The sequence below is a fragment of the Mesorhizobium sp. B2-6-4 genome, assembly GCF_006441495.1.
In the GTDB taxonomy this organism is placed as follows: Bacteria; Pseudomonadota; Alphaproteobacteria; order Rhizobiales; family Rhizobiaceae; genus Mesorhizobium.
This window is the reverse complement of the sequence record NZ_VFUE01000001.1, coordinates 455,860-512,408: the sequence shown is the minus strand read 5'-3', so window position 1 is coordinate 512,408 and position 56,549 is coordinate 455,860. Positions and strand designations below refer to the sequence as shown.

The window sequence follows — 56,549 nt, the reverse complement described above, 5'->3', positions numbered from 1 at the left end:
GCTGGATGCCGAGGCCGGCAAGCGTGCGGTTGGCCCTGGCGGCCTCCTCCGACACGACATTATGCTCGCGCAATTGCAGCACCTGGTCCTTGGTCAGCAGCGGGTTGGGCAAGAGGCCCAGGATCGACGCCTGCAGGTTCGCCACCCACCACGGCACCGGAACCAGTAGGCGCTTGCGCTCGATCACCGCGAGCATTTCCTGCATGCTTTCCTTGAAAGTAAGCACCTGCGGGCCGCCAAGCTCGTAGATCTGACCGCCCTTGACCTTGCCATCGACCGAGCGCGCCACCGCTTCGGCGACGTCGCCGACATAGACCAGCTGGAACTTGGTGTGGCCGCCGCCGATCAGCGGCAGTGCCGGCGAATAACGCGCCATGTTGGCGAAGCGGTTGAAGAAACTATCTTCCGGTCCGAAATTGATCGACGGCCGCAGGATCACGGCGTCCTTGATCGTCTCCAGAACGGCCTTTTCACCAAGCGCCTTGGTGCGTGCATAGTTGGATGCGGCTTCCAGGTCGGCGCCCAGGGCCGAAATATGGGTCAGGCCGGCGCCCGCTGCGCGTGCCGCTTCGGCCACGGCGCGAGCGCCGAATTCGTGCACGGCCGTGAATTTCTGCCGCCCGCTCTCATGCAGCACGGCAACCAGGTTGACGACATGATCGGCGCCCTGCACGGCGCGATCGACCGACCAGCGCACGCGCACATTGGCCTGCACGGGCTGGATCTGGCCGACATTGCCGAGCGGCTGCAAATGGCCGGCGAGATCGGGCCGGCGGCAGGCGACCCTGATGCGATAGCCGCGCTTGGCCAAGGCCCGCACCACGTGGCGGCCGACAAAGCCCGACCCGCCGAAAATGACGACGAGCTTGGGGGTCTGCAGGATTTCGGTCATGGCTGGCTCCGGCGCTCGAAAGCTTGGCTGAAGCCGTTTCATAATCCGTTTCGCGTCAAACGCAAAGGGTGACGCGTCGTCGCTGTGAAGCGGCTTTCCCAGGAAAAACAGCTTGGGAATTGCATCAGGACAAATGCGCTTCAGAACGCCTTGCCTGACGCAGAAAACCCCGCCGAGGCGGGGTTTTCCGGATGACATCCATGCGAAGCCAGGGGCCGACGGAGCGGCCTGACCTGAGACGGTATCAGGAGGGCGTGAAGCAAGTACGCCCACCCCAGCCCTGGACATCCGACATGGTGCCACCGACCTTCTTGCAGGCCGCGATGAAATCGGTGCTGCAACTGGCGAATTTCGCGTGACCGTTCTTGCAATAGTGGTCCTCGGTAGCGCCGCCGCCCGGCGCGGCAATGACGCCTGGACTGGACGGCTTGACCGGCGCGGCCTTCAGGTTGGCCGCCTGGGTCGCGCCCATGAACGAGCCGAGGAGAAGGACTGCGGTCAGAATGGTTGTCTTGGTGCTGGTCATGGTGGTATCCTTTCATTGAGGTTGGGCTTTCCGGGACGCGAAGGGCATGCCTTGGCGTGGAGCAGGTTTCGATGTGACTTGCTGTTCCCCCGGTCTGAATCGGGCAAGCTCATCCTGCCCTGGACAGGCATTGGTCGCCCCGACGCTCGAAAAGGTTCAGACCGCGCGCGAAAAAAACACGCATGGCCATGCCGCGGGCAGGCGCCGGCAGCTGATGAGCTGAAAAGAAGAATTTATTTCAGGCCGAATAGCGCTCGGCGAATTCGGAAATGCGCTGCACCACGGCCTTGGAGACCTTGATGCCCCGTGCCGCGGCCTTCTCCGCCGCCTCGGCCCGGGAGCGGCCCGGTATGTGCACGCCGTAGCGCCGGCGCAGCCGGTCGAGCTGATCCTTCATCCGCTGCTCGAAATCCGGATCGAGCAGCTTGGGCTCGACGGCCAGCACGAACAGGCCGGTGCCGGGATTGTCCGGGCCGCCGGTGAACCAGGGCGCATCGAGCGACCAGTTTGCCCCCGACAGACCCGCCGCCAGCACCTCGACCATCAGCGCGATGTTGGCGCCGCGCTGGCCACCGAAGGCGAGCATGGCCCCCTTCATGGCTGCGGCCGGATCTGTAGTGGGATTGCCGCTGGCATCGAGCGCCCAGCCTTCGGGGATCTTCTTGCCGTCCTCGGCCGCCTTGCGGATATTGACGAAGGCGGTGGCGCTCGACGACTGGTCGATGACCAGCGGCGGACCGTCGGCGGCGGGTGCGGCGAAGGACATCGGGTTGGTGCAATAGACCGGCTTGACCGAGCCCGAACCGGCAAGCACGGCGGGACCGTTGGTGGCGGCGAAGGAGACTAGCCCCTGCGCTGCCAGCCTTCCGGTAAAGTAGCCGAGGGCGCCGCATGTATAGGCATTCTTCTGCGAAAAGATGGCGACGCCGAACAGTCTTGCCGCCTTGGCGAGCTCGTCGAGCGTGCGGTCGAAGCCGGTATGCGCCAGCCCGCCTTGCGCATCGGAAAGATAGACTGCTAGCGCCGGCCGGGTGATCACCGGCTCGGCATTGCCGTCGATGCGGCCGGCCTCCAGCGCTTCGAGATAGTCGATGAAATGCGACAGCCCGACGGTCGAGAGTCCTTCCGCCTCGGCCGATATGATCGAGGCGGTGAGCGATTGCGCCGCTTCCTCGTTGGCGCCCGCACCCAGCGCCGCCATGCGGCACAGCCCGGTTGCCTGTTCGAGACTGAGTTGCATGGCGACTGCCTTTAGTGAGTGGTGAGTAGTGAGTAGTCAGCAATGGGTGGTGGCGACTAGCCACTTCCTACTCACTAACCCCTACTCACTAGGTCCCTAGCCGATCTTGTTCGGAATCCGCGCCTCGATCCTGCCGAAGGCGAAGACCAGAATGCCGGTGATCGCCATATAGATCAAGGCAAGCAGCAGCAAGGGCTCATAGGTGAGGTAAGTGTCCTGTCTGACCTTCGACGAAACGGCGAAGATGTCGATGACGCTGATGGTAGCCACCAGCGGCGTCGATTTCAACTGCAGCACGGTTTCCCCCGTCAGCGTCGGCAGCGCCCGGTAGAAGGCCTGCGGCAGCCAGATACGCCGGAAGATCTTCCAGCGGCTCATGCCGAACGCACGTGCGGCTTCGAGCTGCCCCTTCGGCACGCCGGCAAAGGCGCCGCGCATCACTTCGCCTTCGTAACCCGCGAAGGAGAGCGTCAGCGCCAGGACGGCGTAAGGCCATGCCTGCCTGAGATAGGGCCACATCCAGGATTCGCGGATCCACGGATATTGCGGAAACAACGAACCCAGCCCGTAGTAGAGCAGCCACAGCTGTAACAGCAGCGGCGTTCCCCTGATGACGGTGCAGAAGACCTTCGCCGGCGCCGCGAACCAGATCGGGCCGCCAGCCTGTGCCAATCCGACCGGCACGGCGATCAGGAAGCCCAACAGACAGGTGACGGCCAGGATCCACAGCGCGCGCCAGATGCCGAGCAGGGCCAGGCCGTAATATTGCGGCAGCCAGTCCCAGCGCATGAAGAACGCAGCGGACAGCACCAGCCCCAGCGCAATCAGGATCAGCACGATACGATGCGGCTGCAGCCAGAGCGAGGCGCGGGCCGCGCTGTTGATGATGGCCGCTTCGCTCGCCATCAGCGCGCCTCCTTGATCGACGGCATGCCGCGCCGCGCCCATTTCTCGACGCGACCAAGGACGAGGTTCGAAAACAGCGTCACGGCCAGATAGAGCATGCCGGCCGCGAGATAGAATATCAGGTAGGCCTTGGTGACGCCCGCCGCCTGCCGCGTCGCCAACGTCAGTTCGAAGAAACCGACCACGGCCAGCAGCGCCGTATCCTTGGTGGCGATCAGCCAGAGATTGGCGAGACCCGGAATGGAGAAGGGCAGCATTGCCGGCAACGTGATGCGCCGCAAGAGAAGGCCGGGAGACATGCCGTAAGCGCGGGCGGCTTCGATCTGGCCTTGCGGGACGGCAAGGATGGCGCCGCGTATGACCTCGGTCGAGTAGGCGCCCTGGACGAAACCGAGCACCGCGATGCCGGCCACCAGCCCGCTGATGTCGACGCGCTGATAGCCCATGGCGGTCAGCATCTGGTTTATCAGGTCGGTACCGGCGTAGTAGAGGAGCAGGATCAGCACCAGTTCCGGTACCGCGCGCACGATGGTCGTGTAGACCGCCAGCAGGTCGCGCACCACGGGGCCGCCATAAAGCTTGCCATAGGCACCGCCGGTTCCGATCAACAGTCCGACGATCGTGGCGCCGACGGCGATCTCAAGCGAATGCAGCAGCCCAAGCATGAGCGTCCCGCCCCAGCCGACGGGCGCGGGCGACAGGAGTTCGATGATGCCGGCCGCAGAGGCCGGAAGAAATGAATCGATCAGCTTCGCCCCCGGATTGCTGGCTCAATCCGCCGGCGCAAGCCGCCGGCGGCAAGGGTGCGTGGGAAAGGTCGGGTTGGAGGACTTGGCGTCAGTGCCTTGTCTTCCAGCCCATGCGATGGTCGTCAGTCCGACTGCGTGGCACCAACGCGTCAGTCCGGCTGCATGGCATCGCCACGTCAGTTCGACTGCGCGCCGCTGCCACCATATATGTCGAAATCGAAGTATTTCTTCGAGATCTCGTCATACTTGCCATTGGCGCGGATCGCCTTGATGCCGGCGTTGATCTTTTCCTTCAGCTCGGTGTCTTCCTTGCGCACGCCGGCGCCAACGCCCGGTCCGAGCACTTCGTCGTCCGGAGCCACCATGCCCTTCAGGTCGCAGCAGGCTTTGCCCTGGTCGGTCTTGAGGAACTCGCCAAGCGCGATGGAATCGGCCTGGACCGCATCGAGGCGCCCGGCGGCAAGGTCGTTGTTGGCCTCGTCCTGCGTCTGGTACTCCTTGATCTCGGATGCCGTGGCGCCGAAATGCTTCTTGGCGTAGACGGCATGCACGGTCGATACCTGGACGCCCAGGATCTTGCCCTTGAGATCGTCCGGCGCGGAGCCGAATTTCTGGTCCTTCGGTCCGATGATCGCCGTCGGCGTGTTGTAGTACTTATCCGAGAAGTCGATCGTCTTCTTGCGTTCGTCGGTGATCGACATCGAAGAGACGATAAGGTCGATCTTCTTGGTGGTCAGCGCCGGGATGATGCCGTCCCAGGCGACGGGCGTGATGACGCAGTCGAGCTTCTCCTCGGCGCAGACGGCGTCGATGAACTCGATCTCCCAGCCGACCCATTTGCCCGAAGCATCCGGCGAGGTGAACGGCGGATACGGCTCGGCGGCGATGCCGATCTTGACCGGATCGGCCTTGGCCACGCCGATGGCGGCGACGCCGAGCAGCAGCGCTGCGGCGAACGTCTTCAGAACAGTCTTCATTTTACGACTCCCAGTTTGTTGTTGGTTCCCGGTTTTCTTCCGCCCTCGGTTTGCTAGCCGATGTTGCGAATGAATTGCTTGAGCCTTTCGGATCTGGGCGCGCCGAAGATCTGTTCCGGCGGGCCTTCCTCCTCGACCAGTCCATTGTAGAGATAGACGACATGCGTCGCGACCTCGCGCGCGAACTTCATCTCGTGGGTGACCAGCACCATGGTGCGGCCTTCGCGCGCCAGGTCGCCGATCACTCTCAGCACCTCGCCGACCAGTTCGGGGTCGAGCGCCGACGTCGGTTCGTCGAACAGCATGACGCGCGGATTGATTGCCAATGCGCGAGCGATCGCGGCGCGCTGCTGCTGGCCGCCCGACAGGTAGGCCGGATAGACATCCCGCTTTTCGGCGAGGCCGACGCGGACGAGAAGCTTTTCGGCCTGGGCGATCGCCGCGTCGCGCTTGACGCCCAGCACATGCACGGGAACCTCGATGACGTTCTCGATCAGCGTCATGTGGCTCCACAGATTGAAGTTCTGGAACACCATGCCGAGCTTGGAACGGATGCGTTCGATCTGCTTGCGGTCGGCCGGCACGGTATGGCCGTGGCTGTCGGCCTTCAGCTTGATCTCCTCGCCATTCACGCGAATGATGCCGCTGGTCGGATTCTCCAGGCAGTTGATGCAGCGCAACAGCGTCGATTTGCCTGAGCCCGAACCGCCGATGATGGCGATGACCTCGCCGTCGCGCGCCGACAGCGAGACGCCCTTCAGCACGTGCAGCTCACCGAATTTCTTGTGCAGGTTCTCGACGTGGATGGCTTCGGCGGCGCCATTTTGCGCCTCACCGGATGGGGCTGCGGCAACTCCCGCCGTGCTCAACGGGTGACCTCCGTGTAGTCGATGGCAGCTCGTCGAACGTCTACCCGGCTAATCAACATACGCTGTACTGCCCCGCTCCAGACTTCAGCATGGACCCAACAGCGCGAGCCCGTCAATCCCGCTCATTACGGCACTTGCGGCCTTGTTGTGCAAGTGTATAAATAGCCTTTCATGAAATTTTCTCGATTTTTTTCAGCTAAAAAGGGCACCGATGAGCGCTTTCGGATCACAGTCCATGGCGGCGACGCTGCGGCGCGTGCTGATGCGGTCGGCGGCCAACGCCATGCGCGACGCCGACAGATCTGCCTGGCACTATGGCCCGGGGTTCAATCCGGCGAAAGCTGCCTCGCAGCACGCGGCCCTTGCTGAGTTGGTAGCGGCTTCCGGCGCTGAAATCGAATGGATCGAAGACAAGGCCGACGGACTTTCGGATTCGGTGTTCACGCACGACCCATCGCTGATGACCGGTCGCGGCGCGCTGATCCTGTCCATGGGTAAGCCACTACGCGCCAGGGAGCCCTCGCTGCATGAGGAAACCTACACAAGGCTGGGCATTCCGATCCTCGGCCGCGTCGAGGCTCCTGGTCAGGTCGAAGGCGGTGATTGTGTCTGGGTGGACGCCCGCACGCTGGCGATCGGGCGCGGTGTCCGCTCCAACCAGGAAGGCATCCAGCAGGTTTCCAACCTGCTGACGCCGCTGGGCGTTTCCGTCTACGGCTTTGATCTGCCGCTGTGGCAGGGCGAAGAGGCGTGCCTGCACCTGATGTCGGTGATCAGCCCGTTGGCCGACGACCTCGCGCTGGTTTATTCGCCGCTTTTGCCGGCCCCGTTCTATCAAATGCTGAAGGCACGCGGCATCCGGCTGGTCGAAGGCGATGCCGAGGAGTTCGCTGCTTCCAACGGCCTCAGCCTTAACGTACTGCCGACTAGCCCGCTCAACGTCATTGCCGTCGCAGGCTTTCCCAAGACCAAGGCCGCGATGGAGGCCGCGGGCTGCATGGTTGAAGTCTTCGAGGCGGATGCGCTCTGCATCGCCTGCGAAGGTGGGCCGACATGCCTGACGCGGCCGATCCTGCGCCAATGAATGCGCCATCCCGCCGCAAGTTTCGTCGCGAGGGCGAGGAGCGGCGGCGGCAGGATCTGATCGAGGCGACTCTGGACAGCGTGGCCGAACATGGGCTGCAGGGCGCCACCTTGCGCACCATCGCATTGCGTGCCGGCGTCACCGCGGGGCTGATCCGGCACTATTTCCCCGGCAAGGAAGAACTGCTGCAGGAGGCCTATACGGCACTGGTCGGCCGCATGACCGAGCAGGCGAAAGCAGCATTGGTCATGGAAGATGCCTCGCCGCGGCAACGCCTTGCGGCTTTCGTCACCGCCAACCTCAACGCGCCGATCATCGACGCGCGGGTTTTTTCGCTCTGGGCAACCTTCATCGGCCGCGCCGGTGCGGATCCGACCCTGGCCCGTGCCCACCGCGAAGGCTATCTCGGCTTTCGCAACGAGGTGGAGGCGGTTGTGGCCGAAGTGCTCGCCGCCGAACAGTGCAAGCCGGACGCAAGCCAGTTGCGCCACCATGCCATCGCGATCAACGCGATCATCGACGGACTCTGGATCGAAGGCTGCCTGGCCGGCGAGATGTTCTCGCCCGGCGAATTGGCGGCGATTGGGATCAAGGCTGTCGAAGCCGAGCTCGGCCTCGAGCCGGAAAGGGGAGAACACTAATGACCACCATTGGCGAAGCGTTGATTTCACTGCTCGAGGCGCATGGCGTCGACACCGTGTTCGGTATTCCCGGCGTCCACACGGTCGAGCTTTATCGCGGGTTGGCGCGTTCGAGGATCCGCCATGTCACGCCGCGCCACGAGCAGGGCGCGGGCTTCATGGCCGACGGCTATGCGCGCGCCGGCGGCCGGCCGGGCGTCGCCTTCGTCATCACCGGCCCGGGGCTGACCAACACCATCACCGCCATGGCACAGGCGCGCGCCGATTCGGTGCCGATGCTGGTAATCTCGGGCGTCAACGCCACGCCGACGCTTGGCAAGGGCCTGGGCTTCCTGCACGAGCTGCCGGACCAGCGCGGCATGATGGAAAAGGTGGCGCTGTTTTCGCAACGTATCACCGAGGCCGGCGAACTGCCCGGCGCGCTCGCCCGTGCCTTCGCGCTGTTTTCCTCGTCGCGGCCGGGCCCGGTGCATATCGAGATTCCGACCGACGTCATGGTCAAGCCTGCCGATGGGATCGCGGCGGTGCTGAGCAATGCCGCGCCACCGGCTGCCGGGGCGACGGCCATCGCCGCGGCGGCCAGCCTTTGTGCGGCGGCTCGGCTCCCGCTCATCCTGGCCGGCGGCGGCGCCAAGCGCGCCGAGGATGCGCTGCGGCGCCTGGCCGAAAGGCTGGGCGCGCCGGTCGTCGAGACGACCAATGCGCGCGGCCTGCTCCACCGCCATCCGCTCTGCGTACCGGCCAGTCCCAGCCTGAAAGCCGTCCGCGCGCTGATGGACGAGGCCGATCTGGTCATTGCCGCCGGCACCGAGTTCGGCCCGACCGATTATGACGGCTATGGCGATGGCGGATTTGTCCTGCCGGCCAATCTGATCCGCATCGACATCGGCGCCGATCAGCTGGCGCGCCGTCCGGCGACGGTGGCCATCCATGCCGACTGCGCCGAGGCGATCGAAGCCTTGCTTGCCGCGCTCGGCTCGGTCGACGCGGGCAGGCAGGACGGGAAGAACCGCGCCGCGGCGGCGCGAAAGGCGGCTCGCGCCGAACTGACTCCCGTCCATGCGGCGCAGGTCCATGCGGTGGAAGCCATCCGCGACGCCCTGCCGGGCGCGATCATCGTCGGCGACTCCACCCAGCCCGTCTACGCCGCCAACCTCTATTACGATCACGACCGGCCGGGCGGCTGGTTCAACGCCGCCACCGGCTTCGGCGCGCTGGGCTACGGCCCGCCGGCGGCGGTGGGCGCGGCGCTCGCCATGCCAGACGCGCCGATCGTCTGCCTCACCGGCGACGGTGGCTTCCAGTTCACCTTACCCGAGCTTGGCGCGGCGCTTGATGCCGCGGCACCCGTTATCTTCGTCGTCTGGAATAACAGGGGCTATCGCGAGATCGAGACTTCGATGCTCGACGTCGGCGTGGAACCCGTCGGCGTGTCCCCGGCACCGCCGGATTTCTGCAAACTGGCCGAGGCCTATGGCATCGGCGCCGAACGGATCGCCGATACCGGCGCCTTACCACTCGCGCTGAAGCGCGCCCGGGCAACGGGGTTGCCGCGCGTCATCGAAATCACGGTCGAGTGAAGCTTCACGCCGGCGTCGATTTTCCTACTTGCATCGTGGTCATTCGCCGGCTTGGCTTTTGCGCGGCAACAATCGCCGCTGCCCGACACATGCAAAGACGCGACGGCTGCCATGTCGAGATATCAATTGAGTGATCGCACGAAAGGCGCGACGCTTCGCGTCGGCGCGGCGAAACAAGCGACATAATCAAAAAAAGACAGGAGCGGTCCAGGATGACGGAAACACTTCAGGGCAGGCACATCGTTGTGACCGGTGGGACCGGTGCGCTCGGCGGCGCGGTCGTCGGCAAGCTGCTGGGCGAGGGCGCGGTCTGCCATGTGCCGAACGCCCATGCCGCGGCACCTTCGCATTTCCCTTTCACCACCGACGAGAACGTCAGGCTGGCACACAATGTCGACCTGTCGGACTCCGCCAAGGTCGAAGCCTTCTATGCCCAGGTTCCCGCCCTGTGGGGATCGATCCATCTGGCCGGCGGCTTTGCCAAGGCGCCTGTGGAGAAGATCGAATCCGCCTCCTTTGCCGAGATGATGGATACCAATGCCCGCACCGCGTTCCTGTGCAGCCGTGCGGCGGTGCGCTCGATGCTGGCGGCGGGCACCGCCGGCCGCGTCGTCAATGTCACGGCACGCGCCGGGCTCGATCCGCGCCGCGGCTCGGGCATGGTCGCCTATGCCGCCTCCAAAGCAGCGGTCGCGGCGATGACGGTGGCGATGGCGGAAGAGCTGAAGCACCAGGGCATCCTGGTCAATGCGGTGGCCCCCTCGACGCTCGACACGCCGGCCAACCGTGCCGACATGCCGGATGCCGATTTCAGCAAATGGGTCAGCCTTGAAGCGGCGGCCGAGGCCATCGCCTACCTTGCCTCGCCCGCCAACCAGGCGATGAGCGGCACGCTGGTGCCGCTCTACGGTCGCGCGTAACGCGCATAGTTGACTTCGACGATCCTCGGGCTGCGTCCGAGTTTCCGACAAAGAAAAACCCCGCCGGATCGCTCCGGCGGGGTTTTGTTTCGGGCCTGTGCGAAAGGGCGATTAGCTGCCCTGCTTCTTCAGCGCGGCGCCCAGGATGTCGCCCAGCGAGGCGCCGGAGTCGGTCGAGCCGTACTGGGCGACCGCTTCCTTCTCCTCGGCGATTTCCAGCGCCTTGATCGAGACCTGCAGCTTGCGGGTCTTCTTGTCGAAGGCGATGACGCGGGCGTCGACCTTCTGGCCGACGGTGAAGCGCTCGGGGCGCTGCTCGTCGCGGTCACGGGAAAGGTCGGAGCGCTTGATGAAGGTCTCGATGCCGCTTTCCACCAGCCGCACTTCCAGACCGCCATCCTTGACGCCGATGACCTCACAGGTGACGACGGCGTTCTTGCGCAGCTCGCCTGAAGTCGCCGCTTCGCCAACCGTGTCGCGGGCCAGCTGCTTGATGCCGAGCGAGATGCGCTCCTTCTCGATGTCGACGTCGAGCACCTGCGCCTTGACCATGTCGCCGCGATTGTACTCCTCGATCACCTGCTCGCCCGGACGGGTCCAGTCGAGGTCGGAAAGGTGCACCATGCCGTCCACGTCGCCTTCCAGGCCGATGAACAGGCCGAACTCGGTCTTGTTCTTGACCTCGCCCTCGACCTGGCTGCCGACCGGATGGCTGCGAGCGAAAGCCTCCCACGGGTTCTCCAGCGTCTGCTTGAGACCGAGCGAGATGCGGCGCTTGGCCGGATCGACTTCGAGCACCACGACATCGACTTCCTGCGTCGTCGACAGGATCTTGCCGGGATGCACGTTCTTCTTGGTCCACGACATTTCCGAAACGTGGATGAGGCCTTCGATGCCCGGCTCCAGCTCGACGAACGCGCCGTAGTCGGTGATGTTGGTGACGGTGCCCTTGATCTTCTTGCCGATCGGGAACTTGGTGCCGATCTCCGACCAAGGATCGCTCTCGAGCTGCTTCATGCCGAGCGAGATACGGTGCGTTTCCTGGTTGATGCGGATGATCTGCACCTTGACCGTCTGGCCGATGTTGAGGATCTCGGTCGGATGGTTGACGCGGCGCCATGCCATGTCGGTGACATGCAGCAGGCCGTCGATGCCGCCGAGGTCGACGAACGCACCGTAGTCGGTGATGTTCTTGACCACGCCTTCGACAACCTGTCCCTCTTCGAGGTTCTGCACGATTTCCGAACGCTGTTCGGCGCGGCTCTCCTCGAGCACGGTGCGGCGCGACACCACGATATTGCCGCGGCGGCGATCCATCTTGAGGATCTCGAAAGGCTGCGGGTTGTGCATCAGCGGCGAGACGTCGCGGATCGGGCGGATGTCGACCTGGCTGCGCGGCAGGAACGCCACGGCGCCGTCGAGGTCGACGGTGAAGCCGCCCTTGACCTGGTTGAAGATGACGCCTTCGACGCGCTCACCCTTGGTGAACTTCTCTTCGAGACGCACCCAGCTCTCTTCGCGGCGAGCCTTCTCGCGCGACAGCATGGCTTCGCCAAGCGCGTTCTCGATGCGCTCGACATAGACTTCGACCGTGTCGCCGACCTTGAGGGTGGATTCCTTGCCCTTGGCGCCGAATTCCTTCAGCGGCACGCGGCCTTCGACCTTGAGGCCGACGTCGATGATGGCCATGTCCTTTTCGATCGCGGTGATCGTGCCCCGGACAACCTGGCCCTCGCCGGAATGGCCGGCGGTGAATGATTCTTCGAGCATGCTCGCGAAATCATCGCGAGAGGGATTTGCTACAGACATTGTTTCTCCTGGAATGCCCCGCATCTTTTTAGCGGAGCGTGCGCCGTGGGTTAGCGTTGCGTTGGCCTGCCGGCGTTCCGGGCAAAGAGCCCTTGGCCGCTTAAGGCGGCAAGTCCGGCGCATGAAGAATGCTGGCAGGCTGGTTCGTGCCCGATATGGGTATTTCCTTCGCCTCCAGCAACGGAAGCACAAGGGAAACCCGGATCAGGCCTTGTTTCCCTTGGACAGCACGTCGTCGATGACAGTTCTGGCCGCGAGAAACGCGGCTTCTATAGCCATTTCGCTGGTATCAAGCAAGTGCGCGTCGGGGGCAGGCTTCAAGGGCGAGTCGGCGCGGCCCATGTCACGCTCGTCGCGGCGCCGGATATCGGCGAGGATTTCGGTGAAATCAGCCGTGCCGCCGATGCTCTCGATCTCCGCCAGCCGGCGCCTTGCCCGCACCTCGGCGCTCGCGGTCACATAGAGTTTGATGTCGGCATCGGGGCACACCACGGTGCCGATGTCGCGACCGTCGAGCACGGCACCCGGAGGGGATTTGGCAAACTCGCGCTGTTTCTCCACCAGGATGCGCCGCACGGTCGGAAACACCGCGACCTTCGAAGCCGCTTCGCCAACCGCATGCGCCGACAAGACGGCCCGGTCGAGCTTCGCCAGGTCGACTTGGCGCGCGGCCGTCTCTGCCGCCGAGACATTGTCGAGCGGCAAGCCAAGCCGCAGCAAGGCATGGGCGACGGCACGGTAGGTGAGGCCGGTGTCGAGCAGGTTCAGTCGGTAGTGATCGGCCAGACGCCGGGCGAGGGTGCCCTTGCCGGCTCCGGCCGGACCGTCGATGGCGATGGTGAAGACGTGTGTCATTGGCAGGCCAGCATACCTGAAACCGAACAGCGTAGCGGTCCGGAGAGAGCTTGCGATCCGTCGCGCCCCCCTCTGTCCTGCCGGACATCTCCCCCACAAGGGGGGAGATTGGCAGTTCCGACGCCTCGCTCACTTCTGCAACGCGGGCGATTTGCGAAGGCCGCTGTGACGGCTGATCTCCCCCCTCGTGGGGGAGATGTCCGGCAGGACAGAGGGGGGCGCTGTCCTGCCGGCATTTCAGTTTGGCCCCAACCCATCAACTCTCACCCGATCTCCGCCCCAAGCCCCGTCATCAGGCTCATGAACTCCGGGAAACTTGTCGCGATCATGTTGGCGTCGTCGATGGTCACCGGCTTCTCGGTCGCCAGCCCCATCACCAGGAAGCTCATGGCGATGCGGTGGTCGAGATGCGTCTGCACGGTCGTGTCCGGGCCACTGGGATGGCCGCCGAGCCCCTTGCCGCCGGGCTTTCCGCGCACCGCGAGCGATGCCTCACCCTCTGTGCAGTCGACGCCGTTGAGCTTCAGTCCATTGGCGACCGCCGACAGCCGGTCGGATTCCTTTACCCTGAGTTCCTCCAGCCCCTGCATCAGCGTCTCGCCCTCGGCGAAGCTGGCGGCAACGGCCAGCACCGGATATTCGTCGATCATCGACGGCGCCCGCTCGGCCGGCACGGTGACCCCCTTCAGCTCGGAATAACGCACGCGCAGGTCCGCGACATCCTCACCGCCGGCATTGCGCGGGTTCAAGATCTCGATCTGGCCGCCCATCTCCTGCAAAGTCAAAAGCAGCCCGGTGCGGGTCGGGTTCATCAGCACGTTTTCGATCACGATGTCGGAACCCGGCACGATCAGCGCGGCCACCAGCGGGAAGCCGGCCGAGGATGGGTCGCCCGGCACGGCGATCGTCTGGCCGGTGAGCTTGCCCTGGCCCTCGATGAAGATATGGCGCACGCCGCGCTCGTCGGTCTCGACCGACAAATTGGCGCCAAAGCCTTTCAGCATCTTTTCGGTGTGGTCGCGCGTCATGACAGGCTCGATGACGGTGGTGATGCCCGGCGTGTTGAGGCCGGCGAGAAGCACCGCCGATTTCACCTGCGCGGAGGCCATCGGCACGCGATAGGTGATCGGGGCGGCATGCTTTGGTCCATGCAGCGTGATCGGCATGCGGTCGCCGGGCGTTGCCTTCAGCACCTGCACGCCCATCTGGCGCAGCGGCTCCAGCACGCGGCCCATCGGCCGGCCTGACAAGGAAGCATCGCCGATGAAGGTCGTTTCCATGTCATATGTGCCGACCAGCCCCATGGTCAGCCGCGAGCCGGTACCGGCGTTGCCGAAGTCGAGCGGCCCTTCCGGCTGCAGCAGCGCGCCGTTGCCGGTGCCGCGGATCACCCATTCGTCGCCGCGCTTCTCGATATGTGCGCCCATCGCCTTCATGGCGGCGCCGGTGCGCATCACGTCCTCGCCTTCGAGCAGGCCGGTGATGCGGGTCTCGCCGGAGGCGAGCCCGCCGAACATGAAGGAGCGGTGCGAGATCGACTTGTCGCCCGGCACGCGCGCCGTACCGGAAAGCGCTTGACATTTGCGGGCGGTGGCCGGCTTGGAAGCGGCGGCGTGAGACATGGAATTTCCCTGGACGGAATGCCGGCGGGCCGGCGCTTTTCATTTGTTGCGGCGGTCTCGTATCACGGTGGGCCGAAATGGTCATCCCCCATGGTCGTCACTTGATGCTAGGCCTTTCAACGCATGGTTTTGTGACGCCGGCTTTTGGCTTTGACAGCGCTGCAAACAGTGGTTAAGGGGACCACTCTTTTATCGACGAGGCTTGCCGTGGCAAAAACCGAACTTGGCACAAAGCGTATCGACCCTGAAACGGGTCGAAAATTCTACGACCTGAACAAGGACCCGATCGTCTCGCCCTATACCGGCAAGACCTATCCGCGTTCCTATTTCGAGGAAGGCAAGATCGCCGCCCTCGAGGAGGAAGAGGAAGTGGCCGAGAAGGAAGTGGACGCCGAGGACGAGGAGGGCGTTGAAGTCGTCTCGCTCGAAGAGGCTGACGAAGACGTCAAGGGCGACGATCTGCCCGATCTCGGCGACGACGAGGATGATGTCGACCTGGGCGACGACGAGGACGATACGTTCCTCGCCGACGAAGAGGAAGAGGACGACGATGTCGCCGACATGATCGGCGTCGGCGACGACGACGACGAGGTCTGACAAGGCCGGGAACGCAAGCGTTTGCCGGCTTTCGCAGCTTGTGAAGAAAAAGCCGCTGATGAAGGCTTGATATTGACGAAGGGCGGGGTTAGAAGCCGCCTGCACTAACGGCGCGGTCTCCAACCCGCGCCGGATCTCTTCGCCGGAAACGGCGCCGGTTGACTGCCGGAAGTGGGGCCATAGCTCAGTTGGGAGAGCGCTTGAATGGCATTCAAGAGGTCGTCGGTTCGATTCCGATTGGCTCCACCAAACAGTCACTTTTCCAAATTTCGGGGTTGTAGAAACCGGATTCAGCTTCGGAATTGTTGGACATCGCTGCCCGCCGCAGCCTGAAGCGCGCCGGTCAGGCGGTCGACGCGGCGGTTTCGTTCTGGCCGCCCGCTCCACTGATGCTGGGCTGCCTGCCGATTTCGCTGCCGTCGGGCGCGCCGGTGCTTACGCAATATGCGGCCATTGACTAAAACGGTTCCTGTTTGATTCGCTTTGAACGGGACCGTCATGAGCAAAGCCCTCACGTCCTTCGCCCTGGTCGCGGTGCTGACAGCGCTGCTCATGGCCTTGAACCTGGTGGTGGCCAGGCACGGCTACCCCTACGGTGCGATCGGCGTCAGGCGCCTCGACGGCATTGCCGATGCCGGGATGTTCATACCACTCGCCGCCGTCTATTTCTTCAGCGCGCTGCTGATGATGATCCTGCCGATCAGAGCCGCCAGCATCGTGCTCACCCATGCAGCCGATGCCATCTTCTGGACCGTGATCGTGCTCCTTGCCTCCATCGTAGGCTGTCTCGTCGCCAGATGGGCATTCGGCCAGCGCGACGCCCTATGGGCGCTGCTGAACTGGCGGTTCCTGTTTGCGGCGGCTATCGTCGGTTGCCACTTCGTCATGAACGAGCTTCGCCGCAACGTGCTCTTGCGCAGTCTGTTTTTCGTTGTCTTCGCGGCGGCCACGCTGGCCTGCCTGTTCTGGTCGTTCACGCTCTGAGAGCCGTTTCGATCCACGTCCAGAGATAGGATGCCAGGCCGCGATCGATATGGATGCGCAGTCTGTCCCGGTGGCGGTAGACGATGGCGCTGACGCCGGCGAAGGAAAGTGCGGCACTGGCGCTTTCCTTGTTTGGGTCAAGCGTTGATCCGCGCGCGATGAAAGCGTCGATCGCCGAGCCTTTGACCTCGAACACATGAAGTCCAGCGCTGATCGCCGTCACCGCGAAACCTTCCGCGTGCCAACCCGCGGCGATGGCGAGCGGTGTGCTCGACACGACGAGCAGGCGGTCGCGCGCCAGACGCGCCGCATAGCGCTCACCTTGCGCGCTGCCAAAGGCGCCCACGCCGTTGCCATCCATGCCGGATATCCGCGCCCAGGCGTCGAGATCGCCGCTGACCAGCAATTGGTGAAGGCCCGGGATCGTGCGCGCCTCGAGACCCGGTGCACCGATGGTTGCCGACTGCCAGTCCGGCGCTACCGGCCATTTTTGGGCGAGATCACGCATTGAGCCGGTCTCCTGCCGGGTCGAAGGCGCAAGGAGCGGCGATCGTCGCCGTCATCGCCTTGCCGAGATGTTGGATTTCGATCGTTTCGCCGTGGCGGGCCGCACCGCGCTCGATCAGGCCGAGCGCAACCGGCCGGCCAAGCGTAGGGCTCCGGTAGCTCGATGTGACAAAGCCCTGGCTGCGCAGCTTGCCGCCGCTACGCTTGATGCCATGCGCGCCAGTTGGCAGCGGCGCTTCGCCGGACGGGACCGCCAGCCCGACCAGCTGCATGCGGTCGCCGCGCGAAGCCTCTTCGGTGAACAGCGAGCGGCGGCCGACGAATCCGGTCTGGCGCTTTGCCCGCGGGCCCTCGACGCCGAGGTCGTGCGGCAGCGTGGTGCCGTCGGTGTCCTTGCCGATCACGATGAAGCCTTTCTCGGCGCGCAGGATCATCAGCGCCTCGAGGCCGATGACAACCGCATCGAACGCTTGCCCGGCGTCGCGCAGGCGCGCCCACAAAGGCTCGGCGCGATCGGCCCGGATGGAGATCTCGTAGCTTCTGTCGCCGGTGAAGCTGACGCGGGTGATGCGCACCTCGTCGCCGTCATAGCTGCCCTGGCCGACCGCCATGTGCGGCAGCTCGCCATCCTCGAGCGAAAGGCCGAGATCAACCGTCTCGAGCAGTTTCCGGGCGTTCGGTCCCGAAACGGTCAGGGTCGCCATTTCCGCGGTGGCGTTGTGGATGTAGACCGCGCCGCGCCCGAACCGGTCCTGGCGCCACTCCTCCAGCCGCGCATGCACGGCGGCCACGTGCGAGGACGAGCACGACACGACGAAGCGATGCTCGTCTAGCCGCACCAGCACGCCGTCATCGAAGACCACGCCATTCTCGGACAACATGAAGCCGTAGCGGCAGCGGCCCGGCTTCAGCGTCGACATCGTGTTGTAATAGACGAAATCGATGAACGCGGCCGCCTTGGGTCCGATCACCTCGATCTTGCCCAGCGTCGAGCCATCGAACAATGCGACGGACTGGCGGGCGCGGCGCGCCTCGTCCTGGATCGAGCGATCCGTATCGCCGCCGCCGCCGTAGTGGGCCGGGCGCAGCCAGCCGCCATACTCCTGGAACACGGCGCCGCTGGCACGATGCACGCTCTCCAGCGGCAGCCGCCGCACCGGCGCCATCAGTTCGCCGCCGCGCGCGCCGGCGAAGCTCGCCAGCGGAACCGGCGTGAACGGCGGACGATAGGTCGTGGTGCCGACTTCCGGCACCGTGCGGCCGGTGATCCCGGCCATCAGCGCCAGGCCCGGCAGGTTGGAGGTCTTGCCCTGGTCGGTCGCCATGCCGAGCGTCGTGTAGCGCTTCAGATGTTCGACCGAGACGAAATTTTCGCGCGCCGCCAGCTCTATGTCCTTCACCGTCACGTCGTTCTGGTAATCGATCCAGATGCGTCCCTTCGAACCCGGCGTTGGCCATGCCGCTACTATCCCGCTGGTCGCCTCCGTTCCGCTGCTGCGCGACACTGCTGCCTTCGTCGGGCCGAGCGACGCGACGGCTTTCTGCGAACCGGCGAATACCTCCGACAACGAAACCGCGCCGGCGGCAGCTCCGGCCACCGCTATGGCCTCGACCGGGTCGCCCGGCAGGAAGGCCGCGCGCGCCTCGCTCCAGGCGAGCTTGCCCTTGGCCTGGCCGAAGAGATGGATGGTCGGTGTCCAGCCGCCCGACACCAGCACGCAATCGGCATCGAGCTTGGTGCCGTCGTCCAGCATCACACCCTCGACGCGCAGCTTGCCGGCCGCGGCGGTGAGCGCGCGGCCCTTGAGCATCCGCACCTTGGCGGGCGCGGCGGGCATACCGTCGCGCCTGATGTCGACAAGCGTGACGTCGGCGCCGGCCTCGGCGGCCGCCTCCGCCACTTCATAGGCGCTGTCATTGTTTGCGGCGACGATGATATGGCGGCCGGCCAGCACCGCATGGCGCCTGAGATAGCTGAGCGCCGCGTCCGCCGAGAGAATGCCCGGCAGGTCATTGTTGGCGAATGGCAGGGGCCGCTCGATGGCGCCCGTCGCCAGCACGATCCGGCGCGGCCTGACCCGCCACAGCGTGTCCGGCCGGCCGTCGAAATGACGCTGGTTAAGCCCGACCAGATTATGGTCGTAGATACCGAATGCGGTGGTCGAAGGCAGGACCAGGTGACCGCCGGCGCAAAGCCCCGCAACCGTCTCCTCGACCCACACGGCCGCCGGCTTGCCGTCGACCTCGCCGGCGCGGTGCCCGAGCGACCCGCCGGGCTTTTGCTGGTCGTCGACCAGCATGACGGAGCGGCCCGCGCCGGCCGCCAGCCTTGCCGCTGCCAGCCCGGCCGGTCCGGCGCCGATCACCAGCACGTCGCAATGGTGGTTGATCTGGTCGGCCGGGCCGGGCGACGTCCAGTCCTTGTCGACCTGACCCAGTCCCGCCATGGCGCGAATGCGCGGCTCGAACCTGTGCCAGTCCGGCCACATGAAGGTCTTGTAGTAGAAGGCGGCCGGAATGAAGCGGGAAAAGCGGTCGAGGAAGGCGTTGCGGTCGGCCAGCGCATTGGGTGTCGCGTTGACGCTTTTGGCGACCAGCCCGTCGCGCGCCGGCTCGGTCGTCGCACGTGTGTTCGGCGTCGTCTGCGGGCCGCTGATATCCACCAGCGCGTTCGGCTCTTCGACGCCCGCGCCCCAGATGCCGCGCGGCCGGTGGTATTTGAAGCTGCGGCCGACGACCGCGACATCGGCGGCCAGCAGCGCGGAGGCGATGGTGTCGCCGGCGAATCCCTGCACGGTGGCGCCGTCGAAGCTGAAGCGGATCGGGCGCGAGCGGTCGATGGCGCTGCCACCCGTGCTAAGGCGCGAGGCGGTCACGCCGCGTGCTCCCCGCCCAGGGCAACCGAAGACAGCACCTTGTGCGTAACCGTGTCCCGCTCCATGACGAAGAATTCGCCGCAGTTCATATGCACCCATATCTCGCGCGCCGCGCCTTTTGGGTTGGAGCGCAGATAGAGATAGTTGGCCCAATGCTCGATCGGCACCTCGGCGCCATCAGGCCTGACATTGCCGGCATCGCCGCCATAGTGGAATTCGGTCTCGTCGCGCGGGCCGCAGAACGGGCAAGGGAAAAGCTGCATGGCAAACCTCAGTCTTCGTCTTTATGCATGTCGTCGCCCTAAGGCCGCTCGGCGCTTTTGCGCGACATGCATCAATGCGCGATGCCGGAACCGGCCGCTTCGTCGATCAGCCGCCCGCTGACAAAGCGGTCGAGATCGAAGGGGCGGCTGATGTCGTTGTGCCTGCCCGTTGCCAAAAGGTTCGCCAGAAGCGTGCCGCCGGCGGGGATCGCCTTGAAGCCGCCCGTGCCCCAGCCGCAATTGAGGAACAGATTGGGCAGTGGCGATTGACCGATGATCGGCGAGGAGTCCGGCACGACGTCGACGATCCCGGCCCATTGCCGCATCAGCTTCAGCTGGCCGAAGATCGGGAACATTTCCAACAGCCCCGCGATCACCCCCTCCAGCGTCGGCAGGTTACCGCGCTGGGCATAGGAGGGAGTGCGGTCGAGCCCGCCGCCGATGACGATCTCGCCCTTGTCGGACTGGCTGACATAGACGCCCGTGCCGGGCGACAGTACCACCGTGTCGAGGATCGGCTTGACCGGTTCGGTTACGCAGGCCTGCAGCGCATAGGAATTGATCGGCAGGCGGAAGCCGGCCTTGGCCGCCAGCACCGAGGAATGTCCTGCCACGGCCATGCCGATGCGGTCCGCGCGGATGGCGCCGCGCGTCGTCTGGACGCCGCGGCAGCGGCCGCCCTCGACGATGAAGTCGGTGATTTCGCAGTTCTGGATGATGTCGACGCCGAGTCGGCTCGCGGCCCGTGCATAACCCCAGGCGACCGCGTCGTGGCGCGCGGTGCCGGCCCGGCTTTGCCAGATGCCGCCGAACACGGGAAAGCGCGCATTGGCCGTGAAATTGTAGATCGGCGCCACCCGGCGCACATCCTGGGGCGAAAACAGCTCCGCATCGATGCCGTTGATCTGCATGGCATTGACTGTGCGTGCCCCGATCTCCATTTCGGCGGTCGAGTGGCACAGGCTGACCATGCCGCGCTGCGACAGCATGACGTTGTAGTTGAGGTCCTTCGACAGTCCCTCATAGAGCCGGTGCGCCAGCCCATAGAGCTCGACGCTCTGCGGATAGTAATAGTTGGAGCGCACCACGGTCGTGTTGCGGCCGGTATTGCCGCCGCCGATCCAGCCCTTTTCCAAAACCGCTACTCTGGCGATGCCGTGATTCTTTGCCAGGTAATAGGCCGTCGCCAGCCCGTGACCGCCGCCGCCGATGACGATCGCGTCGTAGGACGGCTTCGGCTCGGGCGAGCGCCAGGCCGGCTCCCAGCCGGTCTGGCCGGCGAGGCCTTCCCTCAAGAGCGACAAAGCGGAATAGCGTCTGGTCATGGCGTGCTTGAAGAGGTTGGTTCAATGACTGAGGCGTAACGCCATTGTACATGTATGTCTAATTCTTGCCGCGGTGTGAAAGCGGCGGCTGTTGCTAACGGCTGCGCGAAAGCGTTTCCTCGACATAGCGCGAAAAATCCTCGACATCCTGCGCCGTGGGCTCCTGGCCGGTGAAGCTGCGCAGATAAGACGCGACGTGCGGCAGGCGGCTGCTCATCGGTTCGTCGAGCTCGAGCGAGTAGTAGCCGATCTGCATGAAATAGAGCACGCGGGCGCGCACGAAGGCGTCTTCCTCGTCATAGCCGTGGCGCCTGAACATGTCGCGAATGGCGTCGACGCGCTCCTCGTCGGCCTCGTCGAGAGCCCGCCTGATGGCGGGCGATCGCCGGGCCCACGCCCTGATCGCGAAATCCAGCTGCGGATCGAACAGCTTCTCGTCCACCCAGCACTCGAAGATGCTCATCACCCCGCGGATGACGGTCGCGGAAGGCCGCGCGGCGCGTTCGACGATGAACCTTGTATTGGTCTGCCGCCAATAATCCAGCAATTGGTCGAGCAGGTCCTGGCGGCTCTTGAAGTACCAATAGAAACTGGAACGCGACACATCGAGCTTCTGGCCGAGCGTCTGCACACGGACGCTTTCGACGCCGTCCGAAATCAACGTTTCAAGCGCGAGCTTGAGCCAGTCTTCCCGGGTGACCTTGATGTTGCCGGTGGCGCCGGCGCGCTGGGTTGTCGTGTCGGTGGCTTCCATCGGCACGACGCATGACACGCCGCCCCGGGCAAATCAAGACTATGGACATATATGTACAGACCCGTTTCGCGGTGATTGGAACGATGTGTCGCCGAACCTGTTGGGCCAAGGACGATGCGACGCGGGCAGCAGGTCGCGCGGGGCCGCGAACCGAGAGACTTTGTCGCGGCCGTCCGCGCAAAGCATGCTTTCCCGCAGCGCAATTGTCTGGCAAATACAAATCACACAGATGCCGCCGCGCGGCGAACCAGCAGGAAAGACACGACATGGCACCGCTTCGACAGAACCTCATCGACGGCGAGTGGGTCGGCGATGCCGGCTCCCGCAACATCAACCCGTCCGATACCGGCGACATCGTCGGCGAATACGCTTCCGCAGGTGTCGAACAGGCGGCACAGGCGATCGCCGCGGCCAAGGCGGCCTTTCCCGCCTGGTCGCGCTCGGGTCTGCTGGTCCGTCACGCGGTGCTGAAGAAGACGTCGGACGAGATCCTGGCGCGCAAGGACGAGATCGGCCGCAACCTTGCGCGCGAGGAAGGCAAGACGCTGGCCGAAGGCATTGGCGAGACCATTCGAGCCGCCCAGATCTTCGATTTCTTCGCCGGTGAGACACTGCGCCTCTCGGGCGAAGTCGTGCCTAGCGTGCGGCCGGGCGTCGGTGTCGAGATCACGCGCGAAGCGGTCGGTGTGGTTGGCATCATCACCCCGTGGAACTTCCCGATCGCCATTCCCGCCTGGAAGATCGCTCCGGCGCTTGCCCACGGCAACACCATCGTCTTCAAGCCGGCGGATCTCGTTCCCGAGAGCGCCTGGACCATCGTCGACATACTGCACCGTGCCGGCCTGCCCAAGGGCGTGCTCAACCTCGTCATGGGCAAGGGCTCGGTGGTCGGCCAGGCGATGCTTGACAGCCCGGACATCAACGCCATCACCTTCACCGGCTCGGTTGGCACCGGCAAGCGCGTCGCCGCGGCGAGTGTCGAGCACATGCGCAAGTTCCAGCTCGAAATGGGCGGCAAGAACCCGCTGGTGGTGCTCGATGATGCCGACCTCGCTACGGCTGTCGATTGCGCGATCAACGGCGCTTTCTTCTCGACCGGCCAGCGCTGCACGGCTTCGTCCCGGCTGATCGTGACGAACGGCATTCATGACCGTTTCGTCGAAGCGCTCAAGGAACGGATGGACAAACTGGTCGTCGGAGATGCGCTCGACGCGCAGACCCAGATCGGTCCCGTTGTCGATGCGACGCAGCTCAAGCAGGACGAAGACTATATCGCCATCGGCGTCAGGGAAGGCGCCACGCTCGCCTTCGGCGGCGAGCGGCTCGACCGCAAGACGCCGGGCTTCTTCCTGCGGCCGGCGCTGCTGACCGATGCCACCAACGCCATGCGCAGCTCGCGCGAGGAGATTTTCGGGCCTGTTGCCAGCGTCATCCGCGTCAAGGACTACGACGAGGCGCTCGCCGTCGCCAACGATACGCCATTCGGGCTGACGTCCGGCATCTGCACGTCCAGCCTCAAGCACGCCACGCATTTCAAGCGCAATTCGGAGGCCGGCATGGTGATGGTCAACCTGCCGACGGCGGGTGTCGATTTCCATGTTCCCTTCGGTGGCCGCAAGGGCTCGAGCTACGGTCCGCGCGAACAGGGCCGATACGCCATGGAATTCTACACCACCGTGAAGACCGCCTACACGTTTGCAGGCTGATCGGGGCGCCGGCTGACCGGGCCGGCGAAGCCTTCGCGTGCACCAAGAGACAAGGCGATGACAGTTCAAGACAAGGATCTGGCCTGGCTCAATCCGCCGCCGCATCATTCCATCGACGGCGATGCGGTTCATGTGCGCACCGGCAAGGAGACGGACTTCTGGCGCGAGACCTTTTACGGTTTCTGGCGCGACAACGGCCATTTCCTCTACAAGCGCGTAGAGGGCGATTTCACCGCGGAAGTCACCGTCAACGGACGCTATGAGGTGCTCTACGACCAGGCGGGGCTGATGCTCCGCCTCAGCGAAACGCATTGGATCAAGGCCGGCATCGAATATACCGACGGCGTGGTGTACTTCTCGGTTGTCGTCACCAACGATGCCTCGGACTGGTCGTTGGCCACCATTCCGGCCGGTCCGGATGGCGTCGCGATCCGGTTGACCCGCCATGCCGAGACCATCCGCGTCCAGTACCTGGATGTCTCCGACGGTCATTGGAAGCCGGTGCGGCTCGCCTACTTCCCGGTCTCGAAGGCGGTCGATGTCGGCATGATGTGCTGTTCGCCGCAGCGCGAAGGCTTCGAGGTCACCTTCACCGGCTTTTCGGTCGGTCCGCCGATTTCGCGGGACCTGCACGGCTGAAGCCCGCGCCAACGCCGACGGGACACAAGTGTCATCGCCTGGACCACGCCAGCCAGCGTGCCGCCAGATGCCTCCACAAAGGGGTGAACCGCGTTCGCCGGTAAGCGTCGCCGGCCATTTTGATGCCTTGCGCCTGTGTCGGGAAGGGATGGATGACGTCGGCCAGCGCGTGCAATCCCATGCCCGACCTGATGGCGAGCGACACCCCGTTGATCATCTCGCCGGCATGGGCGGCGACCACGGTCGCACCGAGGATGCGGTCTGATCCTTCCCTGACATGGATTTTGACGAAACCCTCTTCCTCGCCGTCCATCACCGCGCGGGCGACATCGTGCATCAGCACCGTATAGGTCTTGACCGGAATGCCGTCGCGGCGCGCCTCCACCGGATAGAGGCCGACATGGGCGATTTCCGGATCGGTGTAGGTGCACCACGGAACCACCAATTCGCTCAGCCTCTTGCGCCCGAGAAACAGGGCGTTCTGCACGACCATGCGGGCTGTTGCTTCAGCGGTATGCGTGAATTTGTAGTCGAGGCAGACATCGCCCGCCGCATAGATGCGCGGGTTTGAGGTCCTGAGATAATCGTCCACCTTGATGCCTTTGGCATCGTGGGCAACCCCCGCCTCGTCGAGGCCAAGACCGTCGACATTGGGCGAGCGGCCTATGCCGGTGATGATCTCGTCGACGGAAATCGTCATCATGTCGCTGTCCCGCACCAGGTCGGCGAGCTTCTTGTCGCCGTCCCTGCGCACCGCCACCACTTCGGTGTTCAGTCGGACCTCGACCCCCTCGCGCGCCAGCGCTTCCGAAAGGATCTGCGCGGCGTCGCGTTCCTCGCCAGGCAGGAACATCGGATCGCTCTGCGCCAGGATGACCTTCGCGCCGAGCAGGCAGAAGGCCTGCGCTGTCTCGCAGCCAAGCGGCCCGCCGCCGATGACCAGCAGCCGCTTCGGGCAGTCGACAAGGTCGAACATCGTCTCGTTGCTGAGATAGCCGGCCTCGACCAGGCCGGGAATGGATGGAAACTCCGGCCTCGCGCCTGTCGCAATCAGCGCCTTGCGGAAGCGCAGCGTGGTTCCCGCGACGGTCACGCAATCGCTTCCCTCGAACCGGGCTTCGCCGAAATGAACGTCGATGCCCAGCGCAGCAAGCGCCTCAGCGCTGTCGGCATGGCTGATCCGTTGCCGGATGCGCCGCATCCTGGTCATCGCGCGCTGGAAATCGACGCGAAGATGGTCCGGCGCATCGGCTCCGAAATTCTCGGCATCGCGCATGTCGGCATAGAGCCTGGATGTACGGATGATCGACTTGGACGGGATGCAGCCGGTGTTGATGCACGTGCCGCCGATCAACCCGCGTTCGATCAGCGCCACTTTCGCGCCGAGGCTTGCCGCTTCGGTCGCGGCAGTCAAGCCGGCAGGCCCGGCGCCGACGACGACGAGATTGTATGGTCCGGTGGGCGGCGGGTTTCGCCAATGCGGCGGATGGGCGCCCCTGACCAGCTCGACATCATTGTGGTCGGCCGGAAAACCGGCAGCTTTCGTCCCTTCAAGCGACATCGCGGCCATCCGGGCTTGCCGGCTGCGACAGCCATCCGCCTGTGAACCCCGCCTTGTTCAGGCCGCGGCGGATGTACTGGTTGGAACGCATCAGCTCCCACACCAGGCGCGAGCGGTGGTTCTCGATCATCATCACCACGATGCCTTGGTCGAGGCCGAAATGGCCTTCCGACACCCAGCCGTCGCGGCCAAATTTTCGCCGGTTGGCCAGCGTCGGGTTGAAGCCGCTCGGCAGCCGGAAATTGTCGATCACCTGGGGGTAGCGATCCGCGAGATGGCGCAGCGCCGCCATGCAGATATCAGGCGCAAAAGGCAGCGACGCCGGATAGGACCACGGCGCGATCGTGCCGTCGTCCGGCCCGAAGGGCGCACCGCGCGCGACGTAGCCGGAAAACCGGCGCCGCCGCCGTTGTATGCTGCTGCGAAAGCCGCCCGGTCCGTCCCCGGCCGAAAGCCCCCAGAGGTTCTCTCCGTAGCCGTCATAGCCATGGGGATTGTGCCGAGCATAGTCGCGGTGGAGGTAGGTCGAGCGGCGGCTGTTTTCGAAATAGTCCGAATTCTTCTCGCGCATGAAAGCATCGCGGATGCCGGCGAAATCGATCCAGGCATGAGAGAACTGGTGCATGAACAACGGACCGCCATAAAGCACGTCGTAGCCGTAGATGTTTTCCCACTGATAGGTCGCCGTCCAGCCCGCGTAGCTGTCGTCGGACGTCGGGCTGTCGGGTGAGGCCATCGACAGGACATAGAGGATCGTCGCCTCATTGTAGCCTTCCCAGCCATAGTGGAGAAAGCCGCTCTTCGGTTTCCAGCCCTGTCGCAACGTCGGACTGCTGCCTTGCGCCCATCGCCAGTCGACGCGCCGGTAGAGCGCCTCGGCCAGCCGGCGGATTTCGGCTTCCTCGTCATTGTCGCCCCGGAAATAGGCGCCCGCCACGAGAATGCCGGCCATCAGCAATGCCGTATCCACCATCGACAGTTCGCAGCGCCACACCCGAAGTCCGGTGCGAATGTCGAGGAAATGATAGTAAAAACCCTTGTGGCCGGTGACATCAGCGCCACTGCCTTGCGTGCTGGTCCAGAAGAAACGCAGCGCGGCGAGCGTCAGCTTCACCGCCGCTTCCCGCGCCATCCAGCCGCGCTCGACCCCGATCGGATAGCAGGAGAGCGCAAAGCCTACGACCGCGATGCTGGCCGGTGAATTCGGCCGCGACGTGTCGGCGACCAGCCCGTTTTCGGGGTTCACGTTTTCCAGAAAATAGCCGAAGGCCGCGCGCTGGAAACGATCCAGAAGGTCGTCGTCCGACAGGATGGCAGGCTCGACTTTAAGCAAATGCGGCAAGCTCCGGTCTGGTCGTCGCGATTGCCGGAGAAAGGTGCAGGAATCGCGCGCGGGCCGATCTGTCACGCTTGGTCATGTCTTCGCCCTCATTGTTGCCGTTGCCGGGTTCCGGCTTCGGCCATTGTACGCTTGTCCAGCTCCGTTGGTTGCTTCCTCACGCGCAATTGTAGTTGCTTGCCGCCAGCCGGAAAGCGCCGCACCACATCAGTAGGTGGCGCGGCCGCCGGAGACGTCGAAGACGGCAGCCGTCGTGAACGAACATTCCTCCGAGGCGATCCAGCAAATCAGCGCCGCCACCTCGTCGACCTCGCCAAAGCGCGCCATCGGTATCTTGGAGAGCATGAAATCGATGTGCTCCTGGCTCATCTGCTTGAAGATCGCCGTGCGCACCGCCGCCGGCGTGACGCAGTTCACGGTTATGCCGGTCTTGGCCAGTTCCTTGCCGAGCGATTTGGTCAGGCCGATCACCGCGGCCTTGGATGTGCTGTAGGCGGAAGCGTTGGGATTGCCTTCCTTGCCGGCGATCGAGGCGATGTTGACGATGCGGCCGTAATTGCGCTCCAGCATGTGCGGGACGAGCGCCTTGTTGCAGTAGAAGACACCGTTGATGTTGATGTCGATGACCAGACGCCAGTCCTCCACCGGATAGTCCCAGGCGGTCATGTTGGGACCGGTGATGGCGGCGCTGGTGATCAGGATGTCGACCCCACCAAGCGCCTCGATCGTCGACCACGCCGCCCGATCCACCGCCGCCGGGTCGGCGACATCGACGGTCTGGCCATGCAGCGTCGGGATCGAAGCCCTGGCCGCTTCGATCTGGGCGCGATCGCGGTCCCAAACCGAAACGCGCCCGCCCTCTTGGATCAGCCTCTGTGCGACGGCGAGGCCGATGCCGGATGCGCCGCCCGTAATCACCGCCGAGCGTCCGGCAAACCGTTCCGCGAGAATCGTCGGCATCTCATTTTCCCCTGTCCTGGCGCAAATCGGCTCCGCTCGGCGAAACCATGTTCGGGGGTGACTGTGAGGTCGCCGCCGGCCAAGTTCAAGCCGGCATGCACCTCGATCGTCTGGGCCAATCCCTGAGGCGCGTTATGCCGGGCTCCCCTCGATCTGCCTGTCCAGCGCTTGCACCAGCGCCAGGCCTATTTGTCCGAGCGGTACAGGAAGAACTGCAGGAACAATTCCCGCTCGGTGGTGATGTCGAGTTTCTCATAGATGCGCCGGCGATGGTTCTTGACGGTGCCGACGGTGATGCCGAGCCGCTCGGCAATGTTGGCGGTCGGATGGCCGGCCAGGATCAATTGCACGAGCTCCCTTTCCCTGAGCGACAGTTCCGGCCACAGGCTCGCCGGGATTGTGGGCTGCTGGCGCGGCGAGGCGCCGGGGCTGGACGGCGCCGAGCTGCGCGAGAAATCGCTTCCGCGCGTCTTGATGTCGAGCGCGTGCAGCGCCTCGAACACCGGCAGCCGCTCAGCCAGCAGGGCGATCTCGTTGTCCTTGAACGCCGTGGTCGAACGATCGAGGAAAATGCCGAGGCACCAGTCGCCGCCATCGGCCAGCATGATGCCGACTTCATCGCAGATCTCCGATTGCGCGAGGAAGCCGGCTATGTACTGGCCGCGTTTGGCCTCGTCGTCGGCCAGCCGCTTGAGCGGCATGATGCCCAGCCGGCGCTCGCGCCGCCAGGAAGCGTAGAAGGGGTCGAACACGTAGTAATTATCAAGGTAGCGCCGCACCATCTCGTCGGAGAAGCGCCGGTGCTTGACGAATTGCGGCGTCTGCGTCGCCGAATAGCGCGTCACCGTCACCAGGTCATGCGCGATGTCGGCGCCGATCAGGTCGATCAGGCAGTCGACATGCCTGTCGGTGCCGGTGGCGGCGATCGCCATGGCGAGCGGCGCCCAGATGTTGCCCATGCGCATGCCTCTTTTCCGGCGACGAGCTCCCGCCCGTCATTGTGCCTTTAGGCATATGGCGCGATCCGGCCCCGCGAATCTAGCCTGTGGTCATGCTCGGCAAGGGAAGGCGACCCGTGGACCATATCTCTACCAATCCCATCGTCATAGGCATCGACGCCGGCGGCACCATGACCGACACCATCCTTGTCGATCAGGACGGCCGCTTCAAGATCGGCAAGTCGGCAACGACGCCGAAGAACGAGGCCGAGGGGTTCCTCGCCTCGGCCGAGGACGCGGCGGACGCCTGGGGCATCTCGCTCGAGGCCCTGTTTTCGGGCGTCAATGTGGTGCTCTATTCCGGCACCGGCATGCTCAACACGCTGCTGTCGCGCACCGGCAGGAAACTCGGCCTGATCACCACCAAGGGCCTTGAGGACATGATCCTGATGGGTCGCGGCCTGCAGGCCTGGGCTGACTATTCCTATGCCGACCGGCTGCACGCTGTGACACATCATCATCCCGATCCGCTGGTGCCGCGCCGCCGCACTCACGGCGTCACCGAGCGCATCGATCAGTTCGGCGACATCATCCTGCCGCTCTATGAGCATGAGGTCCGTGCCGCGGCGAAAAAGCTGATCGCCGACAAGGTCGAGGCGGTCTGCATCATGACGATCTTCTCGCATGTCAATCCGGTGCATGAGAAGCGCATCGCTGAGATCTGCCGCGAGGAGATCGCCGCCGCCGGAGCCGACATCCTCGTCTACAGCAGCCATGAGGTGCGCCCGGTCATCCGCGAGCAGTCGCGGCTGAACTCGGTGCTGATCGAGGCCTACGCCACCTCGCGCGGCCGCAAGCAGCTCAAGGGGATCGAGGACGTCTCGAAGAAATACGGCTTCAGATATGGCGTCCAGACGCTGCTCTCCTTCGGCGGTCTCACCTCGATCAACCACCCGCGCCTGCACGAAACCATGATCTCCGGCCCGATCGGCGGCATTCTGGGCGCGGCCTATGTCGGCAAGCTGATCGGCAATGACTCGCTGATCTGCTCGGACATGGGCGGCACCTCCTTCGACATGGGCGTCATCACGCGCGGCCAGACCCGGATCGAGAACGAGCCCCTGATGGACCGGTTCAAGCTCAATGTGCCGACGCTGCATCTCGACACGATCGGCGCCGGCGCCGGCATGATCCTCAAGGTCGATCCGCTGACGAAGAAAGTCTCGCTCGGGCCCGAAAGCGCCGGTGCCAATCCCGGCCCGATCTGCTTCGCCAGGGGCGGCACCGAGCCGACCATCGCCGATTGCGACGCCATCCTCGGCCGGCTGAACCCGCATTATTTCCTCGGCGGCAAGGTCGTGCTGCAGGTCGAGAAGGCGCGCAAGGCCTTCGAGGAAAAGTGCTCCCGTCTGCTCGGCGTCGGCGTGGATGAAGCCGCCGAAGGCATGATCGACATGCTGGAAGCGGACGCCAACAACGCGCTGCGCCGCGTCATCTCCGGCCAGGGCATCCATCCTTCGGAGTTCACATTGCTTTCCTATGGCGGCTCGGGGCCGTTGCATCTGGCCGGCTGCTCCAGGGGCATCGGCTTCAAGGATATCATCACCTTCCAGTTCGCGGCCGCCTTCTCCGCCTTCGGCTGCACCACGGCGGATTTCATGCGCCGGCATTCGGTATCCACGCAGATCGACATCGGCGCGCGCGCAAGCGAGGCCGAACTGCTGGCCTTCGGTGCCAGAGTGACCGCGGTCTGGGACGATCTCACCAGGGCCGCGGTCGACGAGATGGTGGCCGACGGTCATGCGCTGGACAAGATCAGGACGGTGCCGTTCCTGATGATGCGCTATACCGGCCAGCTCGAGGACGTCGAGGTGATGGCGCCCCTATCGGCCATCAATTCGGCCGACGACATGCGCAAGGTCATCGACGAGTTCGAAGCGGTCTACGCCAAGGTCAACCATCGCGTCTCGCGTTATGGTGAAGCCGGCTTCTCGATCACCGAACTCGGTCTCATCGCCACCGCCGACAAGGTCAAGCCCGTGCTGCTCAAGCGGCCGCTCGGCCCCTCAAGCCCCGCATCCGCGCACAAGGGCGTGCGCGAGGCCTATATTGGCGGCCGCTGGCACAAGGCCGATCTCTACGAGATGGATCTTCTGCTGCCGGGGCATGAGGTGACCGGCCCGGCCATCATCGAACACCCCGCCACCACCCTCGTCGTCCATCCGCGGGACCGTGTCTTCGTCGACGAATGGACGCTGCTCCACTACTCCCACGCTTGAGAGGGCGAACGCCATGCTGGACAAACCCGCCTCCGCCCTGCGCCTCCGCGAGCGGCTGATCGAATCCGAACGGCTCATGGACGAGACCGGCTGCTATGACGGCATTACCGATCTCGAACTGCGCAACCAGGATCCGCTGAAATTCGAGACGCTGCACACCAAGCTGCGCGCCTACTGCGTCTCGGCGCGCGAGATGGCGCGTCGCATCTCGGCTTCGCCCGGCGTGCGCGAGGTCGGCGAGATGGTCGTCGCCATCTACACGCCCGAGGGCGACGCGATCGCGCTCTCCAACGGCATCATGGTGCATGTGCACACGATGAGCCGTTTTATCAAATGGATGATCAGACAAGGCTACGAGGAAAATCCCCGCATCGTCGACGGCGACATCTTCGCCAACAACGACGCCTTCATCGGCACGGTGCAGGTGCCCGACGTGATGGACGTGGTGCCGATCTTCCACTCGGGCAAGCTCGTCGGCTGGGCCGGCGCCGTCTGCCATGAGCTGGAGGCCGGCGGCATCACGCCGGGCGGCGACGTGGCGCTGGCCCAGGAGCGCTTCACCGAAGGCCTGTTCGTCTGTGCCGAAAAAGTCGGCCAGAACGACGAGTTGCGGCGCGACTACGTCATCCGCTGCGAGCGCAATCTGCGCATGCCCATCTACTGGGTGCTGGACGAGAAGGCCAAGGTCGCCTCCTGCATCGACATGCGCGAAAGCGTCAAGGCGCTGATCGACGAGATCGGCCTCGACTCCTGGATGAAGGTGTCCAAGGAATTCATCGAGGAGGGCCGCCGCGCGCAACTCGCCCGCACGCGACAACTGACCGTTCCCGGCATCTATCGGGGGCATACTTTTTACGGTCACGTCACCAAGGGCAAGCCGGGCTACCAGCCGCTCGGCGACCCCGACTGGCTCTACAACATTCCGATCGAAATGGAGATCACCACGGGCGGCAAGATCATCATGGATTTCGAGGGCACGCAGCCCTGGGGCTACCATTCCATGAACTGCACGCCGGCCGGCATGGATGGCGGCATGTTCGTGACGCTGACCCAGCACATGAATTTCGAAGGCCTGGTCAATGACGGCGCCTGGATGGCGACGGAGCTGAAGCTGCCGCATGGCACCTGGACCAATCCCGACAATGAGATGGTGGCGACGGCCACGTCCTGGGCGCTGCTCCTGCCGGCCTATGGCGTCTTCCAGCGGCTCCTGTCGAGATCATTCATCGCCCGCGGCTTCGTCGAGGAGGCCTTCGTCGGCCAGGTCAACAGCCCGATGATCGAGATGGGGGGAACCAGCCAGTACGGCACGCTGTTCGGCATGGCGCATTTCGAATGCGCGGCCGCCGGTTCCGGCGCGCTTGCCATCAAGGATGGGCTGGACACCGCCTATGTCGGCTGGAACCCTGAATCCGACATGGGCAACATCGAGATCTGGGAACAGAACATGCCGATGGTCTATATCGGCCGCTCGATCGTTGCCAATTCCGGCGGCGCCGGCAAATATCGCGGCGGCTGCGCCTTCCTGTCGACCTGGCTGGTCAGCAAGACCGACCATCTCCGGCTGGTCACCTCGGAACACTCCTCGCGCGTCTTCGACAATGGCGGGCTCTGCGGCGGGTATCCGGCGCCGACCTGCCAAAAACACCGTGCGGTGCGCGACAGCAACATCTTCGAGCTCGCACAAAAGGGCGCGCCGCTGGCGCACCATACCGGCACCAATCCTTATCGTTCCGAACTCGAGGTCCGGCTCGAAGGCCAGCACGTGACGATGGAAGGGCCCTATATCACCGCGCCCCACAAAACCGGCGACGTGTTCACCCATTCCTACAATGGCGGTGGCGGCTATGGCGACGTGCTGGAGCGCGACCCGCTCAAGACGGCATCGGACGTCGAGAACGGCTATCTCACCAGGGAAGCTGCCGAGAATGTCTTCGGGATCGTGCTTGACGAGGACGAGGACGGCTATCCCGTCGGCAATCTCGAAGCCACCAAGCGCCACCGCGCCGAGATGCGGTCGCGCCGGCTCGCTCGGGCCAGGCCGGTCTCGGAGTGGATGGCCAAGGAGCGCGAGCGGGTGAAGGCGGCCGATTTCGCGCCCGAGGTGAAGAAGATGTATGCCAGCGCCATCAAGCTTTCGCCGCGCTTCACCAGGGATTTTTCAAGCTTCTGGGATGTCGATGCCAAATCGACCTTCGGCGTGGAGTAGGGACCATGACCTCATACAGCAAGGAAGTCATCGCCGATCTGGTCGCGGGCACCCTGCCTTGGCCGCAGACGCGCCGCGTCATGAGCGCCTACAAGGACGACGACCGGTTCTTCAAATATGTCGCGGTTTTGCAGGACCGTGTCGGCTGGAGCGATCCGATACTGCTCCCTGTTGGCGACCACCTCTTCATCTGCCAGAGCGGCGATGAGCGGGTAACCCGTTGCGAATGCGGCCATTCCTTCGGCGACTACCGCAAGAACTGGAAGCTGAAGGCTTCGATCATCGTGCGCGACAGCGAGGAGGCGCTGCGCGAGATCTATCCCAACAGCGACCTGCCGGATCCCGAATGGATGGAAATCCGCGAGTTCATCTGTCCGCAATGCGGCACGCTGCACGAGGTCGAGGCCGCGGCGCCGGGTTATCCCATCGTCCATGATTTCGAACCCGACCTGGAAGGTTTCTACCGCGATTGGCTGGGCAAGCCGCTGGAGCCGCTGGAGCCGATGGACAAGGAAAGCTGATGGCAAGGACACAAGTTTCGTCACCGGCTCCGAAGGTTATGTTGGCCTATGAAGTTCAGATACTCTCGGGACTGATGGACCGTCCCGTGCCGCGCGGAGGCCATGCCCGATGACAAACCTTTCCGGCCGCGGCGCAATCGTCACCGGTGGCTTCTCCGGAATGGGCCTGGCGATTGCCACGACATTGGCGCAGGCCGGCGCCAATGTCGCCGTCGGCTCCTATGTCGCACCTGGCGGCGTGGAGAGATCCGACGCCGCCTACTATCCCGGCGCCGACGAGATAGAGCGCGTGCGTTCGGCTCTCGGCGCGCATGGAACGAGGATTTACGCCGCCCATCTCGATGTGCGCGACAGCGGCGTGACGAACCGTTTCGCGGCCGACGCCGAGGCGGCGGTGGGTCCTGTCGACATCCTGGTCAACGCCGCCGGCACCACGGCCGAGCAGCCGGTCTGCGGCCATTCCGACGCGCTGTGGGACAAGATCGTCGACACCAATCTCACCGGCGCCTTCCGCGCCACCCGCGCTGTGCTGCCCGGCATGATCGAGCGCGGCTGGGGCCGCATCGTCAACATCGGCTCGACCGCCGCCTCGGTCGGCTGGAAGGACAATCCCGCTTACTGCGCCTCCAAGGCCGGTCTCCTCGGCCTCACCCGTTGCGTGGCGCTCGAAGGGGCGGCGCATGGCGTCACCTGCGTCATGATCAGCCCGACCTGGGTCGAGACCGAACTGATGCGCCGCAACGTGGCGCAGGTCGTCGAGCGCGAGGGCAAGGGCCGCACGGCCGAGGACGCGATGGCCGAGATCGCCAGGGGCAACCCGCAGCAGCGCATCCTCCAGCCGCAGGAGATCGCGGCGCTGGCCGTGTTCCTCTGCTCTGATATGGCCAAGGGCATCACCATGGAAAACATACAGGTCACCGGCGGAGCACTTTGGTAGCGCGCACGGCTGGTTGCGGCCTCGATGGAGAGGCCGGCAATGGAAAGAGAAGTCCGATCCCGTCCGGGCGTGTCCGGGACCTGATCTCTCGGCGCTCGCCTGGCTGTAAGACAAGGTGACCGCATTTGCCATTGAGCGCGCGGCGCGATAGGTTATATTGCACTGCACAATGGAGATGCCGTCGATTGCACCCTTCTTACGGAGATGCCTGCCGATTACGCGGCGGTCCGGGGTAGGCTCGGCGAGAACCTGAGATGAAGATTCCAAAGTCCTTGCTGGTCGATCCCGAGAGGAACTCGGTCTACGGCAGTTTTGCCGTTGCCGTCTCGGTCTGGGCATTCTCCTACTCCGTCATATTCGGCCAGGTGCTGATCCTGGCCTACTATGCGGTGTGGCTGCCCCTCATCATGGTCGACTACAGGCGGTTCCTGCGGCATCTGTCCAGCGCCTGGCTGCCATTGTCGTTCGCGGCCTATGTATGCTTCTCCGTCTTCTGGTCGGACGCTCCCGGCATCACCGCGAGAACGGCCGTCCAGTACTTCTCCCACATCGCCTGCGCCTATGTCGCGGCGCGAGCCGTCAGTGTGCGGACCCTGACAATAGGCGCCCTGGTCGGCATATTCGTCGTCCTGCTCTACTCTCTCAAGGTCGGGGCCTATTCCGAGGACGTCCTCGACGGCACCTATAATTTCGTCGGCGCCTTCGCCTCAAAGAACCAGATCGGCTTCGTCGCCTCGCTCGGCATCTATTTCAGCGTCGTCTTCATCGCCTTCCTCAGGCACGGCCGGCTGAGCCTGTTCCTGACCGTGCCGGTGGTGCTTTTGTCGGCCTATCTGCTGGTCATCTCGCATTCGGCCACCTCGATGGCCTCGACACCGGCGGTGCTGGCGCTGGTGATGCTGCTTGCCATGAGCAAGGTGCTGTCGCGACGCTACCGCCGGGTGATCTTCCTGGTCGGCACAGGCATGCTGGTCGTCGCTATCCTTGTGGCGCTGAATCTCGGCCTCATGGACTTCGTCCTCGGCCTGTTCGGCAAGGATTCGACGCTCACCGGGCGCACCTATCTGTGGGAGCAGGGCTGGAACGCCGCGCAGAGGGCGCCCATGCTCGGCGTCGGCTATGCCGCGTACTGGGTCCAGGGTTTTGCCGAGGCCGAGCGCCTCTGGAACGAGTTCTACATCACCACCCGCACCGGCTTCCACTTCCACAATACCTACATCGAAGCCCTTGTCGAACTCGGCTTCGTCGGGGCGACGCTGGTTTCGCTGGTCATCCTGCGCACGCTTTACGGCCATGTCTCGGCGGTCGCGTTCGGAACATGGCGGGCGGATTCGGTCGTTCTGGCCGGCGTCATGGTGCTGCTCCTGATCCGCTCCTTCGTCGAGGTCGAGATCCTCAACCCCTACATCATAGGGTCCTTCCTGATGTATTTCAGCTTCTTCAAGCTGGCGCGACTGCCCGTTGCCCGTCCTCGCCTGTCTGCGGCAAGGATCGAGGAGGCGAATGCCGCCAAAGGCTGGAGCGGGCCGGAGCCTGGCATCGACGCGGCTCGATGAGTGCGGATCGGTTTCCTGTTGGGCTTGCGTCAAGACAAGGCGATAGAGCGCTGGCGATTCGCTCAAACGCCGCCCGCTCCAGGGTGATTTCAGGAAAAGTGTGTACCGGGAAGAGCGCGCAGCGCTTTCCGTCCGGAATTGCGCAAAAACAAAGGGATAGAGCAGCTCACCGTTTTCGTGAACGGTGAGCTGCTCTTATCTCCGGCCGTTCGACCACTTACTGGCTGGGCATTGGCGCCAGCTTGACCTTGATCACATCGCCCGGCAACACGGGGGTGTCTTCCTTGACCGCAATCTCGCTCGTCTTGCCGTCGGCAGCGCGCAGCAGTGAATAGATCAGGGTGGGCTCTTCGTTGGTTGCGCTGGCGGCCACGGTGGCGGGATCGGTGGCCTGGGCCATCAATCCTTTCTGCATGTTGACCCTCAGCGCGGCCTCGTTCAGGTCGGCTTCGGTCTGCTGCCGGTCGGCGGCGAGGCTCGAGCTCAGCGTGTTCTGGGCATCGATGGCATCCTGCGTTGCCTTGCTGATCGCTTGCTTGGCGGTGAGGATGGCCGTTTCGTAGTCCAGGATCTTGCCCTGAAGGTCGGTGACGGACTGCTGCGAATCCAACAGTCTTGCGTTGGCGACCAGGCCTTTCTGGGCCAGCGGACCGATGCTGGTGAGTTGCTGCTGCGCCAGGTCGACCTGCTTCTGCTGGTTGACGATCTTCTTCTGCAGCGATTCGATCTCGGCCTGCAGGACCCCTTTCAGGTCGCTGAGCGCCTCGAGCTTCAGCTTCAGCGCCTTCTGGTCAGCCGTGAGGATCGTCATCTCGTCCGCGACGATGGCTTGCAGTCTCGGATCGCCCTCGACCTCCTTCGGCACGTCGAAGCTGGACTTGCCCGCAAGGTCGGCATCGATGCGCGCGCGCTTGACGATCAGTCGAACGCGCTGATCGTCATATATGTCGAAATTGCCTTTGGCGGTGACCAGGTCCTTGCCGAGCTGCGGGCCGTAGTCGGCGCTTCGCCGGATGCCGCCCGCGATGCTGACCGCCTTCAGCACCGTAAGATCGGGCACATAGGGGAATTGGCCGGGGTTCTGCACCTCGCCCGAAATATAGAACGGCCGGAACTGCGCCATTTCGACCGATGCCTCGGGCCGGTCCGACAAGGCGAGCTTGTGCTGCAGCGCCTCGCCGATCGCCGCCGCGACTTCGGCCGTTGTCTTGCCGGATGCCGGCAGCTCGCCGACGAAAGGCACCGACAGCATTCCGGCCGGCCCGACCGTGTATACGCCATTCACCGCCGACCAGTCGCGGAACGTGCCTTCGACGGTCTGCCACTCCGCGATACGGATGGTGAGCTTGTCTTGCGATCCGAGATGGTACTCGTCGGCAAGGGCGATCCGAGGCAGGGCGAGCGACAGGGCCAGGCAGCTGGCCACGAGCCGCAAACGCCGCGAGCGGCCCGAATGCGGGCCGCTGCAAAAAACTTCGAACATGTCTATCTTCAACTGAATGTTCCGATCCGCTTTGGCCCCACCAGCCCGATGAGCCTGCGCCCGATGCCTGCCGGGAGAAATCTCCCGCGTGCGATCCGGTTCGCGACCGCTCAGTAGCAGCCGCGCGACATCCAGACAGCCGGAACTGTCTTGATGATGATGCGAATATCCTCAAAAAGTGACCAATTCTCGACATAGTGGCGATCGAACGCGACGCGGCTGTCATAGGAGACGTCGTTGCGGCCGCTGACCTGCCACAGGCCGGTCAGGCCGGGGCGGGACTTCAGGTAATACACGGCGGCGCTGCCATAGATCTCCAGTTCGTCGCGCACGACCGGGCGAGGTCCGACAAGGCTCATGTCGCCCTGAAGGATGTTGATGACCTGCGGCAACTCATCGAGACTGAGTTTCCTCAGGACCGCGCCGACCCGGGTGACTCGCGGATCGTTCTTCAGCTTGCGGGTGGCTATCCATTCCGCCTTGGCTTCCGGATTGGCCGCCAGATAGGCAGCCAGCACCCTTTCGCCGTCCGGCACCATGGTGCGGAACTTGAGACAAGGGAAAACCCGTCCGCCACGCCCGATTCGCCGGTGACCGTAAAAAATCGATCCGCCATCGGAGAATTTGACGAGCAGCGCTATCATGACGAACAGCGGGCTGAGAGCGATCAGGGCGGCCAGTGAACCGGCAATATCGAAACTGCGCTTGATAAGGCCGCCGATCGGCGGTGGAAAATCGACGCCAGCCTGCGAAAACTCCGCTGTGGCCGACTTGGCAACATCCCTCATGCCAAAACTCCATGCGTTGACCGGATGGTTTACGGCACGATATCAAAAAAATGTTGCAGCGCAACACACAATTTCCCGCACCTTTGAAATAGTCACGTCATGAATTGACTAAATAATAAGCGTGCCCTGCACAAATTTCGGAATATTTAGCACATTTATGACAATAAATGGGCATAGCCGGAAAAATAGAGGCGCTTTTGGGGCAACTTCTAGGCGGGGCGTTCTTTATGCCCTTGAATGGAGCTCGTTGGTGCTTTAGCGCGGCACGATATTCGGTGGTATTCATATAAAATACTATTCAATATTGTAGATTCTACTGAAAAACACCAAAGAGCCGAAGTTGCGCGTAATCCCGTCGTGTGCGTTGCAGCATGAGCGAGTCGAGCGCAAAAGCTCACCTAAAAATAAATGCAGTTGCCCTTGCGGCCTTTTGCTCGCCTTAATAGAATTGCAAATTATACCTGTCAAAGTGGCGACAGGTTGAAAGGCCGGAAGCAACCGGCCGGGAGCGGGCGACTTAACAAGCCCGCATGACAAGGGACGACGCTCGGGTGGGGCAATGATTGGAATATACCCGGGCCGGTTTGTGGGCTGTTGGGTATGTCGCTTCCAAAATTCATCGTTGGGATGATTTTCGCTCTTGCGATCGTCGTTGGCTGGTCATGGCTGGGCGGCGCTTCAATAGGCACGACGCTGCTGCGCGTCATCATCTGTGCCGTGGTCATCCAGGCGGGCTACTTCGTGCTCGTCTATGCCATGATCGTCAAAAGCGCGCCGACGCCGGCCGACAGGACACGCGAGGCCGAAAGAAAGCTGAGTTCGGCCGAGGTGGCCGAGGGTGAAAAGCTCGGCGGCGCCGGGCGAAGCCTTCACTGACCCAGACCGGGCTGGCCTCAGGCCACGTCGGCGGGTTCGGACTGAGATTGTTCGCCCGAAAGCATCCGGGACAACCGGCTTCCTGCTTTCGCCTTCAGCCGCCGATATTGCCCGGCCTCGACGACACGGCCGTTTTCCATCGCCACCACCCAGTCGGCGAAGGCGATCATCGATGGCCGGTGCGCGATGGTCAGGATCGTCATCGAGCCGCGCAGCCCGTCGATCGATTGCGCGATCAGCGCCTGGTTTTGCCAGTCGAGCGCGCTGGTCGCCTCATCGAGGATGAGCAGCGACGGCTTGCGCAGCAAGGCGCGCGCCAGCGCGATCCGCTGGCGTTCGCCGCCCGACAACCGCACGCCGCGGTCGCCGACCACCGTTTCGAGCTTGAGGTCGAGCCGTTCGACGAATTCGGCCGCATGGGCCGATCGCAATGCGGCCCACAGTTCATCGTCGCTTGCTTGCTGTGCGGCCAGGCGCAGGTTCGCCGCGATCGTGTCGTGCAGGAGAAACACGTCCTGCGGCACGTAGGCGACCTGGTCGCGCCAGCCCCGGCGATTGGCGGCGTCGATCTCGACGCCATCGACGAGGATCGTGCCGGCTGTCGGCTCGAGCAGGCCGAGCAGCATGTCGGCGATCGTGCTCTTGCCTGATCCCGAAGGGCCGATAAGGGCGGTGACCTTGCCGGCCGGAAGGCCGAAGGTGATGTCGCTCACCACCGTCTTGGCGGCGCCGTCCTCGTAGGCGAAGGAGACGCCGCGAACATTCAGTCCGAAATCGAGCGACAGCTTTCGAGCGTCCTCGATCCCGGCATGGCCAGGTTCCCGCTCGGCGTCGAAACGCATCTGCAGGCTGCGCATCGCGGCATAGGCGGGCAGGTTGATCAGGACCTGCTGCGCTTGCGTCTGCATGTCCATGAAGCGCGGCGCGATGCGCATGAAGACCAGCAGCAGCACCACGATCTCGGCCAGTGAGAGGTCGAAGCGAACCAGCGCCACATAGATGAACAGGCTCAAGCCGATCACGCTCGCCACCTGGAACAGGGCGGTGCCGGTCGAGCTGTTGCGCACATAGGCGATGTTGTCGGCCTTCATCCTTTCGAGTGTCGCCTGCAACTGCGCGAAATAGGTCGCCTCGATGTTCAGGCTCTTGGCCACCTTGATGCCGCCGAGGAATTCCGAGACCGTCCGGTATTGATCCTGCCGGTTGGTGGTCAGGACCTGGCCAAAGGCGGTCGCCCGCGACCGGAATGGCCGCAGCGCGAGGAACATCAGGATGCCAATGACCACGGCGAACAGCGTCATGACCGGCGAAATGAACATGGAGATCACGAGATAGCCGGCCAGAAGCACGGCGATCTGCACCAGCATCAGCAGCGAGAAGGCCGCGCCCTGGACGCGGTCTATGTCCCCGGTCAGCGCATGGTCGAGGTCGGAGCCGCGCATGCGCGTGAAGACGCCCCACCGTGCCTTGCCGATGCTTTCGAACAGGTTCATGCGCAGGCGGTTGATGAAATCGAAGAGAAGCCTGGCCATGTAGACCGACTTGAAGCGGTTGAAGGCGGCCTGCAGCGCGACCAGCGCCACCAGCATGCACAGCATCGTGGTCAGCTTCAGCGTGCCGTCCGGCACCAGCCAACGCATGAAATCATTGTCGGGCAGCTTGATCGCGAAGTCCTGGCCGGAGCGTCCGACCAGCTGCAACAGCGGAACCAGCAACAGGATGGAGATGCCTTCGGTCAGGCTGCCCAGGATCAGGAAGAGCAGCGCCGTCCAGGCCCGCCGCCCGCCTATCTGGGCGATAACGGCGCCGAACCCGGCGATTTCCCGAAACAATGACGGGCGAAGGAGCGATGATTTCGACATCTCCTGCTATCCCTGTTCCTGCTATCCCTGTCCGGCCATCAGGTCATGCTCGACGAGGCTCACGACCTCGCCGATCCTGTCGAGCCCCGTCGGCACTTCGAGCCTGCACACGCCGACGCGATCGGCGAGCCGTGCGCAATGCCCGAGATGCGCCGCCGCGAAATCGCCGACCAGGGCGGCGCGGCCGAAACGCGTGACATATGAAAATCTGATCACGGCCGGCAAAGCGGCGATGCCAGGCATGGGCGAGATCTCAGCCTTTCGGCCGCGCTCGAGAATGTAGATGCGGGTCGCCGGAACCCTGTCGCGCGAAAAGGCACTCTGCAAGCGGTGCTGGGCCTTGTTGATGGCCGGATGCACCTGCGGCCGCACTTGTGCCCCTTCAAGCGAAATCGCGGCAGCGGCGTCGGCCGCCAGCTTGATCTGGGGAAAACCCGGCACGATCATCGGCTCGTCCGGATGGCTGAGATCGAGCGCCACGACGTCATCGGTAAGCAGTTCGTGTCCGGCACGGATCATGGCGCTTGCCGTCGTCGATTTTCCGGCGCCCTTGTCGCCCATGAAGATGGCGCTTTTGCCGGCAATCGCGACGGCGCTGGCATGCAGCACGAGCAGGCCCCGCTGGTGCAGGATGAGCGCCATCACCGGTCCCAGCAGCGGGAACGCGATCAGTGCGTCGTCGATGCCGGGCGCCGGCTCGACCTCGATGCGGCAGGCGTCGCTGATCAGGAACGCGGCGACGGCGTGCCATGCCAGATATTGCCGATCCGGTTCGAAGCGGAAAATGGTCGCGGCCTCGGGCGAAGGCTTCGGCATATCGATCGCGCCGACACTGATCACGATATCCGCCGCTGCGGGTTCGGCCGGCTCCAGTTCTGGCAATGTCACCTCGGAAGCGATGGTCAGGCCGTAGGCCCGATAAAAACGGCGCTGTCCGCGCGGCCAGCCTTGCGCGCGCGGGCGGAGGGCCAGCGGCTCGTTCAACGGCGTCATGCGGCACTCCCGGCGCGCTGCACCTGCCGCAGCCACAGCGACAGCGACGCCGAGCGCCAGACATACTGGACATCGAGCGGCGCCGGCCGGTCGGGCCGACTGAGCAGCCGGGCATAGGCAGCCTTCACGGCCGGCAGGTTTATGTAGGGTTCGATGCGGCCGGCGTCCGGGCCGAGCACCTGTTCCAGGAGGTCGCGGTGGTTGCGCAGCATGCCGTTGACGAGATTGCCGGTGAAATCGATCTTGTCGCGCCGCCACTGGACCGCCGCCGGCAGCACGTCTTGCATGGCGCGGCGCAGCACGTAGCGGCCAAAACCGCGGCTGAGCTTCTCCTCGCCCGGCAATGCCAGGCAGAACTCGACCAGCGGCTTGTCCCAGAAGGGATAACGAGGTTCGACGCCGAAATTGGCGGCCGCCTTGTCGAGGACTTCGAAAGCATGCGGCACATAGCCGTTGGAAAGAATCCAGCGGTGGGTCAGCGCCTCGCTGGCGCTGACGTCGGGCGGCTTGTAGCCGGCTCGGTGAACCCGCTCGATGAGCTCGGTGCGGCCGGCAAGATCGGCATTGATCAGGTCGCGCCAGCTTCCGCCCTGGGCCGGCTTTCGCAGCCTGTGCAGGAGCCGGTTCGCGGCGTGCCTGAGCCTGGCCACGCGCCAGGCAGGCCCGTAGATGGTCAGGAACTGGAAATACATGCCGAGCATGCCGTCGCCATAGGTGTTGGAAGCGCTGCGGATCTCGCGCCACAGCTCCAGCCACTTGCCTGCGTTGGCAAGCTCGTGCAGATGGCCGTGCCCCTGCGATACGACTTCGTCCCCGCCATGGCCGTCGAGAAGCACCTTGACGCCTTTGGCGCCCGCCGTCCTGTATACCTCCCGGGTGAGCGTAAGGCCCGGCGCCAGGAACGTTCCTTCCTGCTCTTCCAGCACCCGTTCGAATTCCGCGAACGGCGCGTAGTTGCCGACCGGGATCAGCGTGCCGTCGACGCGCCCTTGTTCCAGCACCGCGTCTATGAAGGGGGTTTCGTCCATCGCCGAACCGCGTTCGAAAACCAGCGAAAAGGTGGGCAGCCTCGGCTTTCCCTCGGACAGGTTTTGCCGGCCCGCCACGCAGGCGATCGAAGAGGAGTCCAGGCCGCCGCTCAGCATGGCCCCGACCGCCGCGCTTCCGCGCATGCGGTTGCGCACGGACTGCGAGAAGAGGTGGGCGAATTCCTCGGCGGCGTCCGGGCGCATAGGCCGCGACGACGGCTCGATCTGCCAGTATCGCTGCAGCGTCACGCGCTGCCCCGTCACAGTGAGGCTGTGGCGCGCCGGCAGGCGGAAAATATCGGTATAAGGCGTCGCTTGCGGATCGTCTGGCAGCCCTGCCAGGAAACCCGAGATCTGATGTTCGCTGAGGCGGGCGCCGGCCCCGGTGACGCCAAGGATCGGGCCGATCTCGGAGGCAAAGACAAAGCGCTGCCCGTCCGCGTGATAGTAGAACGGTTTGACGCCGAAATGATCGCGCGCGCAAAACAGCACCTGCCGCTCGGCATCCCAGATGGCGAAGGCGAAGTCGCCTTGCAGGTGCACGGGACAGGCTTCGCCCCAGCGCAGATAGGCCCACATCAGGAGCACGGCGTCGGCAACCGATGCGTCGCGGACGCCGAGCCGTGCCGTCAGCTCGTCGCGATTGTCCAGGCGGCAATCCGCGGTGACGGCCAGTTTGCCGCCCGCCATCGTCAGCGGGCCGGGGCCGGCTTCATCGGTCGTGTTGAGCCAGGCGTGGCCGAGCGCGACAGCCTTGTCGGTCCACCACGAACTGCCGTCGCCGGCGCGATGACGCATGCGGGCCAGCATGCGCTGGATATCGGCTGCGGACTCCGGCGCCTCGTGCCCGTGCAGGATACCGGCCACGCCGCTCATCAGTCATTGACCATAGTCGACGAGAGGGACAAACCTGTCTATCGAGCCGCCAAGGACGACATGGTTGCCGCTGATCAGCCAGGCATGCGCCTTCAGCTGCCGGCCGGTGTCGCGCTCGATGCCGATGCGGATCTTCGAGGCGTTGCCCTGGCGGGCGAGAATGTACTGGCCGGCGAGCGCCTGGGTGAGGCAGCTTGCGCGCGGCACCAGGCGGGCCGCGGCGGCAACGCCCCAGGCGACACGGCGCAGCTCTCCCGTGCTGGCGCATTCACGCGCCTCCAGCCGGGTGACGATGCCGCGAAGGCGGTTGTAGGAGAACAGGGTCAGCCCCAGGCGAACGGCCGCGACCACCAGCAGGCAGCGGCAGAGGAACAGCATTTCCGGGCCACTCAGGGAGAGAGCTCGAAGCCGACGCCGCCGGTGCTTCGTCTGGTCGGGACTTTTCTCCGTCGCAGGTTCTTGCCGCAAAACCGTGACCCGCTTTTGCGGAACCTGCCTAGACAGGTTCCTCATGATGCAGCCTCGCAAGTCCGCTATCGGCCAGACCTTTCAACAGCGCGTCGACATCGGCCCTGCAGCGCTCGGCGTCGACATCATAGCGCGCGAGCACGGCCCGGCGGATTTCGGCAATTGGTTTCGGCTCCTGAATCAGCTCCCAGATGAACGTGCCTACCCCGTTGAGGCTGTAGTAGATGTTGGATTTCAGGTTGAGAAGCGCCAGGCCATTGCCGAATTCGCAGGCAACCGCTTCCTTGGTCGCACTTACGCGATCGTGGTCAGATGGGTTCCAGTTCATCCGAAAACCTCGTTTGCTACACACTGTCCGCAATGCGTGTCGACAATTCTGGCGATGAAGAAAAGCCGGGTCAGGCAATGAAGAGAGGCCGGGATTTTCACCCCGACTCCCTTTATGGTTCTTGGATTCCAGAGGCCCAACGTGTCCCTCCAGAATCAGGACAGGTTCAGGAGAACGTCAGGTCGCCAATCGGCGTGTGCGCAGGAAATGCTGCGTCGAGCGCCGTGTTGCCGCCACCGCCCTGAGTGATGGTTTCAATCGAACCATGAACCGTCAGGCTGGGCGTTTCGTACTCCTGCTTTTCAACATTCTGTTCCATTTTACACTCCATCAAGGACTGGAAACGGCCTGTCGATTGCCGGCGGCACTTTCATGCTGCGATGCAATAGCTGCATGGCAGCATTTATGAGTCAAGCCTGATTTACCGCGCATTAATCAATTATGGACTGCGCGCGCAGACACAGTCGTGAGTAACGATCTCAAGCTTTGGCCTTCATCGCCTCGAGATCCCTGCATATGGGCCTAATGCACTAGGTCAGCATAAGAAATTGATTTGCATATATAAACTTTATAAGCCCTGTCACTTCAAGGCATGGCGACAATAATGCCCTAGCGCCGGGTCTCCCGGTAGGTTTGCTACGGAACGCCGAAAAGGCCACTCGTCCCCTGGGGTCCAGCAGTTCTCCTCATCGTTCGCCCGAGCCGGTTTCGATAAACGTCGGGGCCGGATTTTTGCGCTGCAAAAGGAAAAACTGGACGGCGCAAAAGTTTTTGGCGATGCTTGCTTCGCACCTGCAGCATAGGCGTCGCGCCGATCGCTTCTGGAGAACCGTGCGCCCGATGGCCCTGACCGAACGTTCATATGAGCGACTGCGCGCCGCCGATTGCGCCAGCGAGATCGCCTATGTGCAGGCCTGTCTGCGGCTGTTCTTCGCGGCGCGATCCGGCGCCGCGCCCGGCGATGCCTCCGGCCTCTCCGTAACCAATGTCACCGACATAGCCAGGTTGAACAAGGTCGCGACCTTTATCCTCAAGGTGCTGTCGAGCGCACCCGCGAACGGGCCGCCGGCCCAGCTCTCCCAATGGCTCGACGCCTACCGCCGGAAGACCGTTTCGATGAACGCGTCCTGCATCATGGATTCGATGGCGATCCAGGCGGCGCTGCGCGACAGGCAGATCGATTTCGTTTTCCTGAAAGGTCCCTTCCAGCAGCATCTGCTTTACGACGACCATTTCATGAAGCCTTCGGGCGATGTCGACATATTGGTGGCGCCGGGCGGGTTTTTCAGGGCGCGCGAGGCGCTCCGCTCGATCGGCTACGAGATCGCCGGCAAGTCGCGCTCCGTCTGGTGGGTCCGTTTCCTCGGCGAACAGCACATGATCCGCGGCGACGGGCCGACGCAGTCCACCGTCGACCTGCATTATCGGCTCCAGCAACCCGGCTCGCCCAGCCCGCGCGACGCGGATGGCTTCCTGCGGCGCAAACGGCAGGTCGAGATCACCGGCGTCGAGGTGCCGTTCACATCGGTGGCCGACACTCTGCTGTTGTCCTGCATCAGCGTCGCCAAGGCGCTTTTTAACCGGGAACCCTGCGCCGGTTACGTCTGCGACGTGCGCGCCAGCGCCGACCGCTTGGACGAAGCCGAGCAGCAGCGCCTGCTCGACGCCGCCGCGGCGCAGGGGCTGGACGACACGCTGCTGCTTGGCCTGCGCGCCGCCGACGTGCTCCTCGGCGGCGCCGACACGCTCTTGTCGCAGCGCGCCGCGCGGATGCTGTCGCGCATCGGCAATGAGGATCTGCTCAACATGGTCATCGCGCCATGGCTGTCATCCCTGCGATGGCCGCAGCGGCGCACCGTGCTGTGGGAGTTGTGCGGTCGTGCGCCGGTCCGCTATCTGGCGGAAGCCGGCTGGGCGGCATCGGCCGACATCAGCCGCCGCATCTTCGAACGGCAGGGCAGCCCGTGACGGGAAGCCTGTCGGGCATCGAACACGTACAGGGCGAGGGCAGAATGGAACCTGTGCAAGAGGCAAATTCATGTCGATGACAAAATCAAAGGTCTGCGTGATCATCGCGGCCCGAAACGCGGCGCGAACAATCGCGGTCGCCATCGCGTCCGCGCTGCGCGAACCGGAAGTGGCCGAAGTCGTCGTCGTCGATGACGCCTCCACCGATGACACGGCCCAAGTCGCCCGCGCCGCCGATGACGGCAGCGACCGGCTCGCGGTGATCCGTCTCGACGTCAATCGCGGCCCCTCCTTCGCCCGCAACGCCGCCATCGCCGCCTCGCAATCGCCATTCATCGCCATTCTGGACGCCGACGACTTCTTTCTCGCGGGCAGATTTCACAATCTGTTTGCCGGCGCGGACTGGGATTTCGCGGCCGACAACATCATGCTCATCAGGGACGACGCCTTGAGCGATGTCACCCAGATCGTCGCACCGCAGTTCGCGGCCGAGCCGGAATTCCTCGACCTGGAGCGCTTCGTCGAAGGCAACATCTCCAGGCGCAACGTGCGCAGAGGCGAACTCGGTTTCCTCAAGCCGGTGATCAGCCGCGCTTTTCTCGACAGGCACGGCTTGCGCTATGACGAGAGCTTGCGTCTGGGCGAGGATTACGAACTCTACGCGCGCGCGGTCGCCAGCGGCGCGCGCTTCAAGGTCATCCGCTCCTGCGGTTACGGCGCCATCGTGCGGGCCGATTCGCTGAGCGGCCGCCACAAGACCCAGGACCTGAAGCGTCTTGCCGACGCCGACCTGGCGCTGCTGGCGATCGACAGCCTGCCTGAGGGTTCCAAAGCGGTGCTGCGCCGCCACGAGCGCCACGTGCGCGACAAATACCGGCTGCGCAATTTCCTCGACGTCAAGGCCGAGCGGGGCCTGGCGTCGGCCGCGGCCTATGCCTTCGCAAGCCAATCCAACCTGGTTCCCATCGTCCAGGGCGTGGCGTCCGACAAGCTCGAGGCGCTGTTTCGCCGCGTCGGATTTGCCTCCCGTCGTCAACATGTGCCGCCAATGCGTTTTCTCATGGCCGGCACCAGCACGGGCAAGCAGCCTTGAATGCGGGCCTCCGGCCGCGCTCTTGCCAGCCCGTCGCGCAAAGCATTTCCGGCGGATTTATGAGTTTACGAATTGGGTGGTTGCCTAGCCGGCCGGAGGATGGCAGTCTATGTTGCGGTGCAGCAATTAGGATGGCCAATGAACCGGCCTCCGATCGGACTGCCCGATATTGAACCGGTAAGGGGCCCGGCCGACGGTCGGACCACCACAGGACTTTGAACGCATGGCCTCGATATTCGGCTTCAGATCAAGGAATCCGGCCCGCGACCGCCAGACCGACATCTCGCGCCTCGACCGCCTGGCGAAGCTGTTCGAGCAGATCGCGGCCGAGATCGAGGCCGAGCGAAACGGGCTGGAGAATCGCTACAAGGCGACGGCCACCAACGCCGCCTTTCTGGTCGAGGCCATGGAGAACGGCTCGGCGTCTGCGCGCCGTTCCGCCGAGGTCGATGAATTGACGACGTCGATCCTGAATTGCGAGCGCCGCATCGCGGCGCTGTCGCGCCAGAACGGCATGGTCCGGGAGCTTCGTCATTCGCTGGATATGGTTTTCGATGAGGACGGGTCGTCCGATATGACGGCCAGCGAGGGGCTCGCCAAACCGGCAGGCGCCGGCAGAGGGTGAAGGCTGAAGGGTGGATTTGGCGCGAGGCGAGAAGGCAGCTTGGGGAGGGGCTGACGAGAGAAAGAAAGCGCCGTTTGGCAACGGCTCGAATGGCTACTTTGGGTTGGGGATGCACAGCGCAAAGGTTGAGTTTCGTATGAATGCGGATCCGAGAACCACGTTCACCGTCGCAGTTCGCGGCATATCGTCAACGCGCCAGGCCAGGCAAGCCCGCCCGGGCGGTTCCACCGGACGCAGGGCTGCCCTGGTCGCGCTGGCCGCTCTCGCTGGCCTGTTCGCCGGGCCGGCGCCATCCTGGTCGCAGGATCTGAAGTCGGCGCCCTCATTCGTCGATGATTTCACCAGCTTCAACCGCCAGCGCTGGTATGTCTCCGATGGCTGGACGAATGGCGGCCATCAGAATTGCACCTGGGCGAAGGGGCAGGTCAGCCTGGCGGACGGCGTGCTGTCATTGGGTTTCGAGAAGCAGAAGACGAAGGATCGCGACTACGCTTGCGGCGAAATCCAGACCAAGCAGCGATTCGGCTACGGCACCTACGAGGCGCGCATGAAAACCGACACCGGTCCCGGCCTCAACGCGGCTTTCTTCTCCTATATCGGCCCGTCGGACAAGCAGCCCTGGGACGAGATCGACTTCGAGATCCTGACCAAGGACACGTCCAAGGTGCAGGTCAATGCCTACATCGCCGGCAAGGGCAAGAACGAGAAGCTGGTCGACGTGCCGGGCGGCACGGAAAAGGCCTTCAACGACTACGCCTTCGTCTGGCAGAAGGACAGTTTGCGCTGGTACGTCAACGGCCAACTGGTGAACACCATCACCGATCCGGCAAAGCTGCCCAGCCATGCTCAGAAGATCTTCTTCAGCCTCTGGGGCAGCGATACGATGACCGGATGGTTGGGCGCATTCGCCGATCCCGGACGCAAGCTTTCGCTGCAGATCGAGCGCGTCGCCTTCACCGCGCAGGGCGAACCCTGCCAGTTTCCGGAATCGCTGGCATGCAGCGTAAAATAGAACCTATTGGAAAAGTCGATTTGAACCGGCCGGGCCGAACACGGTCCGCTGCCCTGGACAGGAACAAAACAGAATGAATTTGACGGTGTTTGGTATCGGCTATGTCGGTCTCGTGCAGGCTGCTGTGCTTGCCGAAGTGGGCCACCAGGTCGTCTGCGTCGACATCGACGCGAACAAGGTCGAGCGGCTCAATCAAGGTCTCGTCCCGATTTTCGAGCCGGGCCTGGAAAGCATCGTGAGGGAGAACCATGCCGCCGGCCGCATCAAGTTCACCACCGACGCGGCCGCCGCCGTCAGGCATGGTGAAATCCAGATGATCGCGGTCGGCACGCCTCCCGGCGAGGATGGCTCGGCCGATCTCAAATATGTGCTGGCGGTCGCCGAGGCGATCGGCCGGGAAATGGATGCGCCCAAGATCGTCGTCGGCAAGTCGACCGTGCCGGTCGGCACCTGCGAGAAGATCAAGGCCAGGATCGCCGAAACGCTGAAGAAAAGAGGCCGCGAGGACCTGACCTTCGACGTCGCTTCCAATCCGGAATTCCTCAAGGAAGGGTCCGCCGTCGCCGATTGCATGAGGCCGGACCGCATCATCGTCGGCACATCGAGCGAGGACACCGAGGCGGTGATGCGTGAGCTCTACGCCCCCTTCAACCGCAACCACGAGAAGATGATCGTGATGGATGTGCGCAGCGCCGAATTCACCAAATACGCGGCCAATTGCATGCTCGCCACCAAGATCAGCTTCATGAACGAAATGGCGAATCTGGCCGAACAGCTCGGCGCCGACATCGAGGAGGTGCGCAAGGGCATCGGCAGCGATCCGCGCATCGGCTACCACTTCATTTATCCGGGCCTCGGCTATGGCGGCTCCTGCTTTCCCAAGGACGTGCGCGCCCTGATCAAGACCGCCGAAGGCGTCAAGTTCGACGCCAAGCTGCTGCGCGCCGTCGAGGAGCGCAACAACGAGCAGAAGTCCGTGCTGTTCGACAAGGTGAACCGCTATTTCAAGGGCAACCTCAAGGGCAAGACCTTCGCGCTCTGGGGCCTGGCTTTCAAGCCCAACACCGACGACATGCGCGAGGCGCCCGCCCGCACGCTGATGGAGGCACTCTGGAACGTCGGCGCCACCGTGCAGGCCTATGATCCCGAGGCGATGCAGGAATGCCAAGCCATCTATGGGCTGCGCGACGACCTGCTTCTGTGCGGCACCAAGGAAGCGGCGCTGCGCGGCGCCGATGCGCTGCTGATCGCCACCGAGTGGAAGAGTTTTCGCGCGCCGTCCTTCGACGCGCTGAAGGACGCGCTGACCACGCCGATCATCTTCGACGGCCGCAACCTCTATGATCCCAAGGTCATCGCCCGCCACGGCATCGAATATCACTCGATCGGCAGGATGGCGGCATGAGACCGGGTTTGGGCAATCCAATGTGGGATCGCCGCGGCCGGCCGGTGTGCTTGCCATGACGAACGCACAAGACCCGGAAAGGAGTTGCGGCTGATGGTGCTGGACGTAAAGCCGGAGCAGATCACCAAGGACCACTTCGACGTTGTCGCCATCGGTTCCGGTTTCGGTTCGGCCTTCTTCCTGCACGAATTCACGAAGCGGCGTAAGGCGCGCATCCTGCTCCTGGAATGGGGCCGCCACAACACGCATGAATGGCAGCTCAAGCAGAACGTCAACACCGACATCGAGGACGAGTCGACCTACAAGACCAATTCCGACAAGCCCTGGAACTACACGATCGGGCTGGGCGGCGGCACCAATTGCTGGTTCGCGCAGACGCCGAGGTTCCATCCCAACGATTTCAGGCTGAAAAGCACTTACGGCATCGGCAATGACTGGCCGATCAGCTATGACGACGTCGAGCCGTTCTATTGCGACGCCGAAGACATCATGTCGATCTCGGGCGATCCCGACATGGCGGCGATGCTGCCGCGCTCGAAGCCCTTTCCGCAGCCGCCGCACCGCATGTCGACGCCCGACCGGATGATGAAGGCGGCGCAGCCAGGCCAGCATTTCGTTATGCCCACCGCGCGCGCCCGCGTGCCGACCGCGCAGCGCACCTCGTGCTGCGCCAACCTCAGATGCTGGCTATGCCCGGTCGACGCCAAGTTCACCGCCAACAATGGCCTGATGCATGTCTTCGAGCATCCCGACGTGTCGGTCTGCCTCGGTTCGGAAGTGCGCAGGCTCGATCATGTCGGCGGGACGGTCCGCTCGGTCACCTTCGTCCACGCCGGCAAGGAATATCAGGTCAGCGGCGACCTCTTCATTCTCGGCGCCAATGCCATCCAGAGCGCCGCGATCATGCTGCGCTCCGGCCTGGGAGGCGAATTCGTCGGCCGCGGCCTGCATGAATCCTATGGCTGGAATTTCGAGGTCTATCTCGACGGTGTCGACAATTTCGACGGCAGCACCATCACCACCGGCTTGAATTTCGGTCTCTATGACGGTCCGCACCGGTCCGAGCACGCCGCGGCGCTGGTCTATTTCGAGAACCGCTGGCAACACGGCATGCGCGCCGAGAAAGGGCGGCTGCGCCAGGCGCTGCCCCTTGTCGTGGTGACCGAGAACCTGCTCGACCATGAAAATTTCGTCACGCTCGACGAGAACGACAACGCCTTCGTCAGCTTCAAGGCGCCGTCGGACTACGCGGTCAAGGGCATGGCGCGGGCGCTGGAGAAACTGCCCGGGCTGCTCGCCCCGCTACCGGTCGAACAGCTTTTCGATCGCGGCATCCGGCCAACCGAATCGCATGTCCAGGGTACGCTCCGGATGGGAACGGGCCCGGCCGATTCGGTGGTCGACAGCGGCATGATTCATCACCAGCTCAGGAACCTGGTCGTGGTCGGCACCAGCACATATCCGAGCTGTTCATGCGCCAATCCGAGCCTGACCGCGGCAGCGCTGTCCCTGCGGGCGGCGAGCCGGATGGCGTGAGAGGAGCAAACCAGATGATAGAGATCTCGCGACGCTCCGCACTGGCCGTCATGGCGGGCGGGGTGGTATCGACCGGCATTGCCTACGCGGCAGTGTCCTCGTTTTCGGATGAGGATCTGGTGCGCGTCACGCTCGAGAAATATTTCGGCAAGCTCAACATGCGCATCGAGCATTTGCAGCAGTTCGTCCTGGCGTTCCGCGACAGGAACCCATGGATATTCCCGAGCAAGAAACTCAGCGACGCCGTCACCTTGCTCGAGGAGACAAGGCTGGGCAAAGCCCGCGCTCTGCTGCCGGAGCAGAAGAAGCAGGACCTCCTGCATTTCGACCGCTGGCTGATCGCCGAATTCCACATGCTGACCGACTACGCCTGGCGCAGTTCGCCGGGCGATCCGATACGGTTCACCGGATGGCAGCCATGCACCAATCCGTTCGCCAATCTCGAGCAACAGAGTGCCTGAGGCGGTGCCGGAGCAAGCTCTCGGGCCACATTGAACGAAACGCGAAAGAACCAGGAGCCAGGACCATGAAAGTTCTTTTTGCAGGCGGCAACGGATACACGCCCGAATTCAGCGGCGGCGTCCAGTCGAGCACCCATCATCTGGCGGAACAGTTGATCGAGCACGGCCATGAGGCGGCCGTACTGGCCGCCCTGTTCGGCGACGGTGTCTTCGGCTTCAAGGCGCGCGCCAAGATGAAGCTGCTGCGTCAGCCGGCGGTCATCGACAGTTTTCCCGGCTATCCGGTGGTGCGGGCTTGGTTTCCCTGGAAGGCGGCCGACTTTGCCGTCCGCAGATTGAAGCCGGACGTGGCCGTCGTCCAGTGCCACAAGTCGGTTCCGGTGGGCAAGGCGCTGCAGGCCGAAGGCGTGCCGCTGGTCGTCTATCTCAGGAACGTCGAGTTCCATGAGCTGGGCGGCGATCTGCGCGAGCTGCATTCGGCGCTCTACATCGCCAATTCGCAATTCACCGCGCGCGCCTACAAACAGAAGTTCGGCATCGATGCGGCGGTGCTGCCGCCGACCATCAATGCCGCCCTCTACAGCACGCCGACCACGGGCCAGTTCGTCACCTTGATCAACCCGTACGAGGAGAAAGGCTTCGAGCTCGCCGTGCGCATCGCCGGCGCCTGCCCCGAGATTCCGTTTCTGTTCGTGGAGAGCTGGAAGCTCGCCGAGGATCATCGCGCCCGCATCGAGCAGACCATCGCCCCGTTCTCCAACATCAGGCTGGAGAACCGCACCGGCGACATGAAGACCGTCTATGGCCGCACCAGGATCCTGCTGGCGCCCAGCAAATGGGAAGAGGCCTGGGGCCGTGTGGCCTCGGAAGCCCATTGCAGCGGCATTCCCGTCATTGGCTCGCGGCGCGGCGGCCTGCCCGAAGCGATCGGACCAGGCGGCGTGGTGCTCGATTACGAAGCTCCGCTCGCCGACTGGGTCGCGGCTGTCAGGCTGCTGTGGAACGACCGCCAGGAATATGACCGGCTCTCGGCCACGGCGCGCAGCTTCTCCGAGCGTCCGGAGCTCGATCCTGACCGCCAGTTCCTCACCTTCTTTTCCATACTGGACAAGGCCACGCAGCAGCGTTCGCGACAGGCGGCGTAGCCAAGGCTCAGGCTGGCACCGGACCCGGCAGCCCTGGAATAGGAATTTTTTCTTGACAGGGTGAAGGCAGCTATGGTAGATTTTCGGTCATGGTGCTGAGTTGCGCCGGAGGCCCGCCGCACAGGCGGGTTTTTCGTTTGATGCTTCTCGACCGGCGCGCCGGCGAACACTCCGAAGGAACCCGTTAATCTGGATTCGCAGCCTTGGCGGATCAGGCCAGGCGCTTGACCCGGCTTTTCAGCGTCTCGTAGCCGCGGGCGCCGAGCAGGGCGCGGGCAAGGGCCTTGGCGGCGCCCTTGCGCCCTTCCTGTGACTTGGCCTGTCGCAACCTGGCCGGCAGGTTGCGCGCCGCCTGGCCGAGCGCCGGGAGCGACAGCGCGTTGGGAAAGCTGACCATGTGCGTTTCGACGCACAGCACCGGTTTGCCCGACAGCTCGGTGATCCTCAGCGCCTGCTCGTGCTCGCTCTCGATGAACAGGATGGCATCGGATTTTCGGTAGAATTCGGCCTTGAAACTGCCATGCGCGCCAAGCCGCTGACGCTCCGCCTTGCTCGGCAGGTCGAGCATGATCAGATGATCGTACTTGATCTCGTGCTTGGCCAGCCAGGCCTCGGTCAGCGCGCGGTATTTCTCCAGCCGGCTGGTCACCAGCCAGCCGATCTTGCGGGTCGCGGTATGGAGCGGCCGCGCTTCGCTGAGGAATTTCTCGTAGGCCGGACCGTCGTCGTTTTCCGCCTCGGTCGGATCGAGGCACAGCACCCCGTCTATGTCGACGCAGCATTGCGCCAGGAATTTGTGATGCATGAAGTTCCACTGGAACATGCGCGGATGCGGCACGACCTCGAAGACGACATCGGTCTCGGCATGCTGCGGCTCAAGCCCGAACACGGCGGCAAAGGTGTAGTCTGCCTCGATGCCGGCACCCTCTATGCGGGCGCGGGCGTCGCGCATGGCGTTGCCGCCGGAGACGCTGTCGTCGATCACCAGCACCTTGCGCATTTCCGCGACCTTGCGGTCGAGCACCGCACGGCGCTTGGTGATGCCCGATGTGTAGACGCGACCCTCGAGGAAGGAGTCCAGGTCGGTCATCGGTATGTTCGCCGCGAGACTGACCAGCGTCGCTGCCAGCACCCCGCTTCTGGGGACGCCGACCACCAGGTCGATGTCGCGCGGCAACCGGTGAAGGTTGCTCACGATCGCGTCGTTCATGTCTGAGATCGATCGGTAATGCATGGATCAGGCCTGATGCTCGGGTGAACGGTAAGGGTCGAAAGCGCCAAAATTATTGCGCCTCGCGCGGTGCTGCCGCCGGCGGCCTTGCCGGCAGCATTTTCAAGGCCTCGCGCAAGGCTTCACGGCCGGCTGCGAAGGCCAGCGCGATGACGATGGTGATGAGATAGGCAAGGATCGCGCCGCTGGCCAAGGCAATGACATGCTGCTGCGGCAGCAGCGGCTTGACCAACCAGACCACCGCCAGCGCCACATGCGCGCCGAGCACGAACGGCGTCGCCGCGCGAAGCACGTGGCTTGCCCGCAGCGGCCCGCTCCTGCCGACATAGAGCCACAGGAAAGGCGTGCGCAGATATTCGCTGACGGCATAGGCGATCGCCACGCCGAGCGCGCCATAAGGCAGGCCCAGCAGGAAAGCGAGCACCGACGTCACCGCCGTGATGATGCCCCAGCGCATGAAGTCGCCGGAGCGGCCCTGGCTGACGAACAGCCATCCGGCCGGATTGTTGAGCGGCTGCAGCAGCCCGGCGAAGCCCAGCGCCAGGAAAATCGAGGCGCTTGCGCGCCATTGCTCACCGAGCACGAAGGGGATGAGTATGTCGGACATGGCGGTGGCGAAAGCGACGCCGGGAAGCGCCACCAGCAGGATCAGCGGCATGACGCGAAGATAGGCGCTGCGGTAGCGGTCGGGCTCGTCCTTCAGCCTGGAAAGAGCCGGCACCATCACCTTCGACAGCGGGTTCGTGATCT

Annotated in this window: 52 protein-coding genes and 1 tRNA gene (2 of these 53 only partly in view); 24 read left to right on the top strand and 29 right to left on the bottom strand. The window is 64.0% G+C overall.

Annotated elements, in window-relative coordinates; all coding sequences use genetic code 11:
* From FJ426_RS02365 to FJ426_RS02335, 7 genes are all read right to left on the bottom strand, one after another.
* Nucleotides 1-892, bottom strand: the 5' portion of a protein-coding gene (locus FJ426_RS02365; protein ID WP_140559777.1) for a complex I NDUFA9 subunit family protein. Its footprint begins 83 nt before the window's first position; 892 of the gene's 975 nt are visible here — the first part of the coding sequence; its start codon is at nucleotides 890-892; the stop codon falls past the left edge of the window.
* 244 nt (nucleotides 893-1,136) lie between these two features.
* Nucleotides 1,137-1,418, bottom strand: a complete 282-nt coding sequence (locus FJ426_RS02360; protein WP_140556914.1) for a hypothetical protein — start codon at nucleotides 1,416-1,418, stop codon at nucleotides 1,137-1,139.
* Nucleotides 1,419-1,656: 238 nt separating this feature from the next.
* Nucleotides 1,657-2,658, bottom strand: coding sequence for an Ldh family oxidoreductase (locus FJ426_RS02355; protein WP_140497264.1), 1,002 nt, complete (start codon nucleotides 2,656-2,658; stop codon nucleotides 1,657-1,659).
* A 96-nt stretch (nucleotides 2,659-2,754) separates the two neighbouring features.
* Nucleotides 2,755-3,564, bottom strand: a complete 810-nt coding sequence (locus FJ426_RS02350; protein WP_140497262.1) for an ABC transporter permease — start codon at nucleotides 3,562-3,564, stop codon at nucleotides 2,755-2,757.
* The gene (locus tag FJ426_RS02345; protein ID WP_140559776.1) at nucleotides 3,564-4,229 is read right to left on the bottom strand and encodes an ABC transporter permease; all 666 of its coding nucleotides are present in this window, start codon (nucleotides 4,227-4,229) and stop codon (nucleotides 3,564-3,566) included. Before FJ426_RS02345 ends, FJ426_RS02350 begins: the two co-directional genes overlap by 1 nt.
* Before the next feature lie 260 nt (nucleotides 4,230-4,489).
* Nucleotides 4,490-5,290: a transporter substrate-binding domain-containing protein gene (locus FJ426_RS02340; protein ID WP_140559775.1), complete on the bottom strand. Its 801-nt coding sequence runs from the start codon at nucleotides 5,288-5,290 to the stop codon at nucleotides 4,490-4,492.
* A gap of 53 nt (nucleotides 5,291-5,343) precedes the next feature.
* Complete coding sequence (locus tag FJ426_RS02335; protein ID WP_140559774.1) at nucleotides 5,344-6,159, bottom strand: ABC transporter ATP-binding protein; 816 nt, start codon at nucleotides 6,157-6,159, stop codon at nucleotides 5,344-5,346.
* A 211-nt stretch (nucleotides 6,160-6,370) separates the two neighbouring features.
* Here FJ426_RS02335 and FJ426_RS02330 point away from each other — a divergent pair, with 211 nt between their 5' ends.
* The 4 genes from FJ426_RS02330 (at nucleotide 6,371) to FJ426_RS02315 (ending at nucleotide 10,384) form a co-directional block, all read left to right on the top strand.
* On the top strand, nucleotides 6,371-7,243 hold the full coding sequence (locus tag FJ426_RS02330; protein WP_140559773.1) for a dimethylarginine dimethylaminohydrolase family protein: 873 nt from the start codon (nucleotides 6,371-6,373) through the stop codon (nucleotides 7,241-7,243).
* The gene (locus tag FJ426_RS02325) at nucleotides 7,213-7,884 is read left to right on the top strand and encodes a TetR family transcriptional regulator C-terminal domain-containing protein (protein ID WP_140497252.1); all 672 of its coding nucleotides are present in this window, start codon (nucleotides 7,213-7,215) and stop codon (nucleotides 7,882-7,884) included. Before FJ426_RS02330 ends, FJ426_RS02325 begins: the two co-directional genes overlap by 31 nt.
* The gene (locus tag FJ426_RS02320; RefSeq protein WP_140559772.1) at nucleotides 7,884-9,464 is read left to right on the top strand and encodes a 5-guanidino-2-oxopentanoate decarboxylase; all 1,581 of its coding nucleotides are present in this window, start codon (nucleotides 7,884-7,886) and stop codon (nucleotides 9,462-9,464) included. The genes FJ426_RS02325 and FJ426_RS02320 overlap by 1 nt, the downstream gene beginning before the upstream one ends.
* A 212-nt stretch (nucleotides 9,465-9,676) precedes the next feature.
* Nucleotides 9,677-10,384, top strand: coding sequence for an SDR family NAD(P)-dependent oxidoreductase (locus FJ426_RS02315; RefSeq protein ID WP_140559771.1), 708 nt, complete (start codon nucleotides 9,677-9,679; stop codon nucleotides 10,382-10,384).
* A gap of 111 nt (nucleotides 10,385-10,495) precedes the next feature.
* Here FJ426_RS02315 and rpsA read toward each other — a convergent pair whose 3' ends face one another.
* From rpsA to aroA, 3 genes are all read right to left on the bottom strand, one after another.
* Nucleotides 10,496-12,193, bottom strand: a complete 1,698-nt coding sequence (gene rpsA, locus FJ426_RS02310; protein WP_140497246.1) for a 30S ribosomal protein S1 — start codon at nucleotides 12,191-12,193, stop codon at nucleotides 10,496-10,498.
* A 204-nt stretch (nucleotides 12,194-12,397) separates the two neighbouring features.
* Nucleotides 12,398-13,048 carry a (d)CMP kinase gene (cmk, locus tag FJ426_RS02305; RefSeq protein ID WP_140512881.1) on the bottom strand — a complete coding sequence of 217 codons (651 nt, stop codon included), beginning with the start codon at nucleotides 13,046-13,048 and terminating at the stop codon, nucleotides 12,398-12,400.
* A 263-nt stretch (nucleotides 13,049-13,311) separates the two neighbouring features.
* A complete protein-coding gene (gene aroA / locus FJ426_RS02295) occupies nucleotides 13,312-14,670 on the bottom strand; it encodes a 3-phosphoshikimate 1-carboxyvinyltransferase (RefSeq protein ID WP_140559770.1) in 1,359 nt (452 codons plus the stop codon).
* 207 nt (nucleotides 14,671-14,877) lie between these two features.
* On the opposite strand from aroA, the gene FJ426_RS02290 reads away from it, so the two are divergent.
* From FJ426_RS02290 to FJ426_RS02280, 4 genes are all read left to right on the top strand, one after another.
* On the top strand, nucleotides 14,878-15,267 hold the full coding sequence (locus FJ426_RS02290) for a TIGR02300 family protein (RefSeq protein ID WP_140497238.1): 390 nt from the start codon (nucleotides 14,878-14,880) through the stop codon (nucleotides 15,265-15,267).
* 173 nt (nucleotides 15,268-15,440) lie between these two features.
* Nucleotides 15,441-15,516 (top strand) — tRNA-Ala (locus tag FJ426_RS02285).
* A 56-nt stretch (nucleotides 15,517-15,572) separates the two neighbouring features.
* Nucleotides 15,573-15,728, top strand: coding sequence for a hypothetical protein (locus FJ426_RS31220; protein WP_181165293.1), 156 nt, complete (start codon nucleotides 15,573-15,575; stop codon nucleotides 15,726-15,728).
* Between the two features lie 37 nt (nucleotides 15,729-15,765).
* Nucleotides 15,766-16,251: a hypothetical protein gene (locus FJ426_RS02280; protein ID WP_140559769.1), complete on the top strand. Its 486-nt coding sequence runs from the start codon at nucleotides 15,766-15,768 to the stop codon at nucleotides 16,249-16,251.
* Here FJ426_RS02280 and FJ426_RS02275 read toward each other — a convergent pair.
* The 5 genes from FJ426_RS02275 to FJ426_RS02255 form a co-directional block, all read right to left on the bottom strand.
* Nucleotides 16,241-16,759, bottom strand: coding sequence for a hypothetical protein (locus FJ426_RS02275; RefSeq protein ID WP_140512887.1), 519 nt, complete (start codon nucleotides 16,757-16,759; stop codon nucleotides 16,241-16,243). The genes FJ426_RS02280 and FJ426_RS02275 overlap by 11 nt on opposite strands.
* Nucleotides 16,752-19,634: a sarcosine oxidase subunit alpha family protein gene (locus FJ426_RS02270; protein ID WP_140559768.1), complete on the bottom strand. Its 2,883-nt coding sequence runs from the start codon at nucleotides 19,632-19,634 to the stop codon at nucleotides 16,752-16,754. The genes FJ426_RS02275 and FJ426_RS02270 overlap by 8 nt, the downstream gene beginning before the upstream one ends.
* Nucleotides 19,631-19,897 (bottom strand): sarcosine oxidase subunit delta, encoded by a 267-nt coding sequence (locus FJ426_RS02265; protein ID WP_140559767.1) that lies wholly within the window; start codon nucleotides 19,895-19,897, stop codon nucleotides 19,631-19,633. Before FJ426_RS02265 ends, FJ426_RS02270 begins: the two co-directional genes overlap by 4 nt.
* A gap of 71 nt (nucleotides 19,898-19,968) precedes the next feature.
* Nucleotides 19,969-21,222, bottom strand: a complete 1,254-nt coding sequence (locus tag FJ426_RS02260) for a sarcosine oxidase subunit beta family protein (protein ID WP_140559766.1) — start codon at nucleotides 21,220-21,222, stop codon at nucleotides 19,969-19,971.
* 94 nt (nucleotides 21,223-21,316) lie between these two features.
* Complete coding sequence (locus tag FJ426_RS02255) at nucleotides 21,317-21,976, bottom strand: TetR/AcrR family transcriptional regulator (RefSeq protein ID WP_181165292.1); 660 nt, start codon at nucleotides 21,974-21,976, stop codon at nucleotides 21,317-21,319.
* 266 nt (nucleotides 21,977-22,242) lie between these two features.
* Here FJ426_RS02255 and FJ426_RS02250 point away from each other — a divergent pair, with 266 nt between their 5' ends.
* Nucleotides 22,243-23,682, top strand: a complete 1,440-nt coding sequence (locus tag FJ426_RS02250; protein WP_140512893.1) for an aldehyde dehydrogenase family protein — start codon at nucleotides 22,243-22,245, stop codon at nucleotides 23,680-23,682.
* A 57-nt stretch (nucleotides 23,683-23,739) separates the two neighbouring features.
* On the top strand, nucleotides 23,740-24,321 hold the full coding sequence (locus FJ426_RS02245; protein WP_140559765.1) for a DUF1349 domain-containing protein: 582 nt from the start codon (nucleotides 23,740-23,742) through the stop codon (nucleotides 24,319-24,321).
* Nucleotides 24,322-24,352: 31 nt separating this feature from the next.
* On the opposite strand, the gene FJ426_RS02240 is transcribed toward FJ426_RS02245, so the two are convergent.
* The 4 genes from FJ426_RS02240 to FJ426_RS02225 form a co-directional block, all read right to left on the bottom strand.
* Nucleotides 24,353-25,882: a mercuric reductase gene (locus FJ426_RS02240; RefSeq protein ID WP_140512895.1), complete on the bottom strand. Its 1,530-nt coding sequence runs from the start codon at nucleotides 25,880-25,882 to the stop codon at nucleotides 24,353-24,355.
* Nucleotides 25,872-27,215, bottom strand: coding sequence for a glucoamylase family protein (locus FJ426_RS02235; RefSeq protein ID WP_140559764.1), 1,344 nt, complete (start codon nucleotides 27,213-27,215; stop codon nucleotides 25,872-25,874). The genes FJ426_RS02240 and FJ426_RS02235 overlap by 11 nt, the downstream gene beginning before the upstream one ends.
* 213 nt (nucleotides 27,216-27,428) lie before the next feature.
* On the bottom strand, nucleotides 27,429-28,181 hold the full coding sequence (locus FJ426_RS02230; protein WP_140559763.1) for an SDR family NAD(P)-dependent oxidoreductase: 753 nt from the start codon (nucleotides 28,179-28,181) through the stop codon (nucleotides 27,429-27,431).
* A gap of 185 nt (nucleotides 28,182-28,366) precedes the next feature.
* Nucleotides 28,367-29,146 carry a helix-turn-helix transcriptional regulator gene (locus FJ426_RS02225; RefSeq protein WP_140497217.1) on the bottom strand — a complete coding sequence of 260 codons (780 nt, stop codon included), beginning with the start codon at nucleotides 29,144-29,146 and terminating at the stop codon, nucleotides 28,367-28,369.
* A gap of 110 nt (nucleotides 29,147-29,256) precedes the next feature.
* Between FJ426_RS02225 and FJ426_RS02220 the strand changes: the two genes are divergently transcribed.
* The 5 genes from FJ426_RS02220 to FJ426_RS02200 all read left to right on the top strand — a co-directional run bounded on the left by FJ426_RS02220 (nucleotide 29,257) and on the right by FJ426_RS02200 (nucleotide 36,621).
* On the top strand, nucleotides 29,257-31,398 hold the full coding sequence (locus tag FJ426_RS02220; protein ID WP_281405478.1) for a hydantoinase/oxoprolinase family protein: 2,142 nt from the start codon (nucleotides 29,257-29,259) through the stop codon (nucleotides 31,396-31,398).
* A gap of 13 nt (nucleotides 31,399-31,411) precedes the next feature.
* On the top strand, nucleotides 31,412-33,607 hold the full coding sequence (locus FJ426_RS02215; RefSeq protein WP_140559761.1) for a hydantoinase B/oxoprolinase family protein: 2,196 nt from the start codon (nucleotides 31,412-31,414) through the stop codon (nucleotides 33,605-33,607).
* A gap of 5 nt (nucleotides 33,608-33,612) precedes the next feature.
* Entirely contained in the window at nucleotides 33,613-34,128 is a 516-nt protein-coding gene (locus FJ426_RS02210) for an acetone carboxylase subunit gamma (RefSeq protein ID WP_140512904.1), read from the top strand.
* Between the two features lie 109 nt (nucleotides 34,129-34,237).
* Nucleotides 34,238-35,065 (top strand): SDR family NAD(P)-dependent oxidoreductase, encoded by an 828-nt coding sequence (locus tag FJ426_RS02205; protein ID WP_140559760.1) that lies wholly within the window; start codon nucleotides 34,238-34,240, stop codon nucleotides 35,063-35,065.
* Nucleotides 35,066-35,319: 254 nt separating this feature from the next.
* Entirely contained in the window at nucleotides 35,320-36,621 is a 1,302-nt protein-coding gene (locus FJ426_RS02200; protein ID WP_140824719.1) for an O-antigen ligase, read from the top strand.
* A 217-nt stretch (nucleotides 36,622-36,838) separates the two neighbouring features.
* Here FJ426_RS02200 and FJ426_RS02195 read toward each other — a convergent pair whose 3' ends face one another.
* Both FJ426_RS02195 and FJ426_RS02190 read right to left on the bottom strand, forming a co-directional pair.
* A complete protein-coding gene (locus tag FJ426_RS02195; RefSeq protein WP_181165291.1) occupies nucleotides 36,839-38,104 on the bottom strand; it encodes a polysaccharide biosynthesis/export family protein in 1,266 nt (421 codons plus the stop codon).
* A gap of 110 nt (nucleotides 38,105-38,214) precedes the next feature.
* A complete protein-coding gene (locus tag FJ426_RS02190) occupies nucleotides 38,215-38,892 on the bottom strand; it encodes a sugar transferase (RefSeq protein ID WP_140497203.1) in 678 nt (225 codons plus the stop codon).
* 600 nt (nucleotides 38,893-39,492) lie between these two features.
* On the opposite strand from FJ426_RS02190, the gene FJ426_RS02185 reads away from it, so the two are divergent.
* Nucleotides 39,493-39,768, top strand: coding sequence for an exopolysaccharide production repressor exox (locus FJ426_RS02185; RefSeq protein ID WP_140512914.1), 276 nt, complete (start codon nucleotides 39,493-39,495; stop codon nucleotides 39,766-39,768).
* 17 nt (nucleotides 39,769-39,785) lie between these two features.
* On the opposite strand, the gene FJ426_RS02180 is transcribed toward FJ426_RS02185, so the two are convergent.
* The 6 genes from FJ426_RS02180 to FJ426_RS02155 all read right to left on the bottom strand — a co-directional run bounded on the left by FJ426_RS02180 (nucleotide 39,786) and on the right by FJ426_RS02155 (nucleotide 45,642).
* Complete coding sequence (locus tag FJ426_RS02180) at nucleotides 39,786-41,630, bottom strand: ABC transporter ATP-binding protein (protein ID WP_140559757.1); 1,845 nt, start codon at nucleotides 41,628-41,630, stop codon at nucleotides 39,786-39,788.
* A gap of 21 nt (nucleotides 41,631-41,651) precedes the next feature.
* Complete coding sequence (locus tag FJ426_RS02175) at nucleotides 41,652-42,623, bottom strand: serine kinase (protein WP_140559756.1); 972 nt, start codon at nucleotides 42,621-42,623, stop codon at nucleotides 41,652-41,654.
* Nucleotides 42,620-44,527, bottom strand: a complete 1,908-nt coding sequence (locus FJ426_RS02170) for a lasso peptide isopeptide bond-forming cyclase (protein WP_140559755.1) — start codon at nucleotides 44,525-44,527, stop codon at nucleotides 42,620-42,622. The genes FJ426_RS02175 and FJ426_RS02170 overlap by 4 nt, the downstream gene beginning before the upstream one ends.
* 3 nt (nucleotides 44,528-44,530) lie before the next feature.
* Nucleotides 44,531-44,905: a lasso peptide biosynthesis B2 protein gene (locus tag FJ426_RS02165; protein WP_224618327.1), complete on the bottom strand. Its 375-nt coding sequence runs from the start codon at nucleotides 44,903-44,905 to the stop codon at nucleotides 44,531-44,533.
* Nucleotides 44,906-45,023: 118 nt separating this feature from the next.
* Complete coding sequence (locus FJ426_RS02160; RefSeq protein WP_140497191.1) at nucleotides 45,024-45,323, bottom strand: PqqD family protein; 300 nt, start codon at nucleotides 45,321-45,323, stop codon at nucleotides 45,024-45,026.
* 166 nt (nucleotides 45,324-45,489) lie between these two features.
* Nucleotides 45,490-45,642: a lasso peptide gene (locus tag FJ426_RS02155; RefSeq protein ID WP_140497189.1), complete on the bottom strand. Its 153-nt coding sequence runs from the start codon at nucleotides 45,640-45,642 to the stop codon at nucleotides 45,490-45,492.
* A 521-nt stretch (nucleotides 45,643-46,163) separates the two neighbouring features.
* Here FJ426_RS02155 and FJ426_RS02150 point away from each other — a divergent pair.
* From FJ426_RS02150 to FJ426_RS02115, 8 genes are all read left to right on the top strand, one after another.
* Nucleotides 46,164-47,291, top strand: a complete 1,128-nt coding sequence (locus FJ426_RS02150) for a nucleotidyltransferase family protein (protein ID WP_140497187.1) — start codon at nucleotides 46,164-46,166, stop codon at nucleotides 47,289-47,291.
* Between the two features lie 70 nt (nucleotides 47,292-47,361).
* Nucleotides 47,362-48,384, top strand: coding sequence for a glycosyltransferase (locus FJ426_RS02145; protein ID WP_140559754.1), 1,023 nt, complete (start codon nucleotides 47,362-47,364; stop codon nucleotides 48,382-48,384).
* A 223-nt stretch (nucleotides 48,385-48,607) separates the two neighbouring features.
* Complete coding sequence (locus tag FJ426_RS02140) at nucleotides 48,608-49,009, top strand: hypothetical protein (RefSeq protein ID WP_140512927.1); 402 nt, start codon at nucleotides 48,608-48,610, stop codon at nucleotides 49,007-49,009.
* A gap of 136 nt (nucleotides 49,010-49,145) precedes the next feature.
* Nucleotides 49,146-50,021 carry a family 16 glycosylhydrolase gene (locus FJ426_RS02135; protein ID WP_140497181.1) on the top strand — a complete coding sequence of 292 codons (876 nt, stop codon included), beginning with the start codon at nucleotides 49,146-49,148 and terminating at the stop codon, nucleotides 50,019-50,021.
* Nucleotides 50,022-50,094: 73 nt separating this feature from the next.
* A complete protein-coding gene (locus tag FJ426_RS02130) occupies nucleotides 50,095-51,426 on the top strand; it encodes a UDP-glucose/GDP-mannose dehydrogenase family protein (protein ID WP_140497179.1) in 1,332 nt (443 codons plus the stop codon).
* A gap of 93 nt (nucleotides 51,427-51,519) precedes the next feature.
* Nucleotides 51,520-52,962 carry a GMC family oxidoreductase gene (locus tag FJ426_RS02125; protein WP_140559753.1) on the top strand — a complete coding sequence of 481 codons (1,443 nt, stop codon included), beginning with the start codon at nucleotides 51,520-51,522 and terminating at the stop codon, nucleotides 52,960-52,962.
* Between the two features lie 14 nt (nucleotides 52,963-52,976).
* Nucleotides 52,977-53,423, top strand: a complete 447-nt coding sequence (locus FJ426_RS02120) for a hypothetical protein (protein ID WP_140497175.1) — start codon at nucleotides 52,977-52,979, stop codon at nucleotides 53,421-53,423.
* Nucleotides 53,424-53,488: 65 nt separating this feature from the next.
* Nucleotides 53,489-54,568 (top strand): glycosyltransferase, encoded by a 1,080-nt coding sequence (locus FJ426_RS02115; RefSeq protein ID WP_140559752.1) that lies wholly within the window; start codon nucleotides 53,489-53,491, stop codon nucleotides 54,566-54,568.
* 211 nt (nucleotides 54,569-54,779) lie between these two features.
* Here FJ426_RS02115 and FJ426_RS02110 read toward each other — a convergent pair whose 3' ends face one another.
* Nucleotides 54,780-55,802, bottom strand: coding sequence for a phosphoribosyltransferase family protein (locus tag FJ426_RS02110; protein WP_140497171.1), 1,023 nt, complete (start codon nucleotides 55,800-55,802; stop codon nucleotides 54,780-54,782).
* A 49-nt stretch (nucleotides 55,803-55,851) separates the two neighbouring features.
* On the bottom strand, nucleotides 55,852-56,549 hold the 3' portion of the coding sequence (locus FJ426_RS02105; RefSeq protein WP_140559751.1) for a lipopolysaccharide biosynthesis protein. 799 nt of this gene lie beyond the right edge of the window; only the last 698 of its 1,497 coding nucleotides appear in the window; its start codon lies off the right edge, out of view; its stop codon occupies nucleotides 55,852-55,854.

Coding starts and splice junctions, on each gene's coding strand:
- FJ426_RS02360 (WP_140556914.1), bottom strand. CDS start 1,418: ATGACCAGCACCAAGACAACCATTCTGACCGCAGTCCTTCTCCTCGGC.
- FJ426_RS02355 (WP_140497264.1), bottom strand. CDS start 2,658: ATGCAACTCAGTCTCGAACAGGCAACCGGGCTGTGCCGCATGGCGGCG.
- FJ426_RS02350 (WP_140497262.1), bottom strand. CDS start 3,564: ATGGCGAGCGAAGCGGCCATCATCAACAGCGCGGCCCGCGCCTCGCTC.
- FJ426_RS02345 (WP_140559776.1), bottom strand. CDS start 4,229: ATGCTTGGGCTGCTGCATTCGCTTGAGATCGCCGTCGGCGCCACGATC.
- FJ426_RS02340 (WP_140559775.1), bottom strand. CDS start 5,290: ATGAAGACTGTTCTGAAGACGTTCGCCGCAGCGCTGCTGCTCGGCGTC.
- FJ426_RS02330 (WP_140559773.1), top strand. CDS start 6,371: ATGAGCGCTTTCGGATCACAGTCCATGGCGGCGACGCTGCGGCGCGTG.
- FJ426_RS02325 (WP_140497252.1), top strand. CDS start 7,213: ATGCCTGACGCGGCCGATCCTGCGCCAATGAATGCGCCATCCCGCCGC.
- FJ426_RS02320 (WP_140559772.1), top strand. CDS start 7,884: ATGACCACCATTGGCGAAGCGTTGATTTCACTGCTCGAGGCGCATGGC.
- FJ426_RS02315 (WP_140559771.1), top strand. CDS start 9,677: ATGACGGAAACACTTCAGGGCAGGCACATCGTTGTGACCGGTGGGACC.
- rpsA (WP_140497246.1), bottom strand. CDS start 12,193: ATGTCTGTAGCAAATCCCTCTCGCGATGATTTCGCGAGCATGCTCGAA.
- cmk (WP_140512881.1), bottom strand. CDS start 13,048: ATGACACACGTCTTCACCATCGCCATCGACGGTCCGGCCGGAGCCGGC.
- aroA (WP_140559770.1), bottom strand. CDS start 14,670: ATGTCTCACGCCGCCGCTTCCAAGCCGGCCACCGCCCGCAAATGTCAA.
- FJ426_RS02280 (WP_140559769.1), top strand. CDS start 15,766: ATGAGCAAAGCCCTCACGTCCTTCGCCCTGGTCGCGGTGCTGACAGCG.
- FJ426_RS02275 (WP_140512887.1), bottom strand. CDS start 16,759: ATGCGTGATCTCGCCCAAAAATGGCCGGTAGCGCCGGACTGGCAGTCG.
- FJ426_RS02265 (WP_140559767.1), bottom strand. CDS start 19,897: ATGCAGCTTTTCCCTTGCCCGTTCTGCGGCCCGCGCGACGAGACCGAA.
- FJ426_RS02260 (WP_140559766.1), bottom strand. CDS start 21,222: ATGACCAGACGCTATTCCGCTTTGTCGCTCTTGAGGGAAGGCCTCGCC.
- FJ426_RS02255 (WP_181165292.1), bottom strand. CDS start 21,976: ATGGAAGCCACCGACACGACAACCCAGCGCGCCGGCGCCACCGGCAAC.
- FJ426_RS02250 (WP_140512893.1), top strand. CDS start 22,243: ATGGCACCGCTTCGACAGAACCTCATCGACGGCGAGTGGGTCGGCGAT.
- FJ426_RS02245 (WP_140559765.1), top strand. CDS start 23,740: ATGACAGTTCAAGACAAGGATCTGGCCTGGCTCAATCCGCCGCCGCAT.
- FJ426_RS02240 (WP_140512895.1), bottom strand. CDS start 25,882: ATGTCGCTTGAAGGGACGAAAGCTGCCGGTTTTCCGGCCGACCACAAT.
- FJ426_RS02230 (WP_140559763.1), bottom strand. CDS start 28,181: ATGCCGACGATTCTCGCGGAACGGTTTGCCGGACGCTCGGCGGTGATT.
- FJ426_RS02225 (WP_140497217.1), bottom strand. CDS start 29,146: ATGCGCATGGGCAACATCTGGGCGCCGCTCGCCATGGCGATCGCCGCC.
- FJ426_RS02215 (WP_140559761.1), top strand. CDS start 31,412: ATGCTGGACAAACCCGCCTCCGCCCTGCGCCTCCGCGAGCGGCTGATC.
- FJ426_RS02210 (WP_140512904.1), top strand. CDS start 33,613: ATGACCTCATACAGCAAGGAAGTCATCGCCGATCTGGTCGCGGGCACC.
- FJ426_RS02205 (WP_140559760.1), top strand. CDS start 34,238: ATGACAAACCTTTCCGGCCGCGGCGCAATCGTCACCGGTGGCTTCTCC.
- FJ426_RS02200 (WP_140824719.1), top strand. CDS start 35,320: ATGAAGATTCCAAAGTCCTTGCTGGTCGATCCCGAGAGGAACTCGGTC.
- FJ426_RS02195 (WP_181165291.1), bottom strand. CDS start 38,104: ATGTTCGAAGTTTTTTGCAGCGGCCCGCATTCGGGCCGCTCGCGGCGT.
- FJ426_RS02190 (WP_140497203.1), bottom strand. CDS start 38,892: ATGAGGGATGTTGCCAAGTCGGCCACAGCGGAGTTTTCGCAGGCTGGC.
- FJ426_RS02185 (WP_140512914.1), top strand. CDS start 39,493: ATGTCGCTTCCAAAATTCATCGTTGGGATGATTTTCGCTCTTGCGATC.
- FJ426_RS02180 (WP_140559757.1), bottom strand. CDS start 41,630: ATGTCGAAATCATCGCTCCTTCGCCCGTCATTGTTTCGGGAAATCGCC.
- FJ426_RS02175 (WP_140559756.1), bottom strand. CDS start 42,623: ATGACGCCGTTGAACGAGCCGCTGGCCCTCCGCCCGCGCGCGCAAGGC.
- FJ426_RS02170 (WP_140559755.1), bottom strand. CDS start 44,527: ATGAGCGGCGTGGCCGGTATCCTGCACGGGCACGAGGCGCCGGAGTCC.
- FJ426_RS02165 (WP_224618327.1), bottom strand. CDS start 44,905: ATGCTGTTCCTCTGCCGCTGCCTGCTGGTGGTCGCGGCCGTTCGCCTG.
- FJ426_RS02160 (WP_140497191.1), bottom strand. CDS start 45,323: ATGAACTGGAACCCATCTGACCACGATCGCGTAAGTGCGACCAAGGAA.
- FJ426_RS02155 (WP_140497189.1), bottom strand. CDS start 45,642: ATGGAACAGAATGTTGAAAAGCAGGAGTACGAAACGCCCAGCCTGACG.
- FJ426_RS02150 (WP_140497187.1), top strand. CDS start 46,164: ATGGCCCTGACCGAACGTTCATATGAGCGACTGCGCGCCGCCGATTGC.
- FJ426_RS02145 (WP_140559754.1), top strand. CDS start 47,362: ATGTCGATGACAAAATCAAAGGTCTGCGTGATCATCGCGGCCCGAAAC.
- FJ426_RS02140 (WP_140512927.1), top strand. CDS start 48,608: ATGGCCTCGATATTCGGCTTCAGATCAAGGAATCCGGCCCGCGACCGC.
- FJ426_RS02135 (WP_140497181.1), top strand. CDS start 49,146: ATGAATGCGGATCCGAGAACCACGTTCACCGTCGCAGTTCGCGGCATA.
- FJ426_RS02130 (WP_140497179.1), top strand. CDS start 50,095: ATGAATTTGACGGTGTTTGGTATCGGCTATGTCGGTCTCGTGCAGGCT.
- FJ426_RS02125 (WP_140559753.1), top strand. CDS start 51,520: ATGGTGCTGGACGTAAAGCCGGAGCAGATCACCAAGGACCACTTCGAC.
- FJ426_RS02120 (WP_140497175.1), top strand. CDS start 52,977: ATGATAGAGATCTCGCGACGCTCCGCACTGGCCGTCATGGCGGGCGGG.
- FJ426_RS02115 (WP_140559752.1), top strand. CDS start 53,489: ATGAAAGTTCTTTTTGCAGGCGGCAACGGATACACGCCCGAATTCAGC.
- FJ426_RS02110 (WP_140497171.1), bottom strand. CDS start 55,802: ATGCATTACCGATCGATCTCAGACATGAACGACGCGATCGTGAGCAAC.